General features: G+C 63.2%; 58 protein-coding genes and 1 tRNA gene (2 of these 59 cut by a window edge). 30 read left to right on the top strand and 29 right to left on the bottom strand.

Annotation, left to right across the window (positions count from 1 at the left end; all coding sequences use genetic code 11):
- Positions 1-799 carry the 3' portion of a heat-inducible transcriptional repressor HrcA gene (gene hrcA / locus RX328_RS00800; RefSeq protein WP_213252562.1) on the top strand. The gene continues 290 nt to the left of window position 1, outside the view, so the window shows 799 of its 1,089 coding nt (coding positions 291-1,089); its start codon lies off the left edge, out of view; the stop codon is at positions 797-799.
- 215 nt (positions 800-1,014) lie between these two features.
- A complete protein-coding gene (grpE, locus tag RX328_RS00795; RefSeq protein ID WP_213252561.1) occupies positions 1,015-1,635 on the top strand; it encodes a nucleotide exchange factor GrpE in 621 nt (206 codons plus the stop codon).
- Positions 1,636-1,841: 206 nt separating this feature from the next.
- On the opposite strand, the gene RX328_RS00790 is transcribed toward grpE, so the two are convergent.
- The 4 genes from RX328_RS00790 to RX328_RS00775 form a co-directional block, all read right to left on the bottom strand.
- Positions 1,842-2,231 (bottom strand): VOC family protein, encoded by a 390-nt coding sequence (locus RX328_RS00790; protein ID WP_213252616.1) that lies wholly within the window; start codon positions 2,229-2,231, stop codon positions 1,842-1,844.
- Between the two features lie 124 nt (positions 2,232-2,355).
- A complete protein-coding gene (locus RX328_RS00785; RefSeq protein WP_213252560.1) occupies positions 2,356-3,207 on the bottom strand; it encodes a helix-turn-helix domain-containing protein in 852 nt (283 codons plus the stop codon).
- Between the two features lie 36 nt (positions 3,208-3,243).
- Positions 3,244-3,957, bottom strand: a complete 714-nt coding sequence (gene pncA / locus RX328_RS00780; protein WP_213252559.1) for a bifunctional nicotinamidase/pyrazinamidase — start codon at positions 3,955-3,957, stop codon at positions 3,244-3,246.
- 117 nt (positions 3,958-4,074) lie between these two features.
- Positions 4,075-5,013: a hypothetical protein gene (locus RX328_RS00775; protein WP_213252558.1), complete on the bottom strand. Its 939-nt coding sequence runs from the start codon at positions 5,011-5,013 to the stop codon at positions 4,075-4,077.
- 553 nt (positions 5,014-5,566) lie between these two features.
- Between RX328_RS00775 and dnaK the strand changes: the two genes are divergently transcribed.
- The 8 genes from dnaK to RX328_RS00735 all read left to right on the top strand — a co-directional run bounded on the left by dnaK (position 5,567) and on the right by RX328_RS00735 (position 12,811).
- Positions 5,567-7,468 carry a molecular chaperone DnaK gene (dnaK, locus tag RX328_RS00770; protein ID WP_213252557.1) on the top strand — a complete coding sequence of 634 codons (1,902 nt, stop codon included), beginning with the start codon at positions 5,567-5,569 and terminating at the stop codon, positions 7,466-7,468.
- 146 nt (positions 7,469-7,614) lie between these two features.
- Positions 7,615-8,748 carry a molecular chaperone DnaJ gene (gene dnaJ, locus RX328_RS00765; protein WP_213252556.1) on the top strand — a complete coding sequence of 378 codons (1,134 nt, stop codon included), beginning with the start codon at positions 7,615-7,617 and terminating at the stop codon, positions 8,746-8,748.
- Positions 8,749-8,955: 207 nt separating this feature from the next.
- Complete coding sequence (locus RX328_RS00760) at positions 8,956-9,558, top strand: class I SAM-dependent methyltransferase (protein WP_213252555.1); 603 nt, start codon at positions 8,956-8,958, stop codon at positions 9,556-9,558.
- 49 nt (positions 9,559-9,607) lie between these two features.
- Positions 9,608-10,186 carry an NADPH-dependent FMN reductase gene (locus RX328_RS00755; protein WP_213252554.1) on the top strand — a complete coding sequence of 193 codons (579 nt, stop codon included), beginning with the start codon at positions 9,608-9,610 and terminating at the stop codon, positions 10,184-10,186.
- 6 nt (positions 10,187-10,192) lie between these two features.
- Positions 10,193-10,903: an orotidine-5'-phosphate decarboxylase gene (gene pyrF, locus RX328_RS00750; RefSeq protein ID WP_213252553.1), complete on the top strand. Its 711-nt coding sequence runs from the start codon at positions 10,193-10,195 to the stop codon at positions 10,901-10,903.
- Between the two features lie 20 nt (positions 10,904-10,923).
- A complete protein-coding gene (locus RX328_RS00745; protein WP_213252552.1) occupies positions 10,924-11,226 on the top strand; it encodes a DUF1330 domain-containing protein in 303 nt (100 codons plus the stop codon).
- A 122-nt stretch (positions 11,227-11,348) separates the two neighbouring features.
- Positions 11,349-12,164, top strand: coding sequence for a 4-hydroxy-tetrahydrodipicolinate reductase (gene dapB, locus RX328_RS00740; RefSeq protein WP_213252551.1), 816 nt, complete (start codon positions 11,349-11,351; stop codon positions 12,162-12,164).
- 23 nt (positions 12,165-12,187) lie between these two features.
- Entirely contained in the window at positions 12,188-12,811 is a 624-nt protein-coding gene (locus tag RX328_RS00735; RefSeq protein WP_065746367.1) for a 2,3-bisphosphoglycerate-dependent phosphoglycerate mutase, read from the top strand.
- Between the two features lie 137 nt (positions 12,812-12,948).
- Here the strand turns inward: RX328_RS00735 and RX328_RS00730 are convergent, their stop codons facing one another.
- Positions 12,949-13,845, bottom strand: coding sequence for a methylated-DNA--[protein]-cysteine S-methyltransferase (locus RX328_RS00730; RefSeq protein WP_213252615.1), 897 nt, complete (start codon positions 13,843-13,845; stop codon positions 12,949-12,951).
- Positions 13,846-13,901: 56 nt separating this feature from the next.
- Positions 13,902-14,423 carry a DUF2244 domain-containing protein gene (locus tag RX328_RS00725; protein ID WP_213252550.1) on the bottom strand — a complete coding sequence of 174 codons (522 nt, stop codon included), beginning with the start codon at positions 14,421-14,423 and terminating at the stop codon, positions 13,902-13,904.
- A 23-nt stretch (positions 14,424-14,446) separates the two neighbouring features.
- Here RX328_RS00725 and nth point away from each other — a divergent pair, with 23 nt between their 5' ends.
- Complete coding sequence (nth, locus tag RX328_RS00720; RefSeq protein WP_213252549.1) at positions 14,447-15,199, top strand: endonuclease III; 753 nt, start codon at positions 14,447-14,449, stop codon at positions 15,197-15,199.
- A 244-nt stretch (positions 15,200-15,443) separates the two neighbouring features.
- Here the strand turns inward: nth and RX328_RS00715 are convergent, their stop codons facing one another.
- Entirely contained in the window at positions 15,444-16,196 is a 753-nt protein-coding gene (locus RX328_RS00715; RefSeq protein ID WP_213252548.1) for a sulfate transporter family protein, read from the bottom strand.
- Positions 16,197-16,319: 123 nt separating this feature from the next.
- On the opposite strand from RX328_RS00715, the gene RX328_RS00710 reads away from it, so the two are divergent.
- A complete protein-coding gene (locus tag RX328_RS00710; RefSeq protein WP_213252547.1) occupies positions 16,320-17,264 on the top strand; it encodes a hydroxymethylglutaryl-CoA lyase in 945 nt (314 codons plus the stop codon).
- A gap of 281 nt (positions 17,265-17,545) precedes the next feature.
- Here RX328_RS00710 and RX328_RS00705 read toward each other — a convergent pair whose 3' ends face one another.
- Entirely contained in the window at positions 17,546-19,948 is a 2,403-nt protein-coding gene (locus tag RX328_RS00705; protein WP_213252546.1) for a heavy metal translocating P-type ATPase, read from the bottom strand.
- A 59-nt stretch (positions 19,949-20,007) separates the two neighbouring features.
- On the opposite strand from RX328_RS00705, the gene RX328_RS00700 reads away from it, so the two are divergent.
- Entirely contained in the window at positions 20,008-20,283 is a 276-nt protein-coding gene (locus RX328_RS00700; protein WP_213252545.1) for a metal-sensitive transcriptional regulator, read from the top strand.
- Between the two features lie 98 nt (positions 20,284-20,381).
- Here RX328_RS00700 and nikR read toward each other — a convergent pair whose 3' ends face one another.
- The gene (gene nikR, locus RX328_RS00695; RefSeq protein WP_213252544.1) at positions 20,382-20,828 is read right to left on the bottom strand and encodes a nickel-responsive transcriptional regulator NikR; all 447 of its coding nucleotides are present in this window, start codon (positions 20,826-20,828) and stop codon (positions 20,382-20,384) included.
- Positions 20,829-21,239: 411 nt separating this feature from the next.
- Here nikR and RX328_RS00690 point away from each other — a divergent pair, with 411 nt between their 5' ends.
- A complete protein-coding gene (locus RX328_RS00690; protein ID WP_249726560.1) occupies positions 21,240-23,168 on the top strand; it encodes a TonB-dependent receptor domain-containing protein in 1,929 nt (642 codons plus the stop codon).
- A gap of 108 nt (positions 23,169-23,276) precedes the next feature.
- Here the strand turns inward: RX328_RS00690 and RX328_RS00685 are convergent, their stop codons facing one another.
- The gene (locus RX328_RS00685) at positions 23,277-24,254 is read right to left on the bottom strand and encodes a YiiX/YebB-like N1pC/P60 family cysteine hydrolase (RefSeq protein ID WP_213252543.1); all 978 of its coding nucleotides are present in this window, start codon (positions 24,252-24,254) and stop codon (positions 23,277-23,279) included.
- A gap of 189 nt (positions 24,255-24,443) precedes the next feature.
- On the opposite strand from RX328_RS00685, the gene RX328_RS00680 reads away from it, so the two are divergent.
- Entirely contained in the window at positions 24,444-25,841 is a 1,398-nt protein-coding gene (locus RX328_RS00680; protein WP_213252542.1) for a flavin monoamine oxidase family protein, read from the top strand.
- Positions 25,841-26,509 (top strand): adenine nucleotide alpha hydrolase, encoded by a 669-nt coding sequence (locus RX328_RS00675; RefSeq protein WP_213252541.1) that lies wholly within the window; start codon positions 25,841-25,843, stop codon positions 26,507-26,509. Before RX328_RS00680 ends, RX328_RS00675 begins: the two co-directional genes overlap by 1 nt.
- 107 nt (positions 26,510-26,616) lie before the next feature.
- Here the strand turns inward: RX328_RS00675 and RX328_RS00670 are convergent, their stop codons facing one another.
- The 7 genes from RX328_RS00670 to rpmI form a co-directional block, all read right to left on the bottom strand.
- Complete coding sequence (locus RX328_RS00670; RefSeq protein WP_213252540.1) at positions 26,617-27,387, bottom strand: sulfite exporter TauE/SafE family protein; 771 nt, start codon at positions 27,385-27,387, stop codon at positions 26,617-26,619.
- The gene (pheT, locus tag RX328_RS00665) at positions 27,384-29,792 is read right to left on the bottom strand and encodes a phenylalanine--tRNA ligase subunit beta (protein ID WP_213252539.1); all 2,409 of its coding nucleotides are present in this window, start codon (positions 29,790-29,792) and stop codon (positions 27,384-27,386) included. Before pheT ends, RX328_RS00670 begins: the two co-directional genes overlap by 4 nt.
- Complete coding sequence (locus RX328_RS00660) at positions 29,789-30,259, bottom strand: endonuclease domain-containing protein (protein ID WP_213252538.1); 471 nt, start codon at positions 30,257-30,259, stop codon at positions 29,789-29,791. The genes pheT and RX328_RS00660 overlap by 4 nt, the downstream gene beginning before the upstream one ends.
- A 6-nt stretch (positions 30,260-30,265) precedes the next feature.
- The gene (locus RX328_RS00655) at positions 30,266-30,718 is read right to left on the bottom strand and encodes an ASCH domain-containing protein (RefSeq protein ID WP_409410825.1); all 453 of its coding nucleotides are present in this window, start codon (positions 30,716-30,718) and stop codon (positions 30,266-30,268) included.
- Complete coding sequence (gene pheS, locus RX328_RS00650) at positions 30,715-31,797, bottom strand: phenylalanine--tRNA ligase subunit alpha (protein WP_213252537.1); 1,083 nt, start codon at positions 31,795-31,797, stop codon at positions 30,715-30,717. The genes RX328_RS00655 and pheS overlap by 4 nt, the downstream gene beginning before the upstream one ends.
- 173 nt (positions 31,798-31,970) lie before the next feature.
- Positions 31,971-32,330 carry a 50S ribosomal protein L20 gene (gene rplT / locus RX328_RS00645; RefSeq protein ID WP_213252536.1) on the bottom strand — a complete coding sequence of 120 codons (360 nt, stop codon included), beginning with the start codon at positions 32,328-32,330 and terminating at the stop codon, positions 31,971-31,973.
- Positions 32,331-32,407: 77 nt separating this feature from the next.
- The gene (rpmI, locus tag RX328_RS00640) at positions 32,408-32,608 is read right to left on the bottom strand and encodes a 50S ribosomal protein L35 (protein ID WP_008539890.1); all 201 of its coding nucleotides are present in this window, start codon (positions 32,606-32,608) and stop codon (positions 32,408-32,410) included.
- Positions 32,609-32,869: 261 nt separating this feature from the next.
- Between rpmI and RX328_RS00635 the strand changes: the two genes are divergently transcribed.
- A complete protein-coding gene (locus RX328_RS00635; protein WP_213252535.1) occupies positions 32,870-33,274 on the top strand; it encodes a hypothetical protein in 405 nt (134 codons plus the stop codon).
- 197 nt (positions 33,275-33,471) lie between these two features.
- Here RX328_RS00635 and infC read toward each other — a convergent pair whose 3' ends face one another.
- Complete coding sequence (infC, locus tag RX328_RS00630) at positions 33,472-34,011, bottom strand: translation initiation factor IF-3 (RefSeq protein WP_213252612.1); 540 nt, start codon at positions 34,009-34,011, stop codon at positions 33,472-33,474.
- A 222-nt stretch (positions 34,012-34,233) separates the two neighbouring features.
- On the opposite strand from infC, the gene RX328_RS00625 reads away from it, so the two are divergent.
- Entirely contained in the window at positions 34,234-35,040 is an 807-nt protein-coding gene (locus RX328_RS00625; protein WP_213252534.1) for an alpha/beta hydrolase, read from the top strand.
- 170 nt (positions 35,041-35,210) lie between these two features.
- Positions 35,211-35,681, top strand: a complete 471-nt coding sequence (locus RX328_RS00620) for a nuclear transport factor 2 family protein (RefSeq protein ID WP_213252533.1) — start codon at positions 35,211-35,213, stop codon at positions 35,679-35,681.
- A gap of 144 nt (positions 35,682-35,825) precedes the next feature.
- Here the strand turns inward: RX328_RS00620 and RX328_RS00615 are convergent, their stop codons facing one another.
- From RX328_RS00615 to RX328_RS00605, 3 genes are all read right to left on the bottom strand, one after another.
- Positions 35,826-36,632 (bottom strand): acyl-CoA thioesterase domain-containing protein, encoded by an 807-nt coding sequence (locus RX328_RS00615; protein ID WP_213252532.1) that lies wholly within the window; start codon positions 36,630-36,632, stop codon positions 35,826-35,828.
- Between the two features lie 131 nt (positions 36,633-36,763).
- Positions 36,764-37,972: a tRNA epoxyqueuosine(34) reductase QueG gene (gene queG / locus RX328_RS00610; protein WP_213252531.1), complete on the bottom strand. Its 1,209-nt coding sequence runs from the start codon at positions 37,970-37,972 to the stop codon at positions 36,764-36,766.
- Positions 37,921-38,613 carry a glutathione S-transferase family protein gene (locus tag RX328_RS00605; protein WP_213252530.1) on the bottom strand — a complete coding sequence of 231 codons (693 nt, stop codon included), beginning with the start codon at positions 38,611-38,613 and terminating at the stop codon, positions 37,921-37,923. The genes queG and RX328_RS00605 overlap by 52 nt, the downstream gene beginning before the upstream one ends.
- A 289-nt stretch (positions 38,614-38,902) precedes the next feature.
- On the opposite strand from RX328_RS00605, the gene RX328_RS00600 reads away from it, so the two are divergent.
- Positions 38,903-39,709 (top strand): undecaprenyl-diphosphate phosphatase, encoded by an 807-nt coding sequence (locus RX328_RS00600; RefSeq protein ID WP_213252529.1) that lies wholly within the window; start codon positions 38,903-38,905, stop codon positions 39,707-39,709.
- 142 nt (positions 39,710-39,851) lie between these two features.
- Here the strand turns inward: RX328_RS00600 and RX328_RS00595 are convergent, their stop codons facing one another.
- Entirely contained in the window at positions 39,852-40,832 is a 981-nt protein-coding gene (locus RX328_RS00595; protein WP_213252528.1) for a complex I NDUFA9 subunit family protein, read from the bottom strand.
- Positions 40,833-40,981: 149 nt separating this feature from the next.
- Between RX328_RS00595 and RX328_RS00590 the strand changes: the two genes are divergently transcribed.
- Positions 40,982-41,068: transfer RNA gene (locus RX328_RS00590), tRNA-Leu, on the top strand.
- A gap of 66 nt (positions 41,069-41,134) precedes the next feature.
- Here the strand turns inward: RX328_RS00590 and RX328_RS00585 are convergent.
- Entirely contained in the window at positions 41,135-41,380 is a 246-nt protein-coding gene (locus RX328_RS00585) for a hypothetical protein (protein WP_213252527.1), read from the bottom strand.
- Positions 41,381-41,571: 191 nt separating this feature from the next.
- Between RX328_RS00585 and RX328_RS00580 the strand changes: the two genes are divergently transcribed.
- The 9 genes from RX328_RS00580 (at position 41,572) to RX328_RS00540 (ending at position 50,374) form a co-directional block, all read left to right on the top strand.
- Positions 41,572-41,730 carry a hypothetical protein gene (locus RX328_RS00580; protein ID WP_213252526.1) on the top strand — a complete coding sequence of 53 codons (159 nt, stop codon included), beginning with the start codon at positions 41,572-41,574 and terminating at the stop codon, positions 41,728-41,730.
- A gap of 193 nt (positions 41,731-41,923) precedes the next feature.
- A complete protein-coding gene (locus RX328_RS00575) occupies positions 41,924-42,538 on the top strand; it encodes a ribonuclease D (RefSeq protein WP_213252525.1) in 615 nt (204 codons plus the stop codon).
- A 130-nt stretch (positions 42,539-42,668) separates the two neighbouring features.
- Positions 42,669-43,400 (top strand): LPS export ABC transporter periplasmic protein LptC, encoded by a 732-nt coding sequence (lptC, locus tag RX328_RS00570; RefSeq protein WP_409410823.1) that lies wholly within the window; start codon positions 42,669-42,671, stop codon positions 43,398-43,400.
- On the top strand, positions 43,397-44,080 hold the full coding sequence (locus RX328_RS00565; protein WP_213252524.1) for an LptA/OstA family protein: 684 nt from the start codon (positions 43,397-43,399) through the stop codon (positions 44,078-44,080). The genes lptC and RX328_RS00565 overlap by 4 nt, the downstream gene beginning before the upstream one ends.
- 194 nt (positions 44,081-44,274) lie before the next feature.
- The gene (lptB, locus tag RX328_RS00560) at positions 44,275-45,285 is read left to right on the top strand and encodes an LPS export ABC transporter ATP-binding protein (protein ID WP_213252523.1); all 1,011 of its coding nucleotides are present in this window, start codon (positions 44,275-44,277) and stop codon (positions 45,283-45,285) included.
- A 205-nt stretch (positions 45,286-45,490) separates the two neighbouring features.
- Positions 45,491-47,143, top strand: coding sequence for an RNA polymerase factor sigma-54 (gene rpoN / locus RX328_RS00555; RefSeq protein WP_213252522.1), 1,653 nt, complete (start codon positions 45,491-45,493; stop codon positions 47,141-47,143).
- 129 nt (positions 47,144-47,272) lie between these two features.
- The gene (gene hpf, locus RX328_RS00550; protein WP_213252521.1) at positions 47,273-47,875 is read left to right on the top strand and encodes a ribosome hibernation-promoting factor, HPF/YfiA family; all 603 of its coding nucleotides are present in this window, start codon (positions 47,273-47,275) and stop codon (positions 47,873-47,875) included.
- A 231-nt stretch (positions 47,876-48,106) separates the two neighbouring features.
- Complete coding sequence (gene ptsN, locus RX328_RS00545; protein ID WP_028347914.1) at positions 48,107-48,568, top strand: PTS IIA-like nitrogen regulatory protein PtsN; 462 nt, start codon at positions 48,107-48,109, stop codon at positions 48,566-48,568.
- A gap of 117 nt (positions 48,569-48,685) precedes the next feature.
- The gene (locus tag RX328_RS00540) at positions 48,686-50,374 is read left to right on the top strand and encodes a methyl-accepting chemotaxis protein (protein WP_213252520.1); all 1,689 of its coding nucleotides are present in this window, start codon (positions 48,686-48,688) and stop codon (positions 50,372-50,374) included.
- 129 nt (positions 50,375-50,503) lie between these two features.
- On the opposite strand, the gene RX328_RS00535 is transcribed toward RX328_RS00540, so the two are convergent.
- From RX328_RS00535 to ugpB, 6 genes are all read right to left on the bottom strand, one after another.
- Entirely contained in the window at positions 50,504-50,770 is a 267-nt protein-coding gene (locus tag RX328_RS00535) for a DUF1150 family protein (protein ID WP_057850486.1), read from the bottom strand.
- Between the two features lie 52 nt (positions 50,771-50,822).
- Positions 50,823-51,248: an Hsp20 family protein gene (locus RX328_RS00530; RefSeq protein WP_028347911.1), complete on the bottom strand. Its 426-nt coding sequence runs from the start codon at positions 51,246-51,248 to the stop codon at positions 50,823-50,825.
- Positions 51,249-51,507: 259 nt separating this feature from the next.
- Positions 51,508-52,590 carry a sn-glycerol-3-phosphate import ATP-binding protein UgpC gene (locus tag RX328_RS00525; protein ID WP_213252519.1) on the bottom strand — a complete coding sequence of 361 codons (1,083 nt, stop codon included), beginning with the start codon at positions 52,588-52,590 and terminating at the stop codon, positions 51,508-51,510.
- A 1-nt stretch (position 52,591) separates the two neighbouring features.
- Entirely contained in the window at positions 52,592-53,440 is an 849-nt protein-coding gene (ugpE, locus tag RX328_RS00520; protein WP_213252518.1) for a sn-glycerol-3-phosphate ABC transporter permease UgpE, read from the bottom strand.
- Positions 53,440-54,321 carry a sn-glycerol-3-phosphate ABC transporter permease UgpA gene (ugpA, locus tag RX328_RS00515; RefSeq protein ID WP_213252517.1) on the bottom strand — a complete coding sequence of 294 codons (882 nt, stop codon included), beginning with the start codon at positions 54,319-54,321 and terminating at the stop codon, positions 53,440-53,442. Before ugpA ends, ugpE begins: the two co-directional genes overlap by 1 nt.
- 110 nt (positions 54,322-54,431) lie before the next feature.
- On the bottom strand, positions 54,432-55,301 hold the 3' portion of the coding sequence (ugpB, locus tag RX328_RS00510; RefSeq protein ID WP_213252516.1) for a sn-glycerol-3-phosphate ABC transporter substrate-binding protein UgpB. Its footprint extends 444 nt past the window's final position; only the last 870 of its 1,314 coding nucleotides appear in the window; its start codon lies off the right edge, out of view; the stop codon is at positions 54,432-54,434.

Raw genomic sequence — 55,301 nt, 5'->3', positions numbered from 1 at the left:
GGTCGGCGACCTCACCGAACCTGAACGGGAATCGATCCAGAGCCAGCTTGCCTCCGTCGGGCGGGCGCAGTCGGTCGAGGCGGCGCTCGGCGAGGCGCTGACGCGGCTGTCCGGCCTGACCCGTGCGGCCGCGGTGGTGCTGACCGCCAAATCTAATTCACGGCTGAAACACATCGAATTCGTCCGGCTGGAGCCGGAGCGCGCGCTGGTCGTGCTGGTTGGCGAAGACGGTCAGGTCGAAAACCGCGTGCTGACGCTGCCGCCCGGCGTGCCTTCCTCGGCCCTGACGGAGGCGAGCAATTTTCTCAATGCGCGAATTCGCGGCCGAACGCTCGCTGAAGCGCGGCTCGAACTCGAAACCGCGATGGCGCAGAGCCGCATCGAGCTCGATCAATTGACGCAGAAGGTGATCGAGGCGGGGATTGCGAGCTGGTCGGGCGGCGAAAACGAAGACCGGCAGTTGATCGTGCGCGGGCATGCCAACCTGCTGGAAGATTTGCACGCGCTGGAAGATCTCGAACGCGTCAAGTCGCTGTTCGACGATCTCGAGACCAAGCGCGGCGTGATCGACCTGTTGGGCCGGGCCGAGCGCGCCGAAGGCGTGCGGATCTTCATCGGATCGGAGAACAAGCTGTTCTCGCTGTCCGGTTCCTCGACCATCATCGCACCCTATAGCGACGCTTCGCGCCGCATTGTCGGCGTTCTCGGCGTGATCGGGCCGACCCGGCTGAACTATGCGCGGGTAATTCCGACCGTGGATTATGCCGCCCGCATTGTCAGCCGGATGCTGGGCGGCTGATCCGCCACGAATCGACCCCAATCCTGGCTTTGTCGTTTTGACGCGTTTTCTACCGCAGATAAGTCTACGCAATCTGCGCAAGCTTGATTGCTATGCGAACCGGTGCCCACTTCGCTCGAAAACGCTATGGAGCGCTTGATTTTCGGCCCCTAAAGCACGATATCCCGCTCAGCAAATCCCCATCGAACCAGAATCGTTTTTGAGAAGGCAGTCTTATGACCGATCCCAACCGGCCGAGTGACGACGGGGCACAACCCGCCAACCAGACCGGCGAGCCCGTGGTCTCAAAACCCTACATCATGCCCGACGATCCCGAGGAAGGATCGGTCGAGGCGTTGACGAAGGAAGCGGCGGAAGCGCGCGACAAGATGCTGCGCACGCTGGCGGAGATGGAAAACCTGCGCAAGCGCACCGCCAAGGAAGTCGCCGACGCGCGCGCCTACGGCATTACCGGCTTCGCCCGCGACATTCTGGAGATCGCCGACAATCTGCAGCGCGCGCTTGATGCCATGCCGGCCGAGACCAAGGCCAGCGCCGATCCGGCGCTGAAGGCTTTCATCGAAGGCGTCGAGCTGACCGAGCGCTCGCTGCTCAACACGCTGGAGAAGAACGGCGTCAAGAAGTTCGATCCGTCGGGCGAGAAGTTCGATCCGAATTTCCAGCAGGCGATGTACGAAGTGCCCGATCCGTCCGTTCCCGCAGGTACGGTGGTTCAGGTCGTACAGGCCGGCTTCATGATCGGCGAGCGCGTGCTGCGCCCGGCACTCGTCGGCGTCTCGAAGGGCGGCGCCAAGGCCGCGCCGGCGGCCAACAATGAGCCGAACAGCGCGGCGTAAATAGACCCTCATGGTGAGGAGGCGCGCAAGTGCCGTCTCCGGACGATGCTTCGCATCGCCGGGAGAACCATGAAGGCCCCGCTGCGGAATCTCGGCCTTCATCCTTCGATGACGCGCGCAGGCGCGCTCCTCCAGCGACGAGCGCAATTGCGCTCGCGCAGGGATGAGGGGTCTACGGAGTATCACCGAAGGCGGTTGACGCGGGCCTATGCTCGCAGCGGCCTCTCGTCCGCCTTCGGCCGGTAGGTCCCAAAACTCCAGAGATTGCCTTCCGGATCCCGGCAGGCGAAGTCGCGGCTACCATAATCGGTGTCGCGCAGGTCCATTTCGATGATGGCGCCGGAGGCTTTGACCTTCGCATGCAGGGCGTCGGGATCGTCGACTGCGACATACAGCGCGTCCGTGCGACGGCCGCCGATATCGCCGACGAGCTTGCCGTATTCGTCCTCCCTGCTTTGGCCGAGCATCAGGATCGAGGGCCCAAAGGCAAGCTCGGCGTGATGAATCGTGCCGCCGTTCCGGTAGACGGCGCGTTCGGTGAAACCAACAACTTCCTTGAGCCAGCGGATCATCGCTTCGGCATCCCGGCAGCGCATCGTCGGATAAAGGCGCGGCGCTTCGCTTTTGCTTGGACTGGTCACGGGCAACTCCCTGCATTGCGTTACCTCGCCAATATCGCGAGGTGAGGTGCGTCGGCTTGAAGATTTGTTACCTGACTGGCTACGCGTCCAGCGCGTCCAGCGGGCGCAGCAGGCGGCTATCAGCCAGCGCCAGCCGGTGGGCCCAGGCTGTTGGCGGTTCGCCAGCAAGGGCTGAAAATTCGCGGACGAGATGCGCCTGGTCGGCATAGCCGCTTTCGGCCGCAATCCCTGCCCAGCCGCTTGCCGCTCCCGTCTGCGCGAGCCGGCAGGTTTGATGGAAGCGCATGATGCGGGCGACCGGCTTCGGCGCGAGACCAATTTCCGCTCGGAAGCGATCGACCAAATGCTTGCGGCTCCAGCCGATCTCTCTTGCAAGCGCAGTGATGCGCACGCCGCCCGCGCTGCGTGCCAGCCGTCTATAGGCAAATGTGATCTCGGGCGAAGGCCGATGGCTGGCACGGCCTGCAACAAAATCCTCGACCAGATCGAAACGATCCTGCCAGCGGGATATAGCACCGAGCCGATCGCGCAGGTGCCGTCCCTCGGGCCGCAGCACGTCGCCGATGTCGACCATGCGCGCGGCGAGATCGACGACAGCGCCGCCAAAGAAGCGATAGGCGCCGAGTGGCGTGAAGTCCACCTGCACGCATTCAGCGCCGCCATCGGATTCGATATGAACCGGGCCGGCATAAAGCCCGGCGGCGAAGCTCGGCTGCCGGTCGGCGGTGCCAGGCTCGCGCCCAAGCGCAATCAGGAACGGTGTGCCGAAGCTGATGATCAGCGGCACCACCAGGCCGGCGACTTCACGCTGGAAAAACCGGCCGCGCGCCGTTTCGCGATAACCCGTTATCCTGGAAATGAGACCAGCCGTGCGCTCTGACGGCGCACGACGGGCCAGTTCGAACGCAAACGGAGCCGGTGGATAGGACATCCTCGCTCTCCAATTGGCCTCCGAAGAGGACGGGCGTTAAGCCGCGATATCGCTCGACTGAATGCGCTTGACGCCGGCCTTGGTCATGTCGGCCCAAGCCTTGGCGAGAGAGCCCTGGGTGTCGATGCCGCGGCAGGCGTCCTCGATCACATAGGTCTCAAAGCCCGCCTTGCGCGCATCCAGCGCGCTCCATGCCACGCAGAAATCGGTCGCGAGGCCGGCGAGGAAAACCCGCTTCACCTTGCGCGCCTTCAGGTACGCAGCGAGCCCCGTTGTGGTCTTGCCGTCGGCCTCGGTGAAGGCCGAATAGCTGTCGACGTCCTTGTGAAAACCCTTGCGGATGATGAGGCCGGCATGCGGGATCGCGAGGTCTTTTGACAGCGAGGCGCCCTCGGTGCCCTGCACGCAATGATCGGGCCACAGCACCTGCCTACCATAGGGAAGGTTCACCGTTTCGAACGGCTTCTTGCCGGAATGGGTAGAGGCGAACGAGACGTGGCCCGCGGTGTGCCAGTCCTGCGTCATCACCACATTGGCAAAGCCCTTGGCGATGCGGTTGATGATGGGCACCACCAGCTCGCCGTCTTTCACGGCGAGGCTGCCGCCCGGCAGGAAACAGTTTTGCACGTCGATGACGAGCAGCGCGGAAGCGTCGTCTGGCTTTATCGGCGCCGCCCACAGCGCCGGTGGAACGAGGGCGACGACGGATGCCGCGCCAAAGCCTGTCAGAACCAGCCTGCGAGAAAGCATAGCGCGTCTCCCTTGTCGTGAAGCGACAGGGGAAGGCTAGTTCCATTGGTGTACGAGCGAAAGCCCGAATTTCGGCGCGCCCTGATATCAGCGCGCGCGCTTTTCCGAATTTCGCGATCAGGTCCGTGGATGAATACCGTCGCGCACGGCGCGGAAGCGCGGAAATGCCTTGGTCCATTCGTCGCGCGGCGTAGAGCCGATGATGCGCATCGAGGTCTGGGAGCCGAACCGCAGCCATTGGACGATCGTAACGGGCGTGTTGTCCTTGCCGCTCACGGCGTCGATCCGTGTCTCGTAGCCGGGCTGGCCATCGATGCGGACCGGCTCCGACATCGTGATCCTGCCGTCGCGTACGCCGGGAATGGTGGTCGCGATCTGCTGGGCAAAGCGGCCGCGATCGTCAGGCGATGCCGCCGTCGAGCCGATCAGGCCGATGATCATGAAGGGCGCGACCTCGAAGCCTTTCTTTTCGTCGCTGTCGGAGAGAATGAGGGCAGCGCCCGGCGCCAGCGTACGGACGTTCTTGAAGTTCGATAGCTCGCTGATCTTGAACGGCATCATCCCGAGCTGTTCCTCGACAGGAACTTCGTTGCGGATTACCGCCGACGCGAACATCTGGCGCACGGCATCGTCGGTATAGATCTTCGAGGCGTTCTCCGGCACCTGCACGGCGACGTAGCCGGAGAAGGTGGGGCCGGGCAGGATCATGGAATAGCGGCGCACGTTGGTGGCGCCGTCCTTGGCGTTCTCGACGGTGTAGTAGGCGAGCCCCGCCTTGGTCTCGATGCTCTCCGGCTTGATGCCGCCAGTGCCGCCGGGATTGGCCTTGAAGGCATTGGCGACCTCGCCATAGGCCTCGGCGGGCAGGTCGGCGACCAGGACCTTGACGCCCTGGTCTTCGGTCTCGAATCCCGTGAACGCCCTGGCCTTGTTGAGGCCGACCAACGGCGTCATGCCGACCCTGGCGCCCGGCGGGAAAACCGGGTCCGCAGCGAACGCGGAGGAGGTGGCGGCAACGAGGAGGGCAACCGCAGCAAAATATCGAAGCAGCTTCATGGAGGTCTACCGGTTTGCATGGGGCCGTTCAGTGATCGGACGGTGGAGCTGATGGAATCTGGGCCTCGGGGCGCGACTGGGTCGTTCCGTTCGGCCTGCTTTTAGCGGTTTTGATGTCCCTGCAACAGGGCAGGGCGGGCGTCCGTTCCCCCGTCACGCTCCTATATGTCGGCCTTTCGCGGCATTCTGCCCGGTCTCCGAGCTCTTTTTTGGGCGCTTCCAGCGGCCAAATACCGCGTCCCCTCTCACGGCGGCCGGTCCACGCCGTGAGGATGCTGCGGTATCGCTGTGCAACGCTTCGGGGCGTCACCGATGAACGGGTTGCCAATTTCTTAACGCCGGTCGCGGCGCGGGGCCCGGCCCTAGGCGGCACAATCTTTCAAACGCCAGCCTTTTCAGGCCCTAAGCTTGCGCTCGGTCCTTGCAGGCACAACCCCCCCTCCTATATGAGGCTCACCGTCGCAATATCGCGAGTATTTGAACGTTGGGGGTTCGGTTAGGTGCGCCGTCCAGGGCCCAGCCAACCTGCCGCAAAAAGAAGGATATGAGGACCATGGGAAAGGTCATTGGGATCGATCTCGGCACCACGAATTCGTGTGTCGCCGTAATGGATGGCAAGACTGCAAGAGTCATCGAGAACGCGGAGGGCATGCGCACCACGCCTTCGATCGTTGCCGTCACCGATGACGGCGAGCGCCTCGTCGGCCAGCCCGCAAAGCGCCAGGCGGTGACCAATCCCGAGCGGACGTTCTTTGCGGTGAAGCGCCTGATCGGCCGCCGCTACGACGATCCGATGGTCGAGAAGGACAAGAAGCTCGTCCCCTACAAGATCGTCAAGGCATCGAACGGCGACGCCTGGGTCGAAGCCGACGGCAAGACCTACTCGCCCTCGCAGGTCTCGGCCTTCATCCTGCAGAAGATGAAGGAGACCGCGGAAGCCCATCTCGGCCAAAAAGTCGAGCAGGCCGTCATCACCGTTCCCGCCTACTTCAACGACGCGCAGCGCCAAGCCACCAAGGATGCCGGCAAGATCGCCGGTCTCGAAGTGCTGCGCATCATCAATGAGCCGACAGCGGCAGCGCTGGCCTACGGTCTCGACAAGACGAAGGCGGGCACCATCGCCGTGTACGACCTCGGCGGCGGCACCTTCGATATCTCGATTCTCGAGATCGGCGACGGCGTGTTCGAAGTGAAGTCCACCAACGGCGACACCTTCCTCGGCGGTGAAGATTTCGACATGCGCCTGGTCGGTTATCTCGCCGACGAATTCCAGAAGGAGCAGGGCATCAACCTGCGTAGCGACAAGCTTGCCTTGCAGCGCCTGAAAGAGGCCGCCGAAAAGGCCAAGATCGAGCTGTCTTCGACGACGCAGACCGAAATCAACCTGCCGTTCATCACGGCGGACCAGACCGGGCCGAAGCATCTGACGATGAAATTGACCCGCGCCAAGTTCGAGGCGCTGGTCGACGATCTCGTTCAGAAGACCATTGAGCCCTGCCGCAAGGCGCTAAAGGACGCAGGCCTGACCGCGGCCGAAATCGGTGAAGTGGTGCTGGTCGGCGGCATGACCCGCATGCCGAAGGTCCAGGAGGTCGTGAAGCAGTTGTTCGGCAAGGAGCCGCACAAGGGCGTCAATCCGGACGAAGTCGTCGCCATCGGTGCGGCCATTCAAGCGGGCGTGCTGCAGGGCGACGTCAAGGACGTGCTGCTGCTCGACGTGACGCCGCTGTCGCTCGGCATCGAGACGCTGGGTGGCGTGTTCACCCGCATCATCGACCGCAACACCACGATCCCGACCAAGAAGAGCCAGGTGTTCTCGACCGCCGAGGACAACCAGAATGCGGTCACCATCCGCGTCTTCCAGGGCGAGCGTGAAATGGCGGCCGACAACAAGGTGCTCGGTCAGTTCGACCTGATGGGCATTCCGCCGGCGCCGCGCGGCATGCCGCAGATCGAGGTCACCTTCGACATCGACGCCAACGGCATCGTCAACGTCTCGGCCAGGGACAAGGCGACCGGCAAGGAGCAGCAGATCCGGATTCAGGCATCCGGCGGCCTCTCCGAAGCCGACATCCAGAAGATGGTCAAGGACGCCGAGGCAAACGCGGCCGAGGACAAGAAGCGACGCGAGGCGGTCGACGCCAAGAACCATGCCGACGCGCTGGTGCATTCCACCGAGAAGGCGCTGGCCGAACACGGTTCGAAGGTGGAAGACTCAGAGCGCCGCGCCATCGAGGACGCCGTCAGCGATTTGAAGGAAGCGCTGAAGGGCGACGACGCCGAGGCCATCAAGGCCAAGACCAACACGCTGGCGCAGGCTTCGATGAAGCTCGGCGAGGCCATGTACAAGCAGCAGGCCGAGGCGGATGCCAAGCGGGATGCCGCCAAGGATGACGTGGTCGACGCGGAGTTCACCGAGGTCGACGACGACAAGAACAACAAGAAGTCGGCTTAAAACGGGCTTTCGATCATGACCCTCCTCCAAAGAGCGCGAGCGCTGCGTTCGATGGGTGAGGGTCATTTTTCTTTAAGCCGATGGCTGCATCTTTTTTCGATCGAGGGTGCCTTCGGCATGAAGACGAATTCGGGCGGGTTTGACTGATGTCCACCAAGCGCTGCTATTACGAGACCCTGGAAGTCGATCGGAACGCGGACGAGTCCAAGCTGAAGGCGGCATTCCGCAAGCTGGCGATGAAATGGCATCCGGACAGGAATCCAGGCGATGCCACCAGCGAGATGAAGTTCAAGGAAATCAACGAGGCCTACGAAGTCCTCAAAGACGGCGACAAGCGCGCCGCCTATGACCGCTACGGCCACGCCGCGTTCGAGCAGGGCATGGGCGGCGGCGGTCCTGGCTTCGGCGCCGGCTTCGCCTCGTCGTTTTCAGATATTTTCGAGGACCTGTTCGGCATGGCCGGGCAGCGCGGACGCGGCGGCGGACGCGAGCGCGGTGCCGACCTGCGCTACAACATGGAAATCACGCTGGAGGAAGCCTACCTCGGCAAGACCGCGCAGATCGAAATTCCGGTCTCGGTCACCTGCGAGCCTTGTTCGGGCACCGGCGCGAAGGCCGGCACCAAACCGAAGACCTGCGCGATGTGCGGCGGCGCCGGCCGCGTGCGTCAGGCTCAGGGCTTCTTCACGCTGGAGCGGACCTGCCCTGGCTGTCAGGGCCGCGGCCAGATGATCGAGGACGCCTGCCCGAATTGCTCAGGCACGGGACGGGTGACGCGCGACCGGACGTTGTCGGTCAACATTCCGCCGGGCGTCGAGGACGGCACGCGTATCCGGCTGGCCGGCGAAGGCGAGGCTGGCGTCCGCGGCGGCCCGCCCGGCGACCTCTATATTTTCTTGTCGCTGGCCACCCACGAATTCTTCCAACGCGACGGCGCCGATTTGCACTGTCGGGTTCCGATCTCGATGGTCGCAGCCGCACTCGGCGGCGAATTCGAGGTGCCCACCATCGACAAGGGCAAGACCAAGGTGAAGGTGCCGGCGGGAACGCAGTCCGGCCGCCGTTTCCGCATTGCATCAAAGGGCATGCCGGTGCTCCGCTCGCGCCAGACCGGCGACATGTATGTCCAGGTCATGGTCGAAACGCCGCAAAATCTGACCAAGAAGCAGCAGGAACTGCTCGCCGAGTTCGAAAAGTTGTCCTCCGGGGCAACCCAGCCGGAGGCGGTGGGCTTCTTCACCAAGGTCAAGGACTTCTTCGGCAACCGCGTTGGCTCCTGAACCGCATGCACGTCGCCCGGGCGAGTGCAGGTCTCGTCCGGCAGTCATGATTCATTCAGCTTGCACAGGGTGTTATCGCCGGGTCGCGGGCACTTTGGCGCGTCTGGCGCATCACCGTTTGGCTTGACCATACCCCCGTCGACCTATACGTGTTTGTGACTGTTTTCTGACATCCCGCGCGTCAGCGGGGTCCCGCCTGGTAGCGACATGCCTTTGCAATCGTCCGTGCGTGCGTTGAAGAAGCCTCTCCGTCTCGACGATGAGGTTCGCTTCCTCCGTTCATGGATCGAAAAGCCGCTGCACATGGGCGCGGTGATGCCGTCGAGCAAGATGCTCGCCCGGACCATGGCGCAATATGTCGACGTCTTGTCCGAAGGACCGGTCATCGAACTTGGACCCGGGACCGGCGCGATCACCAATGCGCTGATCGAACATGGTGTCGATCAGAGGCGGCTCGTGCTGGTCGAATACAATCCCGGCTTCTGCGCGCTGCTGCGTGACCGTTATCCCCAGGCCAAGGTGGTGCAGGGCGATGCGTATGCGCTGCGCACCTCGCTTGAGGGCGTGCTGGACGCGCCGGCCTCCGCCGTCATTTCGGGCCTGCCGCTTGTGACCAAACCGATGCTGACGCGCCTGAAACTGATCCGCGACGCGTTCATGGCGCTCGCGCCCGGCGCACCCTTCGTGCAGTTCACCTATTCGGTCGCGCCGCCGATCCCGAAATCGCTGCCGGGCGTGTCCACAGAAGCTTCCGAGCGGATCTGGATGAACCTTCCGCCCGCCCGGGTCTGGGTGTATCGCAAGGGCTAAGCCGCCTGCTCTCGCGCGGCCGGTTAGACCCGAGTGCGATTTCTAAGATATGTCCGCGCTGAAAATCCTCGTGATCCCGGGATCGCTACGGTCAGGCTCGCTCAATGCGAGGCTGGCGGCCGTCGCCGCGCATGAACTGGCGCTGGCCGGCGCCGACGTAACGCGGATCTCGCTCGCCGACTTTCCGCTGCCGATCTATGACGGCGACCTGCAGGCGAAATCGGGCGTGCCGAAACACGCGGTCAACCTGAAGCGAATGATGGCAGGCCATCATGGCGTGCTGATCGTCACGCCGGAATACAATTCCTCGGTGCCGGCATTGGTGAAAAACACCATCGACTGGGTAAGCCGGGTGCAGGACGCACACGAGACCCGCGGCCAGGTGTTTCGCGATCGGGTGTTTGCGATTGCGTCGGCCTCCGGCAACCGGCTCGGCGGCGCCCGCGCGCTGGCCGCGCTGCGGCTGATCCTGTCGGCGTGTCATGCAACCGTAATACCGAACCAGCTTGCGCTGGCGTTCGCCGACGATGCCTATGACGAGATGGACCGCCTGAAGAATGCTGCTGATGCCGAGGGGCTGAAAGCGCTGGTGCGGCAGTTGATCGACATTTCCCAACGCATGATGTGAGGTGACATGCAGCCAGCCAGTATCGCGCCGAAGGATCGGCTGATCGTCGCGCTCGACCTGCCCGGGGTGACTGAAGCGGAAGCGTTGATCGCGCGGCTCGGCGACAGCGTGAGTTTCTACAAGATCGGCTATCAGCTTGCCTATGCCGGCGGATTGCCGCTGGCGCAGCAACTGGCAAAGTCAGGCAAGAAGGTTTTTATCGATCTCAAGCTGCACGACATCGGCAATACGGTGGCGCGCGGCGTGGAGAGCGTGGCAAAATTGGGCGCGACGTTCCTCACCGTGCACGCCTATCCGCAGACCATGAGGGCCGCGGTCGAGGCGCGCGCGGGATCAGGCTTGAAAATTCTCGCCGTCACCGTGCTGACCTCTTATGACGACGGCGACCTGCATGCCGCCGGCTATCGTCTTAACGTTTCCGACCTGGTGGAAGCGCGTGCCCAGCAGGCGCAGGTGCTCGGCGTCGACGGCCTCGTGAGTTCGCCGGAGGAGGCAGCCGCGTTGCGCAAGATCGTCGGTCACCAGATGCATCTGGTGACGCCGGGTATCCGCCCGGCGGGCGCTGCGACCGGCGACCAGAAGCGCATCATGGCGCCGGCCAGGGCGATTGCCGCGGGTGCAGACTATCTGGTGGTCGGACGGCCGATCACGGAAGCCGCCGATCCCAGGCTTGCTGCGGATGCCATTCAGGCGGAAATCAAACAGGCGATCACGTAACAACAAATAAGGAGATTGAGATGGCCAAAGGATACTGGATCGGACGCGTCGACGTTCACAATGATGAGGGCTACAAACCCTACATGGCGGCCAACCCGGCCATCTTCCAGAAATTCGGCGGGCGCTTCATCGTGCGCGGCGGCAAGTTCACCGCGGTCGAAGGCCAATGCCGCTCGCGCAATGTCGTGATCGAATTCGACAGCTATGAGAAGGCGCTGGCCTGCTACAATTCGCCGGAATACCAGGCCAACATCAAGGTGCGGCAGCCGCACTCGATTGCGGACCTCATCGTCATCGAGGGCTATGACGGCCCGCAGCCCTGAGCGCGGCGGGGAAGCATCTTTCTCGGTCATGGCTGGATTGACCCGGCCACGACGGCCGATGGGGCTCTGATTGGTTGCCGGAACGGCCTCGTCCCGCTATAGGGCGTGCAGAGGTAAAAGCCATGGCCGATATGCGATTGATCGTTGCGGGGGCCGGCGGCCGGATGGGCCGTGCGCTGGTGCGCGTCATTTCGGAAACGCCGGGTGCGGTCCTGGTCGGGGCGCTGGAAGCGCCGGGCTCGGAACTTCTGGGCAAGGATGCCGGCGTGCTCGCCGGCCTGCCAGCTAATGGCGTCGAGTTGTCGGCGGACCTCTGGAAATTGTCCGCCAGTGCCGACGGCATTCTGGATTTCACCGTGCCCGCCGCCACCATCGCCAATGTCGCGATCGCCGCCGAACGCGGCCTGGTGCACATCGTCGGAACCACCGGCCTGTCGGCATCAGACATGGCGGTCATCAAGAGCGTCACCTCGCGTGCGGTGGTGGTGCAGTCCGGTAATATGAGCCTCGGCATCAATCTGCTCGCCGCGCTGGTCAAGCGTGTCGCGCAGTCGTTGGACGAAAGTTTTGATATCGAAATCGTCGAGATGCACCACAAGGCGAAGATCGACGCGCCATCGGGCACGGCCTTCCTGCTCGGTGAAGCCGCCGCCGCCGGCCGCGGCGTCGATCTGCACGCCCGCTCCGCGCGCGGCCGCGACGGGCATACCGGCGCGCGGCGGCCGGGCGACATCGGCTTCGCGTCGCTGCGCGGCGGCACCGTCACCGGCGATCATTCTGTGATCTTCGCAGGGCCCATGGAGCGGATCGAACTGACCCACCGCGCCGAGGACCGGACCATGTTTGCGCAGGGCGCCGTCAAGGCGGCGCTGTGGGCGCGGGGCAAGGGGCCCGGCTTCTACACGATGGCCGACGTGCTCGGGTTGGCCGACTTCTAACCATCGAAAAACGGAAATCTGGAATGAGCGATCGTCTTCTCGTGCTCGTGCGGCACGGCCAGAGCGACTGGAATTTGAAGAACCTGTTCACCGGCTGGAAGGATCCTGATCTCTCCGAACTCGGTGTCTCCGAGGCAAAAGAGGCTGGCCGCAAGCTGAAGGCGCAGGGACTGACGTTCGATGTCGCCTTTACCTCGGTGCTGAAGCGGGCGCAGCGCACGCTCGACCTGGCGCTGGCCGAGATCGGCCAGACCGGATTGCCGACCAAATGCGATCTGGCGCTCAACGAACGCGATTACGGCGACCTCTCGGGACTCAACAAGGATGACGCCCGCAAGAAATGGGGTGAGGAGCAGGTCTTGATCTGGCGCCGCTCCTATGACGTGCCGCCGCCCGGCGGCGAAAGCCTCAAGGACACGCTGGCGCGCGCGCTGCCGTATTACGTGCAGGAGATTCTGCCTGGCGTGCTGCGAGGCGAGCGCACGCTGGTCGCCGCCCACGGCAACTCGCTGCGCGCGCTGATCATGGTGCTGGAGAAGTTGACGCCCGAGCAGATCTTGAAGCGCGAACTCGCAACCGGCGCGCCGGTGATCTACCGGCTCAATGCCGATTCGACGGTCGCGTCGAAGCTCGATCTGGCGGCGTGAGCACACTTCGACCCGTCATCCTGAGGTGCGAGCACTTGCGAGCCTCGAAGGATGAGCGGCCGGGCCCGTCGCCCTTCGAGACGCCGCCTTGCGGCCTCCTCAGGGTGACGGGAATTGGCTTGGGTGCGCCTTGATCGCTAGTGCATCCCAACCTGCCCCGCTTCCCAGCCGAGCATCGCCTGCTTGCGCGTGATGCCCCAGTGATACCCGGTGAGCGCGCCGCCTTTGCCGAGGGCGCGATGGCAGGGCACCACGAACGATACCGGGTTGCGGCCGACCGCGGCGCCGACCGCGCGCGAGGCTTTCGGGCTTTTGATCTTGGTGGCGATGTCGGAATAACAGACCGCGCGGCCCATCGGGATCTTCAATAGCGTCTCCCACACCCGCACCTCGAAGTCGGTGCCGATCAGCACCACGCGCAGCGGCTGATCCGCTCGCCACAGCCGCGTATCGAAAATACGTTGCGCGAGGCCGACGGTGCCGTCATGGTCCTCGACATAGGTCGCATTTGGCCAGCGCCGCTTCATGTCGGCGAACGCCGTCGGCTCGTCGCCGGGATCGGCGAAGGCAAGCCCCGCAAGGCCTCGCTCGCTCGCGATCACGATGGCCGTGCCGAATGGTGAAGCATGGAACCCGTAACTCAGCGTCATGCCGGCGCCGCCATTCTTCCACTCGCCCGGCGACATCGCTTCATGGGTGACGAAGAGATCATGCAGCCGCCCCGGGCCAGACAGCCCCGAGTCGAGCGCGGCATCAAGCACGCTCGCGGAATCGCGCAACAAGCCCTTCGCATGGTCCAGAGTAAGCGCCTGCATAAACGCCTTCGGCGTCAGTCCGGCCCAGCGGCGGAATAGATGGTGCAGTTCGTCCGGCGTCACGGCGGCGGCATCCGCCATCGCCTCAATGGTCGGCTGCGTGCGCCAATGCTCCGAAATGAACGCGATGGCGCGGCGCACCGAATCGTAATCGCGCAGCGCGGCGCTCTGGTGGCCCGGCTTGGCCAGGCGCTGGTCATGTATGGCTGATATCATCATGGGGTCTGATTTAGGGCGCATGCGGCCTCCAAACCACCCGATTTCCGACAAGCACCTCAAGCCACCGGATTATAGGTCGGCCCGCGCTTGGCGACCTGTAGCGCGGCCAATAAGGCTTTGGCAAAGCTAGCTTTTTCGTCGGGTCCCAGAACTTGGCCGATCGACATCCGGCGGCCGCGGGAGACCAGGTAAAGCCGCTCGATGCCGAATTCCGGGTCGCCGGTCTGCTCTAACTGCACCCAAAGCGGATTGCACGACCATTCCATCAGATGGCCGCGATGGCTGACCCGCCGGACGCGCAACTCCGTTGGCGTCACCATGATGTCCTCGGTGGCATCAGCGCTGCGAAAATTGATCCGGAACGCCCAGTAGATCACCAGCAAATCAAGGCCGAAAAAACCGACCACTGGCCAGGCGCCCATCAGCAAGAATGCGATGCCGGCGACAAAGCTCACGACGCTGATGAAAATCATCAGTACCAAAAACCCGGTGCGGTTCAGCGAGCGATGCGGCGTCACCCGCGCCGAAAACAGTGTCGGCTGGTCAAGCGCCGGATCAAAGTCGTTGCCTGCGGTCATCGCGTATCAGTATATCCCCGATCATGGCCAAAATCATCCGCGCTTCCGGCGCCAAGACCAGTGTTCCGTCCGTGCCAAAGAAGCCGGCAAAGAAGGTCGCCAAGGCGGTGTCCAAGGCGAAGAAATCGCGGAAGCCGAAACCCTGGACGCCGGCCGAGATCCACGAAGCCTTCAGCCGATTTCGCAAGGCCAATCCGGAGCCGAAGGGCGAGCTCGAACATCTCAACCCCTACACGCTGCTGGTGGCGGTGGTGCTATCGGCGCAGGCGACCGACGCCGGCGTCAACAAGGCGACGCGCGCGCTGTTTGCAGTGGCCGATACGCCGGAGAAGATGCTGGCGCTCGGCGAAAACAAGGTGCGCGACTACATCAGGACCATCGGGCTCTATCGCAACAAGGCGAAAAACGTCATCGCACTATCGCAAAAGCTGATCGATGAATTCGGCGGCCAGGTGCCGCGCACCCGCGCTGAGATCGAATCGCTGCCCGGCGCCGGGCGTAAGACCGCCAACGTCGTGCTCAACATGGCCTATGGCGAACACACCATGGCGGTCGATACGCATGTGTTCCGCGTCGGCAATCGTACCGGGCTCGCGTCCGGCAACACGCCGCTCGAAGTCGAGCTCGGGCTGGAAAAGGTGATTCCGCCGGAATTCATGCGGCACGCCCATCACTGGCTGATCCTGCACGGGCGCTATACCTGCCTCGCCCGCAAGCCGCGCTGCGAGGTCTGCTTGATCAACGATCTGTGTCGGTGGCCGGAAAAGACGGTGTGAGGTGGGGCGTCATTGCGAGGAGCAAGGCGACGAAGCAATCCATCTATCCCCGGGCGGAGAGGTGGATTGCTTCGCGGAGCCTGTCATGGGGCGCGCATTCGCGCGACCCGTTGGCTCGCAATGACGAGTTTGAGGCACTTGCTCCACCCTCATCATGAGGAGCCGCGTTAGGCCGCGTCTCGAAGGATGGCCCGCGGGCCTCATGGTTCGAGACGCGCGAAAACGCGCTCCTCACCATGAGGGGCTAGATCACCGGCATGCCTGGCTTGCGCGCCGGTTCGATCAACTCTGGCCGCGGGCCGGACAGGCGTTTGTGCATGTGGACCATGAAGGCCATGCCGAACAGCGGCGTCGCCAGATTGATGATCGGGATCGACACGAAGGCGGCGATGAACAGGCCCGCGGTAAACACGGTCGCCGCATGATCCTTGCGCATCGCCTTGGCTTCCGCCGGCGGGCGAAAGCGCATGGCGGCGAGTTCGAAATATTCGCGGCCCAGCAGCCACGCCGTAGCGATGAAGAAGATCAGGAAGCCCGCGCCTGCGAACAGCACGAAGGGCAGGGCGATCAGATAGACCAGAATGGTGAGCAGCGCGGTCTTGATGCCCTCGGGAATCGCGATGCCGAGCGGCAGCGCGTCGCCGGAACGCTCGGCTGGATAATGCTCGCGCTCGACATGCTCGGCGACGTCATCGACAAACACGCTCGCAACCAGCGAGGTGACCGCCGGCATCAAGAAGATCCCGCCGAGCACGACGCCAAGTCCGGCCGCGATCGAGATGATCCAGGAAAGGATATTGAGCGACGTGTGGAAGCCCGGGCCGAGCATCGCCTCGGCCCAGACTTCGCCGTACTCAGCGAACCAGCTCAATGCGCGCTGCAAGCCGACGGCCAGCACCGTGATCAGCACCAGCGCCAGCCCGATCGAGCGCCACAGGATGGTGCGCATCGGCGGCGAGAGGATCTGCGAAAGCGCCTTGACGGCGGCATCCAACATGGCGGTTCTGCCTCTTGTGAAAAAGCCCTCGCGAGAGGTAGATAGCCGCAACGGCTTCGGCAAGAGCCTGCCGGCTCCCGGGAGGCGAGACTACCGTCAAAAACAACGCCGCATGAGGCTGCCATGACCCGTGTTGAGGAGATTTATCCCGACAACAAGATCGTGCTGCGCGAGGTGGGCCTGCGCGATGGGCTGCAGCTCGTGAAGACGTTTCCGTCCACCTCCGCCAAGCAGCGCTGGATGCGTGAGGAGTATGCCGCGGGTGTGCGCCATTTCGAGGTTGGCTCGTTTCTGCCGCAAAAGACGTTTCCGCAATTTGCCGATGTGCGCGACATCATCGGGACCGTGGCGTCGCTGCCTGGCGCCTACGGCATCGCGCTGACGCTGAACGAGCGTGGCGTCAACGAGGCGCTGGCGTCTGGCGTGGCCGAAGTGGCAACCGTGGTCTCGGCAACCGAGGAACACAGCCAGGCCAACGCCAACCGGTCGCGCGCGTCAGCTGTCGCCAACGTCAGGCGGCTCTGCGAATTGCGCGACGCCAGCGCGCACAGACCGGTGGTGAACGCCGCGATTTCGATGGCGCTGGGCTGTTCGATCGTCGGGCCGGTAGACCCTGCGGAAGTGCTACGGCTGACGGAGAAATTGTTCGAGGTCGGCGTCGACATGGTCGCGATCGCCGACACCGTCGGCTATGCCGGGCCGAAACAGGTCGGCGAACTGGTCGCCGGCGCAGTGAAGATCGCCGGTGCAAAGCCGATCTGCATTCACCTGCACGACACGCGCGGCATGGGAATCGCCAACGCCTCCGCCGCGCTCGATGCCGGCGCGCGCGTGCTCGATGGGTCGCTCGGTGGCCTCGGCGGCTGCCCGTTCGCGCCGGGCGCGACCGGCAACGTGGTGTTCGAGGATCTGGTGTTTCTGTGCGAGAGCAAGGGATTTAACACCGGCATCGATATCGAGAAGCTGATCGCCGTGCGCGGAATCCTGAAATCGGAAATGCCTGACGAGACGCTGTATGGCGGGCTGGCGCGGGCCGGATTGCCGCGCGGGAGGGCAAGGGCGGCGTGATGGGCGTCGACTGAGTGGGTTTGCAACGACGCTTCTACACGGGAGGTATGTTCCCTCCCCCCTTGCGGGGGAGGGTTAGGGAGAGGGGTGGCCGCATCGGCGGCGCTCAACGTTCAACCAGAATCGTGCTGGGAAGATCGACAATCTCTTCGGTCGGTGCGCGTGGAGAGAACCCCTCTCCCCAACCCGCCGCAAGGGGGGAGAGAGCTCACCGCCCGTGCGGCGAAAGTGTCGCACTTTACGCAATGCCGCTAAGAACGTAATGCCGCTGAGACCGCGCACTACAGCCGCGTCATCCGCAATCGCAGCGCGTTGCCGACAACGCTGACCGACGATAGCGCCATCGCAGCCGCCGCGATGATCGGTGACAGCAACAGGCCGAACGCGGGATAGAGAATGCCGGCGGCGATCGGGATGCCGGCGGCGTTATAGATGAAGGCGAAGAACAGGTTCTGCCTGATATTGCGCATGGTCGCCTGCGACAGCCGGCGGGCGCGGACAATGCCGCCGAGGTCTCCCTTCAGCAACGTGACGCCGGCGCTTTCCATTGCAACATCCGTTCCCGTGCCCATCGCAATGCCGACTTCGGCTGCGGCGAGCGCCGGCGCGTCGTTGACGCCGTCGCCGGCCATCGCAACGATCTTGCCCGCCTTCTGCAGTTTTGCGACCACCGCGCTCTTTTGATCGGGCAGCACTTCCGCTTCGACCTCGGCGATACCGAGGCCGCGTGCGACGGCGTTCGCAGTGGTTTTGTTGTCGCCCGTCAGCATGATGACCTTGATGCCCTCGGCCGCCAGTGCCTTCAGCGCGTCAGGTGTCGATGCCTTCACCGGGTCGGCGATCGCGAACAATCCCGCGAGGTTGCCGTCAACCGCCATGTTGATCACGGTCGCGCCGTCGCCGCGCAGACGTTCGCCCTGATCGTTCAACGCGCTGGCATCGATGCCGAGGGACTGCAGGAAGTTCGCGTTGCCGAGCACGATGATCTTGCCGTCGACCTTGCCAGTGGCTCCCTTACCGGTCGGCGAGTCGAACGCTTCGATCTTGCCGAGATCCAGATTGCGTTCCCTCGCCGCCCGCACGATGGCGTCGGCGAGCGGATGTTCGCTGGCCCGCTCGACGCTCGCCGCCAGCCGCAGGATATCGGTCTCGCTAAATCCCGCTGCCGTTACGACGGTGACCACCTTCGGCTTGCCCTCGGTCAGCGTGCCCGTCTTGTCGACCACCAGCGTGTCGACCTTTTCCATGCGCTCGAGCGCTTCGGCGTTCTTGATCAGAACGCCGGCCTGGGCGCCGTGGCCGACGCCGACCATGATTGACATCGGCGTGGCGAGGCCGAGCGCGCAGGGGCAGGCGATGATGAGAACGCTGACGGCGGCGACAAGGCCAAATGTCATGCGCGGCTCCGGTCCGAACCAGGCCCAAGCGCCGAAGGCGATCAGCGCCACGACGATGACGACAGGCACGAACCAGCCGGAAACCTGATCGGCCAGCCGCTGGATCGGCGCGCGGGATCGCTGCGCGTCCGCCACCATCTTGACGATCTGCGACAGCAGCGTGTCCCGCCCGACCTTGTCCGCGCGCATGATGAAGCCGCCGGACTGGTTGAGCGTGCCTGCGATAACCTTGCTGCCAAGTTCCTTGGTCACCGGCATGGATTCGCCCGTTACCAGCGACTCATCGAGCGAGGAGCGGCCCTCGAGGATGACGCCGTCGACCGGCACCTTTTCGCCGGGCCGGACCCGCAATTTGTCCCCCACCGCCAACGCATCAATCTCGACCTCATGATCGGCGCCGTCGTCGCCGATCCGGCGCGCCGTCTTCGGCGCAAGCTGCAGCAGCGCCTTGATTGCGCCTGATGTCGCCTCGCGGGCACGGAGTTCGAGCACCTGGCCGAGCAGCACGAGCACGGTGATAACCGCCGCCGCTTCGAAATAGACTGCGACCGCACCGCCATGGCCGCGGAAGGTAGCCGGGAACATGCCGGGCGCAACGGTGCCGATCACGCTGTAGACATAAGCTACACCCGTGCCCATCGCGATCAGCGTGAACATGTTGAGATTGCGCGTCACCAGCGACTGCCAGCCGCGCACGAAGAACGGCCAGCCGGCCCAGAGCACGACCGGCGTGGCGAAGGCGAACTGAATCCAGTTCGACAGCGTCTGGTCGACCCAGCCATGGCCGCCGACGAGATGGCCGCCCATTTCCAGGACGACGGCCGGCAGCGCAAGCACGAGGCCGATCCAGAAGCGGCGCGTCATGTCCGCGAGCTCCGGATTGGGCGGCGCATCGAGGCTTGCCACCTCCGGCTCCAGCGCCATGCCGCAGATCGGGCAGCTTCCGGGACCGACCTGGCGGATCTCCGGGTGCATCGGGCAGGTGTAGATCGTGCCCTCCGGCACGGCTGCCTTCGGTGCCTTGTTCTTCTCGAGATAAGCGGCGGGATCGGCGGAGAATTTGGTCCGGCAGCCGGCTGAGCAGAAATGAAAGGTCTCGCCGTGATAGTCGAAGCGGTGCTTGCTGGTCGCGGGGTCGACGCTCATGCCGCAGACGGGATCGCGCACGGTCGCCGAACCGGCGGCTTGATGGCCGTGGTGGCTGTGGCTGGCGTGGCCATGCCCGCCACAGCATGCGCCGTTCGAAGCGCCGTTTCGATCAGCGTTTCCATTCTTGTTCTTCATCATCTTCGGCCCTTGAAACCTATGCCCTTGAAACCTATACCCTGTAGGGGTATATAGGCCGCATGCGAAAAGACATCAAGGCATCCTGTCAGAAACGTCTCAGCCGGATCGAGGGCCAGGTGCGCGGCCTGTCACGAATGGTTGATGAAGACCGTTACTGCATCGACATCGTCACCCAGATCTCCGCCGTCCGGGCCGCGCTGCGGCGCGTCGAGGAGGAGGTGTTGCGGGATCACGTGTCGCACTGCGTTGAACACGCCATCACCAGCGGCAACAAGGCCGACCAGCGCGAAAAGATCGCCGAACTGATGGACGTGATCAGCCGTTCCGACAGGTAGCGCGTATTCGTAGCCCGGATGGAGCGAAGCGAAATCCGGGACTATTCTCCGAGGATCCGCTGATCCCGGACTGCGCTTCGCTCCATCCGGGCTACGCCCTAGTCGTGGCGATGGCCGTGCTTGCGCGCCTTTAGCTTCTTATCCGCCGCCGTCGGGATCATCACCACGCGGCCATAGCGCACGCCGCGCTCGGCGATGATGTGATCGGCCAAGTGCCGGACCTCGCCGCTCGCGCCTTTCAGCGCCGTCACCTCCATACAAGAATCTTCATCGAGATGCACATGCAGCGTCGCCAGCGACAGATCGTGGTGGCCGTGGAAATTCTGCACCAGCCGCTTTGAGAGGTCGCGCGCGGCATGATCGTAGACGTAGACCAGTGCGGCGACGCATTGGCCGGAGGGTGTTGCGTCCTCGGCGCTTTGCTGCAGGCCAGCCCGGGCGAGATCGCGGATGATCTCGGAGCGGTTCTGATAGCCGCGGGCTTCCGCCGCCGCATCGATCTCGGCGAGCAGCTCGTCTTCGATCGTGATCGTAATCCGTTGCATGGAAAATTCCGTTCTGACCTGCAGTATGATATTCCTGTTGTATCGTCATACTGCGCTTGCTAGCGTGACGCGCCGGGTTAAGTCGAACTGATGCGGTCGCGCGCCGATTGTAGCAGTTATCATGCAGGGGCATGAGCGTTGCGTCGATCTGCTTGGGGGCCATTTTGCGCCGCCGCATCAGTGCTCGCGGCGGTGTCGCCGGCGGACGCGCAGAGCGTCGCTGCCCCAGGGGCAGACTGGCTTCCCGCTGTGACCATCAATCCTCCCGAAGCGCGGCCGCGCATCCGGGCCAAGCCGCCGCGCTCTCACCAAGCCGTCCGAAATTCCTCCGCCGTTCAACCGGACGCACCTGTTCTGCCGCCCGTCAGCGGCGGCGTGACGTCCGGCTCCGCGACGGCGGGGCCGGCATACTTGGAACCGACCGCAGCCAGCGCCACGACAATCAGCGGCACGGAGGTGAACGCCCGGCCTTTTTCGCGCGTCGGCGAAGCATTGGAGGTGGTGCCGGGGCTGATCGTGACCCAGCATTCCGGCGAGGGCAAAGCCAACCAGTATTTTCTGCGCGGCTTCAATCTCGATCACGGCACCGATCTCGCTATCAGTGTCGACGGCATGCCGGTCAACATGCCGAGCCATGGCCACGGCCAGGGCTATGCCGACATCAACTTCCTGATTCCGGAGCTGGTGCGGTCGGTCAGTGTCCGCAAGGGACCTTACTTCGCCGACCAAGGCGACTTCGCGTCCGCGGGCGCTGTCGCCATCGACTATGTCAACAGGCTGCCGAAGAACATCGCCGAATTGACGTTCGGCAGTTTTGGTTATCGCCGCGCACTGGCGGCGGGATCGACAGCGGTCGGCGCGGGCGCCTTGCTCGCCGCCTTCGAGGGTGTCGCGAATAATGGTCCATGGGACGTGCCCGACAATGTGCGCAAGCTCAACGGCGTGCTGCGCTACAGCCAGGGCACCGCGACCGACGGCTTTACGTTGTCGGCCATGGCCTATTCCAACAGCTGGAATTCGACCGACCAGGTGGCGCAGCGCGCGATCTATCAGGGCGTGATCGGGCGGTTCGGGACGCTCGATCCGACCGATGGCGGCATCTCAAGCCGGTTCTCGCTGTCGAGCAATTGGGCGCAATCGAGCGAATACGGGCAGAGCAAGATCAACGCCTATGCGATCAACTCGTCGCTGCGGCTCTACAACAACTTCACCTATTTTCTCGACGATCCCGTCAATGGCGATCAGTTCAGCCAGATGGACCGGCGCACGGTCTATGGTCTTAACGCCAGCCACGCCTTCGATGTACGCGTGGGCGGCATCGAAACGCAGACCCGCGCCGGATTGCAGACGCGCGGCGACGATATTCGTGTCGGCCTGTTCAAGACGTTGCAGCGCGAGATGCTTTCGACCGTTCGCGAAGACAGCGTGAGGGAAGGTAACGTTGGCCTATGGGCCGACACGACGGCGCGCTGGACCGACTGGCTGCGCACCACGGTCGGCATCCGCGAGGATTATTTTGCGGGGAGGGTGCTGAGCGATACGGCGCAAAATTCCGGCAACGCACAGGCGTCAATGACGAGTCCTAAAGCAGGCATTGTGTTGGGGCCGTGGCACCGGACCGAGTTCTACGGCAATGCCGGCTACGGCCTGCACTCCAACGATATCAGAGGTGCGACCATCACCGTCGATCCGATCGACAAGGTGACGCCGCAGGATCGCGTGCCGTTGCTGGTGCGGTCGAAGGGTGGTGAAATCGGCATCCGCACCAAAGCGATTGAAGGCCTTACCAGCTCGCTTGCGGTGTTCATGCTGGATTTCGATTCCGAGTTGCTGTTCGTCGGCGACGCCGGCACCACCGAAGCCAGCCGGCCGAGCCGACGCGTCGGCGTGGAATGGACCAACCAGTACCAAATGCTGCCGTGGATGCGGCTCGACTTCGATGTCGCTTACACCTGCGCCCGCTTCACCGATGTCGATTCCGCCGGCAACTTCATCCCGGGCGCGCCGGCATGGGTCGCAGGCGGCGGCGTAACGTTCGGCGGCGAGGCCGGCTGGTTCGGCGCGCTGCGGGGACGCTATTTCGGCCCGCGTCCCCTGATCGAGGACGACAGCGTCCGCTCGCAATCATCGCTGATCTTCAATGCACGCGCGGGCTACAAATTCGACAATGGCCTGCGGCTGCAGCTCGACTTGCTTAATCTCTTCAATGCGAAGACTAACCAGATCGAGTACTACTACCTGTCGCGATTGCCAGGCGAGCCGATCGGCGGCGTGGCTGACCGGCATGTCCATCCTGCCGAGCCGCTCGCGGTGAGACTGACGCTGGCGGGGAGATTTTAGGAATCTTGTAGCCCGGATGGAGCGAAGCGTAATCCGGGGCGGCTCGATCCGCTCGGCAACTTGCCCCGGATTACGCTGCGCTACATCCGGGCTACTCGTCTCAGGCGATCATCTCCGGCGCGCGCGTGGCTTCATGCGGCGCTCGGGCGGGCGGACCGGGACATATTCGACGGCGAGATAATGTTCCGACACGGTGACACGTTTGACCATCATCGGAACGACGGTCACTTCTTCAGCCGCAGCCGGAAGCGGCGTCTCTTCGTCAATCTCTTCAGGAACAAGCGGCGGCGACTTGACCTCTGGAAACACACCGAATTGGCCCGCTACCTCCGGGAGCGGCTTCTGCTTGTCGGCCCAGTGCAGGGCGGTGTAGTCGAAGCCGTGCACGATGGTGGGTTTGACGACTTCGAAATAGGGCGAGATGTCGAAATCGCGCGGCATGTACAGCGAGGAATCACGGATATGTAGGATTTCGCGCCGGGCCTTTCGCGAGGCGGCGCGGGTAATCTTCGGCAGGATCGGGTAGCGCACGGCGTCGAATGCCTGCGCGATCAGCGCCGAGCAGATGATCTTGGTGGGATCGCCGGAGCCGAACGCGATCATGCGCCGCCGCCAGCGCTGCGGTATAGGCAAGGGAATCAGATAGCGCATCAAATCGACAATGTTCTTGGTGTCGTAGCCGAAGCCGATCCGGTTGATGGCGTAGCGGCACACCGTGGTCCGGTCCTCGTAGGACAGACCGATCGGCCGACAGATGCGGGTGTGATAGGGAAAATATTTCGACAGCGGCGCCGAGGTGACGCCCTCGCCGATATTGGCCTCGATCAGCACATGCGGCTCGCCGTCGGGCTCGGTGGCGCCGTCAACCGGGCCGACATAGAGCGCGCCATGTGACCAGGTGGACTGCGTGAGGTATTTGATGATGCCGGAGATCCGGTTGTTGCCCTCGACCAGCAGCACATCGCCGGGCTCGATGACGCCGCGCAGATGTTCAGGGTCGCTGGGCGTGAACGGCTCATAGCCCGGGACTTCCTTCTGCAGGTAGCCCGCGATCAACTGGCCAATAGTATCGAGCATTACGCCCATGAAACTCCCCCAGAGCGGCTTTTCTTCCGCTTTTTTTGTTTCCTTATCATGGTCGCAAGCCGTTTCAATTTAGTTCATGCGGGAGGCGGATCAATCATGATTGATTTACCATGAGTGTTGCTGCGTCACGTGAGATGCTGCACAGTTCGCTAGCTGTTCTCGCGTCCTTCAGGTCCCGGAAACCATGACATGACAATGACCCGCCGCACCTTCCTGTCGGCGGCCGCAGGCTTGACGGCGGTTCCCGGTTTGTCTGGTGGGTATGCGAGGGCCGCGCCCTTGCCGCGGGACGCCGACATCGTGGTGATCGGCGCGGGCGCGGCCGGCATTGCTGCGGCGCGGCGGATCATGGCGACGAACCGCAGGGTGATCGTGGTGGAGGCGGCGAACCAGATCGGCGGCCGCTGCCAGACCGACGGCTCGACGTTCGACGTACCTTTCGATCGCGGCGCACGCTGGATGCACAACCCCGAGACCAATCCGATGATCAAGCTGGCGCGCGCCGCCGGCCTCGAGATCACGACCGCGCCATCGGGCCAGAAGATCCGTATCGGCCGCCGCAATGCCCGCGCCGGCGAGACCGAACAGTTTCTGGCAGCGCTGGTGCGCGCCAACCGCGCCATCGACGACGCCGCGCGACGGTTCGATGTTTCCTGCGCTTCCGTGCTGCCGAAGGATCTCGGCGACTGGGCGGGCACGGCGGAATTCGTGCTCGGGGCCAGCTTCTCCGGCAAGGATCTGAAGGACGTTTCGGTCGGCGACAAGTCGCGCGCGCAGGATCGCAACATCGCGATCGGCTGCCGCCAGGGACTGGGCACACTGATCGCAAAACTCGGCGAGCAGGTGCCGGTGGCGCTGTCGACGCCGGCCAACCGGATTTCCTGGAGCAACCGCGACGTCATGGTGGAAACGCCAGCCGGAAAGATCGTCGCCCGCGCTGCCGTCGTCACAGTGTCGAGCAACGTGCTGACGGCCGGCAATATCAAATTCGCGCCCGACATCCCGAAGCGCATGCTGGAGGCGGCTTCGAAACTCAGTCTCGGCAGCTACGACCGGATCGCGCTGCAGATAGCGGGCAATCCGCTCGGCCTCGCCCGTGACGACGTCGTCATCGAGCAGAGCAATTCGACCAAGACGGCGTTGTTGTTCGCCAATGTCGGCGGCTCCTCGCTCTGCACCCTCGATGTCGGCGGCTCCTTCGGCCGCGATCTTTCGGCGCAGGGCGAGAAGGCCATGGTGGCGTTTGCGGTGGAATGGCTGACGAAGCTGTATGGCAGCGAGGCGGCCGCCAAGGTGACGAAGTCGAGCGCGACGCGCTGGAACGCTGCGCCGTTCACGCTCGGCGCGATGTCGGCGGCTGGTCCCGGCGGGCAGTCGTCGCGAAAGGTTCTGACCGAACCGATCGGCTGCATGTATCTCGCCGGCGAAGCCACCCACGAAACGCTGTGGGGAACGATCGACGGCGCCTGGGAGAGTGGCGAGCGCGCGGCAGAGGCGGTATTGCGGCGGATCGGCGCATTGAAGGATCCCGAGCCGGAGGCGCGGCCGACGAAGCAGCGGCGGCGTGCACCGTCTCCGATCAACTGATGGCCCGTCCCAAGGCACTGATCTCCTGGTCGAGCGGCAAGGACTCCGCGTTTGCGCTGCATGAAGTGATGCGCGCGGGCGCATTCGAGGTGATCGGCGCGCTGACCACGGTAACCGAGACGTTCGGCCGCGTCTCGATTCACGGCGTGCGGCAGGAGATATTGCAGGCGCAATGCGAGGCCGCCGGCCTGCCGCAGCGGATCGTGGCAATTCCCTATCCCTGTCCGAACGAGATTTACGAGGCGCGGATGGGCGAAGCAGTCGCGCAAGCGGTTGCCGATGGGGTCACGCATATGATCTTCGGCGATCTGTTCCTGGCCGACATCCGCGCCTATCGCGAACAGAAGCTCGCGGGCACCGGAATTACGCCGGTATTTCCGCTCTGGGAGCGGCCAACGCCGGAACTCGCGCGAGCAATGATCGCAAGCGGGCTCGAAGCCCATATCGCGACAGTCGATCTGAAGAAGCTGCCGGCGGAATTCGCCGGTCGCAAATTCGACGCAACGCTGCTCGCTGATCTGCCCGAGGGTATCGACCCCTGCGGTGAGAACGGCGAGTTTCACACCTGCGTCGTGGCGGGGCCGATGTTTTCAGGGCGACTTGCGGTCATGACCGGCGAGTGCGTCGCGCGCGACGGCTATGCGTATTGCGATCTGGTGATGGGCTAGCGCAGGAATCGTAGGGTGGGCAAAGCGAAGCGTGCCCACCGTCCACGAGCGGTGCATGCTGCGGTGGGCACGGCGCGAAGCGCCTTTGCCCAGCCTACGAACCTACATCACCGCAAAATACCATCCAGAACCGGCAGGCCGAAGATCACCGCCGCTGCGATCAGTGCGTAGCACATCGAGCGGAATACGGTTTCGCTGGCTTTACCGAACAGCGAGGCGCCGAACCAAACGCCAGCGCCATAGAGCGGGCCGACCACCAGCGCAAACTTGATGGCGTCGAATGTAATCAGTCCGGTCGCGGCATAGCTGACGGCCGAGAAGAGATCCGAAGCGCCAAAGAACAGCACGATGTTGGCGCGCGCGATGACGGAAGGGAGCGGGCGGCCAAGCCAGTAGCCGACGATCGGCGGCCCGCCGGTCTGGGCCAGCCCGCTGCAAAAGCCTGATAAGCCGCCGATGCCGATCGAAACTGCCGCGTGATCTTTGCCGCGGTAGCGCCAACCCGAGAGCAGCAGCAACAACAACGCAAAGACGAAAACGGAAATGATCCAGCGCGTCGTCACCGGCTCCAACCGGCTCAAAAAATAAGTGCCGATCGGCACGCCGATCAGCGCGCCGGTTACCATGATCGCGGTCGCCTTGCGGTCGGCTTTCTGCCACGCGTTCGGCAGCAGCGGCGCGGCGGCGACGAAATCGATGATCAGCAGCAGCGCGGCCACCAATCGCGGGTCGGCGATCGAACTGGCCAGCGGCATGAAGATCAGCGCCGAGCCGAACCCGGAAAATCCCCGCGCCGTTCCCGAGACGAAGGCGACTGCGCAAATCGCGAGGGCGGCGTTGAGGCTGACGTCGGAAGGGATGAGACCGAGAGGGCTCATCCCCGCAACGTGCCGCCGGTCTTCTTTATCACCTCGGCCACGATCTTCGCCGCCACCGCGTCGATCTCCTGATCCGTCAGAGTCTTCTCACGCGGCTGGATCGTCACGGCGATCGCGATCGACTTTTTGGCCGGATCGATGCCCTTGCCTTCATAGACGTCGAATACGGTGACGTCCGTGATCAGCTTCTTGTCCGCGCCTTGCGCCGCGCGCACGATGTCGCCGGCCTTGACCGCGCGATCGACGATGAACGCAAAATCGCGCGATACCGGCTGGAACGCGGAGAGTTCGAGCAACGGCTTGGCGCGGGTCGGCTTCTTCTTGGCATCGGGAATGCGGTCAAGGATGACTTCGAACGCGACCATCGGGCCGTCGGCGCCGAGCGCCTCCAGCGTCCGCGGGTGCAGTTCGCCGAAATAACCCAGCACGTTCTGCGGTCCGATCTGGATGGTGCCGGAGCGCCCCGGATGCAGCCAACTTGCACCGCCTGGCACTATCTGCAGCGCCTGCATCAGCGCGCCGGCCGCCGCGAGCACCGCGAACGCATCGGCCTTGGCGTCGAGCGCGTCGGTTTGGGCAGAGCCGGACCAATGCCGCCCCATGCCTTTCGAGGACGCAAAGCCGTGGCGCACACCTGAGGCTGCGACGAACTGGTCCTCCGGCTTGTCGCCCTTGAACACCTGTCCCACCTCGAACAGCGCGACGTCGGAGCAACCGCGATTGGCGTTGGCTTGCGCCGCGGCGACGAGACCCGGCAAAAGGCTCGGTCGCATGTCAGAGAGGTCGGAAGCGATCGGGTTGGCAAGCACGAGCTCGGCCTGGCCGCCGCCGAACATCTCAGCATGCGGCTTCGAGATGAACGACCACGTCACGGCTTCCACCATGCCGCGCGCGGCGAGTGCGCGCTTGGCGCGGCGGGTGCGGAGCTGGATCGTGGTCAGTACCGGCTTGCGCGCGTCTTCGCCGCGCTCGAACGGCGTCATCGGCACCTTGTCGACGCCGACGATGCGAACGATTTCCTCGACGATGTCGGCCTTGCCGTGAACATCCGTGCGCCAGGAGGGAACAGCGACCTTCACCACTGGGCCGCTGCCGGCGACCATGAAGCCGAGATGGCCGAGGATGCGCCGCATCTCGACCAGCGGCACCTCGATTCCCGCCAGACGTTTGACCTCGCTCAGCGGGAAATCAATAATGCGGTCGTCGCCGAAGGCATTGCCGACGACCACGGTCTCCGACGGCGTGCCGCCGCAGAGCTCCATTACCATTTTGGTCGCAAGCTCGAGCCCCGGCACCATGAAGGCCGGATCGACGCCGCGCTCGAAGCGGTAGCGTGCATCCGAATTGATGCCGCACTTGCGCCCGGTTTGCGCGATGTTGATCTCGTTCCACAGCGCCGATTCGATCAGCACGTCAACGGTATTCTCATCGCAGCCGGAAGTCTCGCCGCCCATGATGCCGGCGAGCGATTCGACGCCATGCTCATCCGATATCACGCAGATCGAGGGATCGAGCGTGTAGGTGCGGCCGTCGAGCGCCAGCAGGCTCTCGCCTTCTTTGGCGCGGCGCACAGTAAGATTGCCCGTCACTTTCGTGGCGTCGAACACATGCAGCGGCCGGGCGCGGTCGTAGGTCATGAAGTTGGTGATGTCGACCAGCGCATTGATCGGCCGCAAGCCGATCGAGGTCAGGCGCTTCTGCAGCCATTCCGGCGAAGGACCGTTCTTGACGCCGCGCACCAGCCGCAGCGCAAAGCCAGGACACAGCGTTGCATCTTCCACCGTCACTTTCACCGGGCAAGGGAATTCGCCTTTGACCGGCCTAATTCCGGGATCGATGAACTTGCCCATATCGGCCGCGGAAAGGTCGCGCGCGATGCCATGCACGCCGGTGCAGTCCTGGCGGTTCGGCGTCAAATTGATTTCGAGCACGGGATCGCCAAGCCCGGCCCATTCGGCATAGCCCTTGCCGATCGGCGCATCGGTCGGCAGTTCCATGATGCCGTCATGGTCCTCAGAAAGCTGCAGCTCGGCTGCCGAGCACAGCATGCCGCGGCTCTCGACGCCTCTGATGGTGCCGACGCCAAGGGTGATGTTCTTGCCGGGGATGAACGTGCCGGGCGGCGAGAACACGCTTACGAGTCCGGCGCGCGCATTCGGTGCTCCACAGACCACCTGCACCGGCGCAGCACCACTGCCGGTATCGACCAAGCAGACGCGCAGGCGGTCGGCATTCGGATGCTGCTCGGCCGAGATCACCCGCGCGATGGAGAATGGCGCGAGCGCCTTCGCCTTGTCCTCGATGCTCTCGACCTCGAGCCCGATCATGGTGAGCTTGTCGGCGAGCTTTTCCAGCGGCTCGTCGGTGTCGAGATGTTCCTTCAGCCAGGAGAGCGTGAATTTCATGGCTGTGAGCCTCGAATATTGCTGGTTATTTCAGTGATACTTGCGCCGTCCTCACCGTTCCCTCCCCCCTTGTGGGGGAGGGTCAGGGAGGGGGATGAGCCGCTTGCTCCGACCGATGTCGCCTGGCGAATGATCTCTACGACACCTTCCAGATTCGACATCACCTGCTCATTCGTGAAGCGCAGAACGCGAAAGCCTTCGGCAGCAAGGAATGCGTCACGCCGCTGGTCAGCTTGCTGACGCTCGTCGAAATCGTGCGATTCCCCGTCAAGCTCGATGACGAGCTTCGCCGCGAAGCAGACGAAGTCGACGACGTAATTTCCGATTGGCGTCTGGCGACGAAAGCCGATCCCGTCCATCCGACCGGCCTTGAGGTGGCGCCACAGCAGCGTTTCGGCGCGTGTCATCGTCTGGCGAAGCTGCTTCGCCCGGTTGCGCTGGCGTTCGCTGACGACCGCGTGCGGCATTCGCGGCTACCCCCCTCCCTGACCCTCCCCCACAAGGGGGGAGGGAACGGAGAGAGCCGTCGTGTGATCGCCAAACACCTCAACCAGACGAAAGCGCTCGCACATCAGCATCATGTCTTCACTGAACCGGCCCAGGCGGCCGAAATAAGTGCGGTGGGCCCGTCGCCAATAATCGAGGCTGCGGTCGCCTTCGCCTTCTTCATAGGCAAAGGCGGCGTCCACTTCGGGGAAGCGGCGGTAGGTGACTTCGATGGTCTCAATCACACAACGCGGCTCGCCGCGCCCGTCGAGCACGATCCATTGCTCGCCGGGCGTCGACGTGTTCGGCTCGTCCTCGGTCGAGCAGGTCGCGGTCTTCACGCCCTTGATCACGAGGTCGAGCAATTCGTCGGCAAGCTTCGGCCCGTCGCCGAACGCGAACGAACGCAAACCCTGATATTGCGCAGGAACCGAAATCACGTGCTCAATCCCCCCGCGAGCGTCGGGACGTCGAGCGGCTTGAAGCCGTAATGCGAAAGCCAGCGCACGTCGCTCTCGAACAATTGCCGGAGATCGGACATGCCGTATTTCAGCATCGCGATTCGGTCGATGCCCATGCCCCAGGCAAAGCCCTGGTAGACATCAGGGTCAATGCCGCAGGCGCGCAGCACGTTCGGATGCACCATGCCGCAGCCAAGAATCTCGAGCCAGTCCTCGCCCTCGCCGAAACGGATCTCGCCCTTATCGCGCCGGCACTGGATGTCGACCTCGAGCGATGGTTCGGTGAACGGGAAGAACGACGGGCGGAACCGCATGTTAATATGGTCGACCTCGAAGAACGCCTTGCAGAACTCGTGCAAAATCCATTTGAGGTGGCCGAGATGCGAGCCCTTGTCGATGATGAGGCCTTCGACCTGGTGGAATTGCGGCGTATGGGTCGCATCCGAATCGATACGATAGGTGCGGCCCGGGCAAACCACGCGGATCGGCGGCTTCTGCGACAACATCGTGCGCACCTGCACCGGCGAGGTGTGGGTCCGCAGCAGCATGCGCGAACCGTCTTCCTTCGGATTGAAGAAGAACGTGTCGTGCATCTCCCGTGCCGGATGGCCCTCGGGGAAGTTCAGTTTTGTGAAATTGTAATCGTCGGTCTCGATATCAGGACCTTCGGCGATCGCAAATCCCATGTCGGCGAAGATGGTCGTCAGCTCATCCATCACTTGGCTCAGCGGATGGATGCGGCCCTGTTCGGCCACGGCCTCGCGGAGCGGCAGCGTGACATCGATGGTCTCTGACGCCAAACGGGCATCGAGCGCGGCCGATTTCAGGACGTCGCGGCGCGCTGAAAGCGCCTGTGTAACCTTGTCCTTGGCAAGATTGATCGCAGCGCCCTGCGTCTTGCGCTCGTCCGGCGACATCTTGCCCAGCGTAGCGAGCAGCGCGGAGATCGAGCCTTTCTTGCCGAGCGCCGCGACACGCACGGCTTCGAGCGCGGCCTCGTCGCCGGCGGCAGCGATCTGGCTGAGAATTTGGGATTCGAGTTGAGCGAGATCGGTCATGGCAATCCTTTTGACTAGGATGCTAAAGCCGATGCTCCTAGCCCGTCATGCCCGGGCTTGTCCCGGGCATCCACGTCTTACAGCGTTTGCGAGAAGGAGGCGTGGATGGCCGGAACAAGTCCGGCCATGACGACCTCAAAAACATCGCAGAAGAACCGAGTGGGGGCGACGGCTTACGCCGCCAGCGCGGCCTTGGCCTTCTCGGCGATCGCCTGGAACGCCGCCGGCTCGGCGATGGCGAGATCCGACAGCACCTTGCGGTCCACCGTGATGCCCGACTTCGAAAGGCCGTTGATGAAGACGCTGTAGGTCATGCCGTAGGGACGAACCGCGGCGTTGATGCGCTGGATCCAGAGCGCGCGGAAGGTGCGTTTCTTGCGCTTGCGGTCGCGGAAGGCATATTGCCCGGCCTTTTCGACCGCGGCCTTGGCGGCGCGGATGGTGTTCTTGCGGCGGCCGTAGAAACCCTTGGCGGCCTTGTAGACTTTCTTGTGCTTGGCGTGAGAGGTCACACCGCGTTTGACGCGAGACATGACTGGTATCCTTGATCAGAAATAAGATGACGGGATCGCCGCGCGGGCGCGGCTCGGCTGTGACGGCGTGAACGCGATCAGGCGTTCGGCAAGAAGTACTTCTTGACGTTATCGCCGTCGGTCTTGAACAGCACCCGGGTGCCGCGGAGCTGACGAATCTGCTTCTTCGTCCGCTTGATCATGCCGTGGCGCTTGCCGCGCTGGGCGTGCATCACTTTGCCGGTGGCAGTCACCTTGAAGCGCTTTTTAGCGCCTGACTTGGTCTTCAGCTTGGGCATTTGGCTCTCCTGTGGCCGCAGAAAAACGCGCCCGAGGGACGCTTTTGCGGCTTAAAATGCTCGTTAGAGCGTTGAAAGTGCTCAGGTTTTTCCCAGAAAGCGAGACAACCCGCACGGTCATCGACACGGCAGCCCTTGATCAGCCGGGCGATGAAGGTCGGGCTTATGGCAGAGCACGCGCGAATTGGCAATGATGAACCGCGGCGCCCGACGTCGCTACCTATCGCTGACGTCATTAATATCCCGTCCGGAGCAGGAACAATGACCGATTTTTCTCCCGGCCTTCGCACCGCGCGCTGGCTTCCCGTTTTCGCCGCGCTGGCCGTCATTGCGGCCGCGGTCACCGCCGAAGCCGCGCCGAGGGGAGCCAAGGCAATCCGAGCCTATGACGGGACTTGGAACGTGGTCTTCGCCACCACGCGGGGCAGTTGCAGTTCAGGCTACAGCGTTCCCTTCACCGTTATCGGCGGCCGGGTTTCATCGGCCGGCGGCGGCAGGGTTTCCGGATCAGTCAGTCGCGCGGGTGTTGTTGCAGTCAGGGTTTCGGTCGGCGCATCCCGCGCCAGCGGCGGCGGCCGGCTTGTGGGCAGCTACGGCGCGGGCTCGTGGCGCGGCATTATCACCGGCGACTACTGCAGCGGCACCTGGCAGGCCACGCGGAGCTAGCTCGGTAGTTCGTAGTCCGGATGAAGCGCAGCGCAATCCGGGGGCTCTGCATACGTCGATCGACCTGTCCCGGATTGCGCGGAGCCTGTCATCGGGCGCGCATTCGCGCGACCCGTTGGCTCCATCCGGGCTACAAAAGAACGAAAACGGCCCGCCAGATCATTGACGGGCCGCTTCGCATCTAAACCGAGTTCACATCAGCGCGGCGCCAGCACCATCACGACCTGACGTCCCTCGAACCTGGCGTCCTGCTCGACCTTGGCGAATTCGGCGACGTCCGCCTTCACCTTGTCCAAAAGTTTGGTGCCGATTTCCTGGTGCGCCATTTCGCGGCCACGGTAGCGCAAGGTGATCTTGACCTTGTCGCCTTCCTCGAAGAACCGCTGCATGGCGCGCATCTTCACGTCGTAATCGTGATCGTCGATCATCGGCCGCAGCTTGATCTCCTTGATCTCGACGACCTTCTGCTTCTTGCGCGCCTCGGCGGCTTTCTTCTGCGCCGAATACTTGAACTTCCCGTAGTCCATGATTTTACAAACGGGAGGATTGTTGTTCGGCGAAATCTCGACAAGATCCATGCCCGCCTCGAGGGCCATCTTGATGGCGACCACGGTCTCGACCGTTCCGTGGTTGGTGCCGTTCTGATCGATCAGCTGGATCTGCGCGTTGCGGATATCATCATTGGTGCGCGGCCCGTCTTTGGTTGCAGCGGGCGGGGCTCTGTTGGGACGGCGAATGGGTAACTCTCCAAAGTTGTGAAAGAAGGGCTGTAGTTTGAAGCAATACGCTCAAGACAGCAAGCGAACTCGCGGTCTGCGCCCGAAAACCGTCAAATGCGAGGCATTTCGGTCACGTCCGGCAAATATAGCGCGGCGACCTGATCCGCAAGCGCGGGGCGGTCGCGCTTGACCGATGAAGTGCGCTCGCGGACAAGGCGGCAGGGCGAGAGTGACAGATCCATGACTAATTCAGCGACCAATTCAGCACCAATCGACCAGGAACCGGCCTTTATCGAGGTGGGAGAGGGCGATGGCCGCCGCCGGATCGCCGTGCGCGCCCGCGCCGGCAGCGGACCCGGGCTATTCTGGCTCGGTGGCTTCAATTCCGACATGCGGGGCACCAAGGCGCTCGCGCTGGACGCCTGGGCTGGGGAACACGGCCGCGCCTGTATTAGATTCGATTATTCCGGCCACGGCGAATCGGGCGGCGCTTTCATCGATGGCACCATCGGACGCTGGTTGGAAGAGAGCGTTGCGGTATTCGAGCAATTCTGCCGGGGCCCGCAGGTCGTGATCGGCTCATCGATGGGTGGTTGGCTCGCGCTCTTGCTGGCGCGCGCCATTGCCAACCGTGAGGCAGCGGGTGCGACGCTTGCAGGCCTGGTGCTGATCGCACCGGCGCCTGATTTCACCGAGCAATTGATGTGGAACAGCTTCTCCGACGAGGTCCGCGAGGAGATCAGGACCAAGGGCGTGTGGATGCGGCCGTCGGAATATGGCGACGGCGCACCCTATCCGATCACGCGCGCACTGATCGAGGAGGGCCGCAACCATCTCCTGCTTGGCAGCGCCATCGAGGTCGGATGCCCCGTGCGCATCCTGCAGGGTGCGCAGGATCCCGACGTGCCCTGGCAGCACGCTTTCGCGCTGGCGCACCGGTTGCCGGCTGAGGACGTGGTGCTGACCATGATCCAGGACGGCGACCACCGTCTGTCGCGCCCGCAGGACATCGCGCGGATTCTCGCGGCGGTGGCGGAGATGGGGTGAGTTCTCACCGCAACCACGGTGTCATCGTCCGGCACCGGGTCGCGCGAATGCGCGCCCGATGACAGGCTCCAGCGGACGATCCAGTACGCCGCGGCCCATCGATTTATCTTGCGCGCTCTGGAATACTGGATGCCCCGCCTTCGCGGGCATGACGAGCGGGAGACAATACCATGAACCCATCCACCATGCTCCGCGCCTTCTGCGACGCGGTCGAGCAGCGCAACGGCAAGGCGTTCGCGGAACTGTTTACCGAGGACGGCCTCTATCACGACGTGTTCTATGGCGCGTTCGAGGGCCGCGCGAAAATCGCTGACATGATCGATGACTGGTTCTATCGCACTGCGACCGATTTTCGCTGGGACATGCACGATCCGGTCAGTGAGGGCGAGATGCTCTATGCGCGTTACACGTTCAGCTATCGCTCGACGCTCCCGGAAGCAAAAGGGGCGCGCGCGATGTTCGAGGGCGTCGCGATCATGCGGCTGCGCGACGGCAGAATCGCTGAGTACCACGAGGTCGCCAACACCGCCCCGGCGTTCGTCGATCTTAAATTTGCACCGGAGCGAATTGCCAAGATTGTTGCAAAACAGGGTGCGGCGCTGAAGGCGCGGCCGGAGATGAAGCGGCATTTGATGGAGTGATCTGTTGTCCTCCGCCTGTCATCGTCCGCCTTGTGCGCAATTGCGCACAGGGGCGGACGATCCAGTACGCCGCGGCTTCGCGATTCTATTACGCGCTCTCTGGAATACTGGATGCCCCGCCTTCGCGGGGCATGACGGTTTAGGCTACGGCGGCGGCACGGTTGTCATCGGCTTGCGCTGCGCCAGCGCCGCGACCGTCGACGTCCCGATCGGTCCCTGTTCGTCATAGAGCCAGCATTCGCCGATCGCGATGCCGTCGGTGGCGTGATGGTTCACCACGTCGAAGCCGATCCATGGCGTGACGGGGAGACGGTGCAGATACAGCGTGACGTCGCTGTTGATGTAACCCAGCCCCTGATCGCCGGCATTGGCGAACGGGCTGGCGAAATCGGCACCTGTGGCGACATGCACGAACGGCGACATCGGCACGCCCTCGACGAGTTCGCGCACCTCGCTCATCCACAGCCGCCGCGGCCCGAGCGAACCCATCTGGCCGACGATCGGTCGTGTGGTCCATTTGCCGTTCATGCCGAGCCGGGAATCGGTGGGCTTTAGAATGTCGGCGGGGTTTGGCGCATCCCAGTTCGGCGGCGACCAGACATTGCCCGGCGCGTTTTCCGTCTTGCGGAGTAATTGGCACGAGGCGCGCGCCATGCTGGTGCCGCCGGAAAAGAACTCGGCCTCCACCACCTTGATGCGGATGCCGTCGCGGACCAGTTTGGTTGTGACCTCGATCGGCGTCGTGACGTTCGGTAGGCGAAACATGTCGACGGTAAACCGCGCCGGCACGAACTCGCTGGCGCCGTGGCGCTGCTCGATTACATGCGCCAGCAGGCCGATCACGACGCGGCCGTGCAGAGAATTGGGGTCCCACGGGCCGTTTGACACGGGCGTGGGCATGAAGGTGTCGTTATCGCGATTATGCGTGAAGAAGGGCTGGTTTTTTGTCATGGCGGGCGACCATGGCGGATTTCTTCGCGTGAAATCAAGGGTGACCCTCATGGTGAGGAGGCGCTCTTGCGCCGTCTCGAACCATGTGGCCCGGCTATTGGCCTCGTCCTTCGAGACGCGCTTCGCGCTCCTCAGGATGAGGGTCTGGCAGCGGTGCTGCTGAGTCTCCACTCCTCGAGCACTTCTTCATCTGTCTCGGCGTCGATCACCTTGGCAGCCAGCGCATCAAACCTCTTCCGATCCACCAACTGCGATAACGCCCATACCGCCGCACCGCGAACGAGCGGGCTCGCATCATCGAGCAAGCGTTCGGCCTCTGCTGCCAGTGACGAATCCTCCGCATTGCCGATCGCGATCAGCACATTGCGGACAAAGCGGTCGCGGCCGATGCGCTTGACCGGCGATTTCGAAAACAGGGCGCGAAATGTGGCGTCGTCGAGCCGCGCCAATTCTCCCAGCGAAGGCGCACGCAATTCCGCGCGCGCGGCGAGTTTGGTCTCTCGGCCTTTTTGCGCGAATTTGTTCCACGGGCACACGGCGAGGCAATCGTCGCATCCATAGATGCGGTTGCCGATGCTTTTGCGGAATTCACGCGGGATCTGACCTTTGTTCTCGATCGTCAGGTAGGAAATGCAGCGTCTTGCATCGAGCTTGTAAGGTGCGGGGAACGCAGCAGTCGGGCAGATCTCCTGGCAGGCGTTGCAGGAGCCGCAATGGTCGGTGTCGGCGGTGTCGCGCGGCAGCTCGGCGGCGGTGAAGATCGCGCCGAGGAACAGCCAGGAGCCGAATTCGCGCGAGACGAGATTGGTGTGTTTGCCTTGCCAGCCTAGTCCTGCCGCCTGCGCCAGCGGCTTTTCCATCACCGCTGCAGTATCGATGAACACTTTTACTTCCTCGCCTGATGCCGCGACCAGCCACCGCGCCAGCGTCTTCAGGCGCTTCTTGATCACGTCGTGATAGTCGTCGCCCTGGGCGTAGGCGGAGATTGCGCCGCGTGTACGCTTTTCGAGAAGCGCGAGCGGATTGTCGTCGGGTCCGTAATTGAAGCCGAGCATGATGATCGATCGCACGCCCGGCCACAGCACGCGCGGATCCATCCGCCGCTCGGGCTGAGCGGCGAGCCAGTCCATGTCGCCATGCGCACCGGCATCGAGGAACTCGCGAAAATATTTTCCGGCATTGCCGAGCTCGCCGGGATCGGTGACGCCGATGCAATCGAAACCGAGCGTCGCGGCTTCGCGCACGAGCGCGGACTTCAGATCGCTGGCGGAGAGCTTGACGCCCTGGCTCAGAAGTCGAGGTCCACGTAGGTCCGCGACGCCGGCACGCCCGCCAGCCATTCGCTCAAGAGCGGGCGGAACGACGGGCGGGATTTCACCCGCGCGTACCACATCTTTGCTGCTTCGTCCTCGCTCCATGGCACATCGCCCAGATAATCGATCGCCGAAAGGTGCGCCGCGGCGGCGAGATCCGCGTAGGTCAGCCGGTCGCCGGCGAGGAAATTCCGCGTTTGCGCCAGCCAGCCGATATAGGCCAGATGATAGCGCACATTGGCCTTGGCTGCGCGGATTACGTCGGCCGCCGGCGCGCCGCCGCCATTCTCCTCGCTCATGAAACGCTTATAGATGCGCTCGGTCACCAGCGGGTTCGATGCCTCCTCGAAGAATTTTTCGTTGAACCAGGCCATCAGCCGGCGCACCTCCACACGCTCGGCCATCGAGGCCGGTAACAGCCGCCGCTCGCCCGCTTCCAGGCCGTGTGTCTCGTCGAGATATTCGGCGATGACGCCCGCGCCGGGGATCGGCGGAAAGCCGTCAGCCATCAACACCGGCGTGGTGCCGGCGGGATTGAGCACGAGAAACCCTTCACGCCGCTCCCAGGCTCGCTCTTCCACCAGGCGCAGGTCGAGGCCGTGTTCGCCCAGCACCAGGCGAATGAAGCGCGAATGCGGACAGAACGGATGATGATAGAGCGTGTACATGAAATCCTTGAACAATTCGCGGCGACGCTCAAGGAACCCGAGCGGCCAAGCCGCGTCATGCGAATCGCGACACTGCAGCCTATTCGGTTCTGCCTTAAATCAGAACCGCATAGGCTCTAGCCTTCGTTTTGACGTGTTTTGTTCGCGCGAACCGGGATTCAGTTCGCTCGAAAACGCTATAGTCAAGCCGGCGCAAGAGGCAACCTGTCTTTGGCGTTTTTTTGCGATTGCGGCATCGGGATGAATAAGCGAGAAGGGCGCGATTTTCCAGCCAAAACGGACCCACATCATGATGTCGGATGTAGTGAAGGCGGTGATTCTCGGCATCATCGAGGGCGTCACGGAATTCCTGCCGGTTTCGTCGACCGGCCATATGCTGGTCGCGCAACGATTCTTCGGGCTTGGCGAGGGCGCGTTCTGGCAAAGCTTTGTCGTGCTGATTCAGCTCGGCGCCATCCTCGCCATCGTCATGCTCTATTTCATCAAATTGTGGCGCGTCGCGCTCGGCATGTTCACCAACCCCGATGACCAGCGTTTCGTGATCGGCGTATTGCTGGCGTTTCTGCCTGCGGTGGTCATCGGCCTGGTTGCCGGCAAGTACATCAAGGAGTTTCTCTTCAATCCCTGGGTGGTGTGCTTCACCTTGATCGTCGGCGGCGCAATTCTGTTGTGGGTCGATCAGCTCTATCTCAAACCGACACAGCATGACGCCACGCGCTATCCGCTAATGATGTATCTGTGGATCGGCATCGCGCAATGCGTGGCGATGATCCCGGGCGTGTCGCGCTCCGGCGCCAGCATCGTGGCGGCGATGCTGCTCGGCGGTGACAAGCGATCGGCCGCGGAGTTTTCGTTCTTTCTGGCGATCCCGACCATGGTCGGCGCGTTCGGCTATGATTTCTACAAGAACCGCGCCGAGATGACGACCGATCATATCGGCATCATCGCGATCGGCTTCGTGGTCTCGTTCATCACCGCGGCGATCGTGGTGAAGACGTTCCTCACCTATGTCACGCGCCACGGATTCACGTTTTTTGCGTGGTGGCGCGTCGCCATCGGCACGCTCGGCCTGATCGCGCTGGCGCTGGGGAAGTAGTCCCCGCAAATTTGTAGGATGGGCAAAGCCACCGGGTCGCGCGAACGCGCGCCCGATGACAGGCTCGCGTGCCCACCATCACTAGCGCGGTGTTGGATAGTGGGCACGGCGCAAGTGCGCCTTTGCCCACCCTACGAAACCTCTAAGCGTTCTTGCGCTGAAACTGCCCGGCGGCGCGGAAGCGCCAGAGATATTGCGGGGCGATCGCTTCCATCGCTTCTGGCGTAATGCCGAGGCCTTGCAGCGTCAGACCGGCTGCCTTCGCTTCGTCCGACACGACATTGTCGACTTGCAGCATCGCCACCTGGTCCGGCGTCAGCTTGAACGGACCCGGCGCGAATTGCAGGAAGTGCGCCTTTAGCTTCGCCAATCCCCACGGCAGCGACACCAGCATGCGCTTGCGCTTGGTGATCTTGAGAATGATTTCCATGATCTCGCGCATGGTCAGCACATCAGGCCCGCCGAGCTCATACGTCGCGCCCGGCTTGGTCTTGTCATCGACGGCGTCGGCGACCGCGTTGGCGACGTCGGCGACATAGGCCGGCTGCACCCGCGTCACGCCGCCGCCGATCAGCGGCAGGAAGGGCGATATCCGGGCGAGCGCGGCAAAGCGGTTGGTGAATTGATCCTCGGGCCCGAACAGCAGCGACGGCCGCATGATCGTGGCCGATGGTGCTGCCGTCAGCACGGCCTTCTCGCCAGCCGCCTTGGAGCGGAAGTAGGCCGACGGCGAATTCTCGTCGGCGCCGATCGCCGATACATGCACCATCTGCGCGCCGATGGCGGCGGCGGCCTTGGCGATGGTTTCGGCGCCTTTGGTCTGCACCGCGTCGAACGTCTGCGCGCCGCTCTCGGCCAGGGTTCCGACCAGGTTGACCACGGTTTCGGAACCGCGCATCACCGCCTCTACCGAGGCCGGGTAGCGCAGATTGGCCTGCACGGCGTGGATCTGGCCAACGCGGCCGAGCGGTTGCAGGTGCCCCGCCAGTTCGGGCCGCCGCACCGCCACCCGAATCCGATAGCCGCGCTTGGCTAGCGCCCGGACCACGTTTCGCCCCAGAAAGCCCGATCCGCCAAACACGGTGATGAGCGTTTCCAGGTTCGATGCCGCGTGCAATGCCATCGGGGTCAATTCCTGCCGGTCAAATTCGAAGATATCGGTGGGATTTAGCGGATTCGCGATACGCCAACACGGCTCTGCTGTACAGCGGATTTCGGATGGCATTGAAGCGATTTGACAAGCGCGTGACCGATCCTTACTAACCCGCCCGGGCCCAGGTGGCGGAATTGGTAGACGCGCTGGCTTCAGGTGCCAGTGGCTTCACGGCCGTGAAGGTTCGAGTCCTTTCCTGGGCACCATTGCCCTTGCCCAATGACCGATGCGTTGAGATGCCGCCGGCGCGATGCGTCGCGCGGAATGTCGGGCTATGCCGCCGGATCCGGATCGGAGCCAGACACATGGCCGTCCGGACCACGCCTGAACACGCCGTAATTGCTGGATTTCATCCGGCCGCCGCCATCGGTCGCAACGGCCGTCAACCCCAGCTTCAGCAGCTCGCGCACGGCCGCGGCCCGGGTCGGCATCCGGTGCTTGAAGCGGAAATCGTCGATTGCCGTCAGCTCCTCGGGCGACAGCATCACCTGTAATCGTTCATCGCGCATCTCGGACATCGGAATGATCCAGATTGTCGGAACAACCCAAACTGAGGTGGTTGAGCAATTTACTCAACATTCGTTCTTGGTGCTGGTTCCCTCAAACGCGACTCTGACGCCAAGTTAGCTAAATACATCAGTAAAAACAGTGTGTTAACGGTTGATTTAGGATCTGCGCGAGCGCATAATCTCGGGCATGGAGTACGGCCATGACCGAGAACATCAAGCTGCCACGCAAGCTGTCCGAAGAACGGGAACAGCCGCCGCCTCGCCGGCCGAGCCATGCGCACGTTATCGAAAATCTCGACCGCTGGGCCAACAGTCCGGGGCTTCAGCCCCCGAAATCACCCGATGCGAAGACGGCCTGACCAGCCTTGCCTTCCGGCAGCAAGCTGCAGGGCGGTAATGCTCCGCCTCGCGCGAAGCGGGCGATGACTGATGGCGGACAAGCACGCCGAACCCGCAATTCTCGCCCTATAAGCCTTGTCCAGCCGCTCGCCTCCGGCGGCTCCGGGCGCTAGTGTTTCGGTCGAATCGACCTGAGACACGAGGCTTTCCTTCATGACCATCCGCCTGCATCGCGGCGACCTGCCCGATCTGTCCCGCTACAAGGATTCGGTGGCGATCGATACTGAGACCATGGGGCTCAATCCGCATCGCGACCGGCTCTGCGTAGTGCAGATGTCGAATGGCGACGGCACGGCCGATGTCATCCAGATCCCGAAGGGCCACACCGACGCGCCGAACCTGAAGGCGCTGCTCGCCAATCCGGCCATCACGAAGATCTTCCACTTCGCCCGCTTCGATGTCGCCGTGCTCTACAACACGTTCGGCGTGATGCCGCAGCCGGTCTATTGCACCAAGATCGCCTCGCGGCTGAGTCGCACCTATACCGACCGCCACGGCCTGAAGGACCTGGTGCGCGAGGTGCTCAACATCGATCTGTCGAAGCAGCAGCAGTCGAGCGACTGGGGATCAGAGAGTCTGAGCGAGGCACAGCTCGCCTATGCCGCCTCCGACGTGCTGCATCTGCATGGTCTTCGCGAGCGGCTCGATGCCATGCTGGCGCGCGAGGGGCGGACGGCGATGGCGCAGGCCTGTTTCGAATTCCTGCCGACCCGGGCCAAGCTCGATCTTGGCGGCTGGGAGGCCGAGGATATCTTCGCGCATTCGTGACCGGGACTAATTGAAGCGCCGGGTTGCCGGCTTCCGCCCCGTTTCGGTCACACTCATCGCGAGTGTCCGGGCTGCATAATCCCGCGATTGCGGGTAGGATGACGCTCTCTTTGGCGTCTTTGGAGCCGCGGTGAACTCGATACAGAACCCAGCCTTTGCCACCGGCATGGAGGCCCGCTTCGCTGCGGCCGCCCGTCACAGCCGGATGGTGCGGGTACTGCGGGTCGCGGTCCCGGCGGCGGTGCTGCTGGCCATGGCCGGTATCGTCGCGATCTCGATCTTCAACCCGTTCCGCATCACAGGGCTCTCGAAGCTGCCGGTCGACATCGGCAATCTCGTAGTGTCAGGCACCAAGATCACCATGGAAACGCCGCACCTTGCCGGCTTCTCCACCGACCAGCGCCCATACGATTTGTGGGCCAAGGCGGCGATCCAGGATCTGACCAATCCCGATCACGTCGAACTGCAGACGCTGCGGGCCAAGGTCGTGATGGAGGACAAGAGCACCGTGACGATGGATGCCCGCACGGGGTTTTTCGACAGCAAGCAGCAGATGCTCGACCTGCGCAAGGATATCTTCCTGCAATCCTCCACCGGCTACGAGGCGAAACTGTCGCAGGCCTATGTCGACATCAACAAGGGAACAGTGACGTCGGACGAGCATGTCGACGTCAAATTGCTGAACGGTACACTCACCGCCGACCGGCTCAGGATCATCAACAGCGGCGAGGTCGTGCGCTTCGAAGGCAATGTCGTGATGAACCTGGTCATGGAAAGCCCTCCGGCGCCTGCTCCTGAGCCTGAGCCGCAGCCAGCGCCGAAGACGCGGTCCATCAGCGGCAAGTCCGCCAACACGAAATGATCGCTATGATGCAGTTGTTCTCGCGCAGGTTTGCGGCCGCAGCGCTTGTCCTCGCGTTGAGCGCCTCCGATGGCGCCTTCGCGCAAGGCGCCATGTCGGGCGTGCCGAATGCGATGCAGGGCTTTTCGCAAAACCGCGATCAGCCGATTCAAATCGAGGCGGCGTCGCTCGAAATGCGCGACAAGAAGAAGGAAGCGACCTTCGCCGGAAACGTGAAGGTCGTGCAGGGCGACACCACCATGACCTCGAAGTCGCTGGTGGTGTTTTACGACTCCGGTCCGGCATCGGACGCGCCGCCCGCCGCACCCAAGGGATCGAAATCCGGATCGATGCAGTCCGCGACCCCCGGGCCCGGCGGCAGCTCGTCGATCCGACGGCTGGAAGCCAAGGGCTCCGTCGTGGTCACGCAAAAGGACCAGGTCGTGACCGGCGAGACCGCGATCTTCGACACGCGCGCCAACCTCATTACGATGGTGGGTGGGGTCGTGCTCACCCAGTGCAAGAACGTGCTCAAGGGCGATCGCCTCAAGGTCGACATGACGACCGGCGTGTCGCGTGTCGAATCCGACAGCGGCAAGGTGCAGGGCATGTTCATCCAGGGAGAGAATTGCGGGTCGGGATCGGGCGGGGCGAAGTCCGCTCCGGTCCAGATACCCTCGCTGATCCCCGGTAAAAAATAAGCCAGATCAGTGCCTTAAAGATTATTTGGAGCGGTCACGGTTGAAGCCGGTAGCGCGAGCCTGTATCTACTGGGCAGGCGCACGGCGGGGTGTTTCGCTGGGCAGGGGACATCCATTCATTCATGGTTCGCCAGCGAAGCGATTCGCCGGCGGGCGCATCGCGGAATCACCGTGAAAGGCTTAAGCGAAGCGGGATGGTGGATTTATTCGGCATGTTCCGTCGACGCCCCGCGAAACGCGGCCCTGTGGGCTTTGCGCGTTCGCGCGAGGACATCACCGCGCTCGGCGATTCCTTCGGCGACATGCTGGCGAGCCCGGTGCGCGATGCGCCGCCAATGGCGCGTTCGGCTTCGCTGCCCGGGTTGGAATTGCCGCAGCCCGAGCCCCACGTCGAACCGCCGCGCCAGGACAGAGCGCGTTCACGGGCCCAGGCGCCTCGCGCCAAGTCCAATGGCGGCGAAGCGCCGCGCCTGATCAAGCGGCCCGGCTTTCTCGCTGTGCACAGCGTGGAAAAAAGCTTTGGCACGCGGCAAGTGGTGCGCGGCGTCAGCATCTATGTTCGCCGCGGCGAGGCGGTCGGCCTGCTCGGCCCGAACGGCGCCGGCAAGACCACCGTGTTCTACATGATCACCGGGCTGATCAAGGCAGATCGCGGCGCCATCGAACTCGACGGTCATGACGTGACGAAGCTGCCGATGTATCAGCGCGCGCGGCTCGGCATTGGCTATCTGCCGCAGGAAGCCTCGATCTTTCGCGGCCTCACCGTCGAGCAGAATATTCGCGCCGTGCTCGAAGTCGTCGAGCCCAACCGCAGGAAACGCGAAGCCGAGCTCAATTCGCTGCTCGATGAATTCAACATCACGCGCTTGCGCAAATCGCCTTCGATCGCGCTCTCCGGCGGCGAGCGCCGCCGCGTCGAAATTGCGCGCGCGCTGGCGACGCGTCCGAACTACATGCTGCTCGACGAGCCCTTTGCCGGCATCGATCCGATCGCGGTTGGCGACATTCAGGACCTGGTCCGCCATCTCACCAATCGCGGTATCGGTGTCCTGATCACCGACCACAATGTGCGGGAAACGCTCGGCCTCACCGACCGCGCCTACATCGTCTATGCCGGGCAGATCCTGACCGAGGGCAGTCCGGAAGAGATCGTCAACGATCCGGATGTACGCCGTCTTTACCTTGGCGAGGAATTCCGATTATAGCGCACAACCCGCCAAAGTATCGGCGGGTTGGTTGTAAGGTACTGCACTCATTCGGGATTTCTAGCGCGCCTGGGAGCGGCTCGGCTTCCCATTGTCGCTGATCGCGCCATAGCCCAATTTTCGCGTTCGTCAAGGCGTGTACAAGGGCTTTGGACTAATATAAGCAAGAATCGGACCAACTTTTAGTGGATCGGTTCTTGACCTCATGGCGCTGACGCAGAGATTAGAGTTCCGGCAGTCGCAGTCGCTGGTGATGACGCCGCAATTGATGCAGGCGATCAAGCTGCTGCAACTGTCGAATCTCGACCTGTCGGCCTTCGTCGAGGAGGAATTAGAGCGCAATCCGCTGCTGGAGCGGGCCAGTGACGGCCCCGAACCCCCGGTTGCAGGCGAACCGGTATCCGAGCGCGCCGACTTCTCCGATTCCGGCAGCTATGGCGAGGATGGCGGCGGCGATGCCTCCGATATGAGCACTGGCCCCGGGAGCGAGACCTTCGAGCCCGGCCAGGAGGACTGGCTGAACCGCGACCTCAGCAGCCGGACCGAGATCGAGCAGACGCTCGACACTCCGCTCGACAACGTCTTTTCCGAAGAGCCCGCCGAAGCCGCCGCGCGCGCCGCACAGGACGCGGCGCCGACCGCCTACACCGAGTGGGGCGGTGGCGCCTCCAACGACGACGAATACAATCTGGAAGCCTTCGTTGCCGCCGAGGTGACGCTTGGGGGCCACCTCGCCGAACAGCTCGCGGTCGCCTTCAGCGCGCCGGCGCAGCGCATGATCGGGCAGTACCTGATCGATCTGGTCGACGATGCCGGCTATCTGCCGCCGGATCTGGGGCAGGCTGCCGAGCGCCTGGGCGCCTCGCAGGCGGACGTCGATGCCGTGCTCGCGGTGCTGCAGACGTTCGATCCGCCCGGCATCTGTGCGCGGAACCTGAGCGAATGCCTCGCGATCCAGCTCCGCGAACTCAACCGCTACGACCCCGCCATGCAGGCGCTGGTGGAAAATCTCGATCTGCTGGCGCGGCGCGACATTGCGTCTTTACGCAAACTGTGTGGCGTGGACGACGAAGACATCACCGACATGATCGGCGAGATCCGGCGTCTCGACCCGAAGCCCGGCCTCAAGTTCGGCTCGGCTCGTACGCAGACCATGGTACCTGACGTCTATGTACGGCCCGGCCCGGACGGCGGATGGCACGTCGAACTCAACAGCGACACCTTGCCGCGCGTGCTGGTCAATCAGGTCTATTACACCGAGCTGTCGAAGACGATCCGCAAGGACGGCGACAAATCCTATTTCAGCGACTGTCTGCAGAACGCGACCTGGCTGGTGCGCGCACTCGATCAGCGCGCCCGCACCATTCTGAAGGTCGCCACCGAAATCGTCCGCCAGCAGGACGGATTTTTCACTCATGGCGTCGCGCATCTGCGGCCGCTGAATTTGAAAGCGGTGGCGGACGCGATCCAGATGCATGAATCCACGGTGTCGCGGGTCACCGCCAACAAATACATGGCGACCAATCGCGGCAGTTTCGAGCTGAAATATTTCTTTACCGCCTCGATTGCTTCAGCCGACGGCGGCGAGGCGCATTCGGCGGAAGCGGTCCGCCACCACATCAAGCAATTGATCGATGCGGAAGCGCCGAGTGCGATCCTCTCCGACGATACCATCGTGGAACGATTGCGTGAATCGGGCATTGATATTGCCCGCCGCACGGTCGCGAAGTACCGCGAAGCCATGCGCATTCCTTCTTCGGTCCAGCGCCGCCGCGACAAACAGAGCATGCTCGGTAACGCCCTTTCCGCTCCCGCCACTTCCTCCTCCGACCGGTCCCGCGATGCGGCGCCGGCCTGATTGCGTTCGCGTCAGATCGCGATAGTGTCAGGTCCCCGACAGAGCGCGGCCCGGAAAGCGACACCCGCTTTCCGAATGGGCCATGCTCCGGCAACACCAGAGTAGTCGAGGCATCAAGCGAGGCATCAAATGACCCTTCGAATCTCCGGGAAAAGCATCAGTGTCGGCGAGGCGCTTCGTTCGCGCGTCAGCGAGCGCACCGATGAGGTCTTAAGAAAATATTTCGACGGCAATTATTCCGGCCACATCACGCTGAGCAAGGACGGCTTCGGTTTCCGCACCGATTGTGCGCTGCATCTGGACTCCGGAATTACGCTGGAGGCCGATTCCAACGCTCCGGACGCCTATGCCAGCGCCGACCAGGCGCTCTTGATGATCGAGAAGCGCCTGCGCCGCTACAAGAGCCGGCTGAAGGATCGCTCGGCCCGCAAGGCCTATGCGGCCTCCGCGGCGCTGGCGGAGATCGACGGCCCCGCGCTCGACGCGCCGAGCTATGTGATTGAGGCGCCGACGGAAGGCGACGAGGAGGTCACATCCTATAGCCCCGTCATCATCGCGGAGGCGACCACGTCGCTGAAGCGGCTTTCGGTCAGCGAGGCGGTCATGGAACTAGATCTGACGGGGGCCGCCTGCATCGTGTTTCAGCACGGGTCCAGCGGCCGGGTGAACATCATTTACCGCCGGCCGGACGGCAATGTCGGCTGGATCGATCCTCCCTCGGTTACGCCCTGAGATCTATGCCCGATGGCATTGACGCCCCCATTGGCCCTCCCTATGGTCCGCCGCTCTTCAGCACAGGTTGCAGGAACTGGCCCTTCGGGAGTTGGCACCGCGCGTGCGTTGGAGTAGAAGCCGTGCAAATCGGGACCCGGGCTTAACCCCGCCTCCCGTCTCATCTTCTTGACGCCCCGGTTCTAAAGCCTATCTCGCAACCTGACGGTTTAATTCACCTCGGAACGCCCCATGACGATTACCGATCTGGTCGCACCCGAGGCGATTCTCCCCGCTTTGAAGGTCATCAGCAAGAAGCAGGCGCTGCAGGAGTTGGCCGCGCGCGCGTCCGCCCTTACCGGCCAGAACGAACGCTCGGTATTCGAGGTGCTGCTGCAGCGGGAGAAACTGGGCACCACTGCCGTGGGCTATGGCGTCGCTATTCCGCACGGCAAACTGCCGAAGCTGGAAAAGCTGTTCGGGCTGTTCGCCCGGCTGGAACGTCCGATCGATTTCGAGGCGATGGACGGCCAGCCGGTCGACCTGATCTTCCTGCTGCTGGCCCCGGAAGGCGCCGGCGCCGACCATTTGAAGGCACTGGCGCGGATCGCGCGCCTGTTGCGCGACCAGGATGTCGCCAAGAAGCTCCGCGCCTCCCGCGACGCCCAGGCGATCTATTCGGTGCTGGCGCTGCCGCCGGCCAGCGCAGCGTAGCTCCGGCAAGCGGAACACCGATTCTCTGCGCGGTAGCACCTCGGTTAAACGCAATTTTAAGCTAAATGGCAGTTATTTCGTCCGCTGGGATTTTTTACTCACCCGGAGAACATTGCCATGACGCTGCGGCTGACGATTTCGCGCGCGATATTGATTTTTGGATTGGTTACTGCATTGGGCCTTGGTGCCGTGATTGCCACCAGTGTTTACGGTCTGTCGCAGCTCAAGGTCGGCGGCCCACTCTATAACCAGATCAAGCTCGGCAACGACCTCATTGCCGACATCCTGCCGCCGCCGGAATATGTCATCGAGGCCTATCTCGAAGCCACCCTCGTGCTGCACGATCCGGCTAAGCTTTCGGCGCATCGTGACCGGATTGCGCAGCTCAAGAAGGAATATGACGAGCGACGCGACTTCTGGGTCAAATCCGATCTCGACCCGGTGCTGAAGACGAAGCTGGTCGAGAAATCCGACAGCGAGGTGCGCCGCTTCTGGACCGCGATCCAGGACGGCCTGCTGCCCGCGCTCGCCAAGGGCGACGGCGCGGCGGCGGCGAAATCCTATGCCGAGATCACCGCACGCTATACCGCGCACCGCGCCATTATCGACGACATTGTCAAGCAGACCAACGACCGGAACGCGGCGACGGAAGTGGCGGCGACGGGGCGCGTGAGCACGTTCACATGGGTGCTGTGGGGCGTTTCGGCCGCGGTGTTTCTGGTCATCGGCGCCGGCATTTTCGGTGTGGCATTCGGTGTCATACGCCCCATCGCCGAAATGACCGACGTGATGAAGGGCCTTGCCGGCGGCGATCTCACTGTCTCGGTCCCGGCCCTCAGCCGCGACGACGAAGTCGGCGCCATGGCGCGCGCGGTTCAGGTGTTCAAGGACAACGCGCTGCGCGTGCAATCGATGGAGTCGGAGCAGGCCAGCCTGAAGCTGAAAGCGGAAGACGACCGCAAGACCGCGATGCAGCAGATGGCCGACGGCTTCGATGCGGCGATTGGAAAGATCATTCAGACCGTGTCGACCGCCTCATCCGAACTCGAATCATCGGCCGGGAAGCTGACCAAGACCGCCGAAGTGACCCAGATGCTCTCGGCAACCGTTGCCTCCGCATCGGAACAATCCTCGACCAACGCGCAGTCCGCTGCAGCGGCCGCGGAAGAAATGGCCTCGTCGGTCTCTGAGATCAGCCGGCAGGTTCAGGATTCGCACAAGATATCGCGCGAGGCGGTGAGCCAGGTCGAGCAGACCAATGCGCGAATCGCCGATCTCGCGCAGTCCGCTAGCCGGATCGGCGAAGTCGTCAAGATGATCAGCGCGGTCGCCGAGCAGACCAATTTGCTGGCGCTGAACGCCACGATCGAAGCGGCGCGCGCCGGCGAGGCGGGACGCGGATTTGCGGTCGTCGCCTCCGAGGTCAAAGCGCTCGCCGCGCAGACCGCGAAAGCGACCGAGGAGATCAGCGAGCAGATCGGCCAGATGCAATCGGCGACCAATCAGTCGGTGTCGGCGATCCAGGAAATCGGCGGCACGATCGGCCGCATCGCGGAAATCTCGCAGGCAATCGCGGCGGCCGTGGAAGAGCAGGGCGCCACAACCCAGGAGATTTCGCGCAATGTGCAGCAGGCGGCGCAGGGCGCCACGCAGGTCGCGGGCAGCATCACAGACGTCAACCGCGGCGCGACCGATACCGGCGCGGCATCGACGCACGTGCACGGTCTGGCGCGCTCGCTACTGGGACAGAGCAATCATCTCAAGGGCGAGGTGGAGAAATTCCTCTCGACCGTGCGCGCTGCTTAGGCGGATTGGATTTGCATTAACGAAGATACGCGGGCAATGCCCGCGTATCCGAAACCCTCTTCTCGCACACTCGGCATCAGATCAGCCGATGCCGGCGAAGCTTCGTCAGTGACAGCAGCAAGCGCTGCGTCAGTGCACGCTGACGGCCTGAAGCTCGTTGCTCCATGCGTTGGCGATCGCCGCTTCGCGGCTGTCGGTCAGCATGATCGGGGTGCCGTCGGCGGCATGCAGCGCGAACAGTTTCAGCCCCGGCGCGATTTTCGGCGCCTGCGGAAACAGTCCCGGCACATCCTCGGAACGGACTTGTTTCACGTAGGCGATATGGCCTTCACCAAGATGGGCCAGTGCCTCAACGGAAACTTTTTCGGGTTCGAAGGTCACACTCACGTCACTCATGGTCTCGACTCCTCTGGAGACTAAGCGGTCGAGTCCGCTCCTTGTTCCACTATTATTCGTGCTCATTGATAGCGATTGTCTTAACGACCCTTTCAGGTTCCGGCCTGGCAAGGTCGATCGACAACAGCCCGTTTTTCAAATCCGCGCCCAGCACCTGCATCCCCTCCGCCAGCACGAATGTGCGCTGGAAATGGCGGGCGGCGATGCCGCGATGGATATATTGCCGGGCCTTATCGTCCTGCTGGCGGCCCCGGATCACGAGCTGGTTTTCCTCAATGGTCACATCGAGTTGGTCACGGGTAAAACCCGCCACCGCCAGCGTGATGCGCAACCGTTCGGGTTGGCCGTTGGCGCGGTCACACCGCTCGATGTTGTAGGGAGGATAGCCGTCGGCGCCTTTGACGACGCGATCGAGCGCACGCTCGATTTCGTCGAACCCAAGCAGGAACGGACTTGATAACGAAGGAACACGAGACATCACAAAGTCCTCTCGAAGCGACTTTGAGGGGCCCTTGCGGCGCCCCATTCAACCGGCCGGCCGACTTGCCGTCCGGTCAGGAGGGAATATGGGGGTGATTTGGGGAGGGTTCAAGCACCTCTGAAACCTGTGTAAATCGCTGCGGCGGTGGTTTATCGCCTGTCATTCCGGGGCGCGAAGCTAACCCGGAATCTCGAGATTCCCGATGCGCAATTGCGCATCTGAGGTCTGGTCCTTCGGACCAGCCTGGAATGACGTCTCAAATGCGCTTCCTTCCATCGGCGGTAAACAGATGCAGCTTGTCGGGCGCGGCGACGGCCCTGATTCGCTCGCCGATGGCGGGGCCGACAGCGCCGGGAATGCGCACGATGATTTCCCCCGGCGGCAGTTCGCCCGGGGTGGCGGCGACCCCCTGCATCTCCTGCTGCCGCGTCCCGTAGACGAAGGTCTCGGCGCCAACGCGCTCGATCGCTTCCACGGTGAGGCCGAGCGCCACGCCACCGGACACCGTTTGGTTCGAGATGACAAAATCCTCAGGCCGGATGCCGATGATGCCGGCTTCGGCGGCGCGGGCATCGTCGGCCAGTTGCGATTTCAATTCGGAGCGCAGCGGCATCAGATTCATCGGCGGAGCGCCAATGAAGGAGGCAACGAAGGTGGTGGCGGGCTTCTGGTAGATGTCCAGCGGATTGCCGATCTGCTCGACCTGGCCGCCGTTCATCACGACGAGAATGTCGGCCAGCGTCATTGCCTCGAGTTGGTCATGGGTGACGTAGATCGACGTCGTGGACAGCCGACGCTGCAATTTGCGGATTTCGACGCGCATGGCGATGCGCAGCTTCGCATCGAGGTTCGACAGCGGTTCGTCGAACAGAAAGACTTTTGGCTGCCGCACGATGGCACGGCCCATCGCCACGCGCTGGCGCTGGCCGCCCGATAATTGCCGCGGCTTGCGGTCGAGCATTGCGCCGAGCTCGAGAATGCGCGCGGCTTCCTGGACGCGCGTCTTGATCTCGCCCTCGGCCATGCGGCGATTGCGCAGACCGTATGCCATGTTGTTGTAGACGGTCATGTGGGGGTAAAGCGCGTAGTTCTGGAATACCATCGCAATGTCGCGCTCGGCCGGCTCGATCTGGTTGACGATGCGCCCGCCGATGTCAATCTCGCCGCCGGTGATGGTTTCCAGCCCCGCGACCATGCGCAGCAGCGTGGACTTGCCGCAGCCGGACGGGCCGACCAGCACGCAGAACTGGCCGTCGCTGACCTCAAAGTCGATGCCCTTGATGGCCTCGAAGCCGCCAAGATACGTTTTGCGAACGTTGCGGAGGGTTACGTTGGCCATTTCATTTTTCCGTCTGGACCAGGCCGCGCACGAACAGCCGCTGCATGAATATGACGACCGCGACCGGCGGCAGCATGGCGAGGACCGCGGTCGCCATCGCGAGCTGCCATTCGGCGAGCTCGTCGGTCGTCACCAGCATCTTCTTGATGCCAATCACGATGGTCTGCATCGAATCCTGCGTCGTGATCAAAAGCGGCCAGAGATATTGATTCCAGCCATAGATGAACTGGATCACGAATAGCGCCGCCATGGTCGTCACCGACAGCGGCAAGAGCGTATCCCAAAAGAAGCGGAAAGGTCCGGCGCCGTCGATGCGCGAGGCTTCCAGCAGTTCATCCGGCACCGTCATGAAGAATTGCCGGAACAGCAGCGTGCCGGTCGCGGATGCAATCAGCGGTAGGATGAGCCCGGCATAGGTGTCGAGCATGCGCAGGTCGGCAACGACCTTGTAGGTCGGGTAGATGCGCACTTCGACCGGCAGCATCAGCGTGATGAAGATGATCCAGAACGCAGTCTTGCGGAAGGCAAAGCGGAAATAGACCACTGCGTAAGCGGACAGGATCGAGATGAAGATCTTGCCCACCGCAATGCCGATCGCCGAGACGAAGGAGTTGATCAGCATGTTGGCCACAGGCTCGCGGCTGGTGCGCGCGCCGCCGACGAAAATGGCGCGATAATAATTCTCCAGCGTGCGGCTGCCGGGTGTTGCCGGCATGTGGCCGCCGACCACGGTCGCCGCGTCATGGGTCGAGGCGATCAGCGCGAGATAAACCGGAAAAGCGACAATGAACACGCCAAGCGTCAGGATGGCGTAGGCGATGAAATCGGTGAGCGGGCGGTGCTCGACCATCAGTACTGCACCTTGCGTTCGACGTAGCGGAACTGGATCGCGGTCAGCGCGATCACGATGACCATCAGTACGACCGACTGCGCAGCCGAGCCGCCGAGGTCGCCGCCGAGACGGCCGTCGGCATAGACCTTGTAGACCATGGTGGTGGTGGCGCCGGCGGGTCCGCCGCCGGTAACGGCGTCGATAATGCCAAACGTGTCGAAGAAGACGTAGACGACATTGACCACCAGCAGGAAGAACGTCGTCGGCGATAGCAGCGGAAAGATGATGGTCCAGAAGCGGCGCAACGGCCCGGCGCCGTCGATGGCGCCGGCCTCGATCACGCTCCTCGGGATCGATTGCAGGCCGGCGAGGAAGAACAGGAAATTGTAGGAGATCTGTTTCCACACCGACGCCATCACCACCAGCATCATGGCGTGGTTCTCGTTAAGCAGCGGATTCCAGTCGAGGCCCATGCCGCGCAGCGGACGCGCCAGCATGCCGAGCGAGGGCTGGAACATGAAGAACCAGAGCACGCCGGCTACCGCGGGCGCCACCGCATAGGGCCAGATCATCAGCGTCTTGTAAGCGGGCGCGGCCTTCAGGTTCTTGTCGGCCTGAGTTGCGAACAACAGCGCGATCGAGAGCGACAGCGCCGCAACCAGCGTCGAGAAGACCACCGTCGTCAGCATCGAGCGGTAATATTCCGGCTGAGCGAACAGCGCCTGATAATTTTCCAGCCCGACATATTCGGAGACGAGACCGAACGCGTCCTCGCGCAGGAAGGACTGCCAGATCGCCTGGCTTGCCGGCCAATAGAAGAAGACAACCGTGATGACGAGCTGCGGCAGCAGCAGTAGATAAGGCAGCAGTCGGTTGTTGAAGACGGTGGACTTTTCCATTCAGCACTTTCGTCATTGCGAGGAGCGTAAGCGACGAAGCAATCCATTAGTCCGTTATGCGGTACTATGGATTGCTTCGCTTCGCTCGCAATGACGCCCCCTCGGCCGTCTTACTTTGCAGTCTTCTCGAAGGCGCGCAACATCGCATTGCCGCGGGCGACGGCGGCATCGAGGGCTTCCTTCGCGGACTTCTTGCCGGCCAGCGCCGCCTCGATCTCCTCAGACCAGAGGTCGCGCATCTGCACCATGTTGCCGAAGCGCAGACCGCGCGAATTCTCGGTCGGCTCCTTGTTGGTGAGTTCCTTCAAGGGAGTCTGCAAGGTCGGGTTCTTCTCGTAGAAGCCGTCCTTGATCGACTTCTCGTAGGCCGCCTTGGTGATCGGCAGATAGCCGGACTCCTGATGCAGCTTGGCCTGGCGGTTGGTATCCGACAGGAAAGTGAAGAACTTTGCGACGCCCTTGTATTCTTCCGGCTTCTTGCCGCCCATCACCCAGAGCGATGCGCCGCCGATGATCGAGTTCTGCGGGGCGCCGGGGACATCAGGGTAGTAGGGCATCGGCGCCGAGGTGAAGTCGAACTTGGCCGTGCCCTTGGCGGTGGCGTAGTAGCCCGACGAGGTCAGGAAGATCGCGCATTCGCCGGAGCCGAAGCGGGCTTCGTTGGTGCTGGTGCGGCCGCCATAGTCGTAGGTCTTGTCCTTCTGCAGATCGACCAGGTTCTGCAGGTGCCTCACGTGCAGCGGCGAGTTGAACTTCAGCTCGGTATCGAAACCATCGAGGCCGTTGGCCTTGGTGCCGATCGGCACGTTGTGCCAAGCCGAGAACTGCTCGATATGCGCCCAGCTTGCCCAGGCGTTGGAGAAGCCGCAGGTCGCATGCCCCGCCGCCTTCAGCTTCTTGGCGGCGTCAAACACTTCCGGCCACGTCTTCGGGATTTCGGTGACCCCGGCCTTTTTCAATTCGTCCTTGTTGATCCACAT

The organism is Bradyrhizobium sp. sBnM-33, from assembly GCF_032917945.1.
Lineage (GTDB): Bacteria > Pseudomonadota > Alphaproteobacteria > Rhizobiales > Xanthobacteraceae > Bradyrhizobium.
The sequence above is the reverse complement of the archived record's forward strand: the minus strand, read 5'-3'. Positions and strand labels throughout refer to the sequence as shown.

Excerpts from the sequence above, each read along its gene's own strand:
- RX328_RS00580 (WP_213252526.1), top strand. The coding sequence starts at position 41,572 with ATGACCGAGAACATCAAGCTGCCACGCAAGCTGTCCGAAGAACGGGAA.
- pncA (WP_213252559.1), bottom strand. The coding sequence starts at position 3,957 with ATGCTTTCTCGCAGGCTGGTTCTGACAGGCTTTGGCGCGGCATCCGTC.
- nth (WP_213252549.1), top strand. The coding sequence starts at position 14,447 with ATGGCCAAAATCATCCGCGCTTCCGGCGCCAAGACCAGTGTTCCGTCC.
- dnaK (WP_213252557.1), top strand. The coding sequence starts at position 5,567 with ATGGGAAAGGTCATTGGGATCGATCTCGGCACCACGAATTCGTGTGTC.
- rpmI (WP_008539890.1), bottom strand. The coding sequence starts at position 32,608 with ATGCCCAAGCTGAAGACCAAGTCAGGCGCTAAAAAGCGCTTCAAGGTG.
- RX328_RS00785 (WP_213252560.1), bottom strand. The coding sequence starts at position 3,207 with ATGTCCTATCCACCGGCTCCGTTTGCGTTCGAACTGGCCCGTCGTGCG.
- RX328_RS00525 (WP_213252519.1), bottom strand. The coding sequence starts at position 52,590 with ATGGCCAACGTAACCCTCCGCAACGTTCGCAAAACGTATCTTGGCGGC.
- RX328_RS00755 (WP_213252554.1), top strand. The coding sequence starts at position 9,608 with ATGTCCGCGCTGAAAATCCTCGTGATCCCGGGATCGCTACGGTCAGGC.
- nikR (WP_213252544.1), bottom strand. The coding sequence starts at position 20,828 with ATGCAACGGATTACGATCACGATCGAAGACGAGCTGCTCGCCGAGATC.
- lptB (WP_213252523.1), top strand. The coding sequence starts at position 44,275 with ATGGTGGATTTATTCGGCATGTTCCGTCGACGCCCCGCGAAACGCGGC.
- RX328_RS00575 (WP_213252525.1), top strand. The coding sequence starts at position 41,924 with ATGACCATCCGCCTGCATCGCGGCGACCTGCCCGATCTGTCCCGCTAC.
- RX328_RS00735 (WP_065746367.1), top strand. The coding sequence starts at position 12,188 with ATGAGCGATCGTCTTCTCGTGCTCGTGCGGCACGGCCAGAGCGACTGG.
- hpf (WP_213252521.1), top strand. The coding sequence starts at position 47,273 with ATGACCCTTCGAATCTCCGGGAAAAGCATCAGTGTCGGCGAGGCGCTT.
- RX328_RS00535 (WP_057850486.1), bottom strand. The coding sequence starts at position 50,770 with ATGAGTGACGTGAGTGTGACCTTCGAACCCGAAAAAGTTTCCGTTGAG.
- ptsN (WP_028347914.1), top strand. The coding sequence starts at position 48,107 with ATGACGATTACCGATCTGGTCGCACCCGAGGCGATTCTCCCCGCTTTG.
- dnaJ (WP_213252556.1), top strand. The coding sequence starts at position 7,615 with ATGTCCACCAAGCGCTGCTATTACGAGACCCTGGAAGTCGATCGGAAC.
- queG (WP_213252531.1), bottom strand. The coding sequence starts at position 37,972 with ATGGCTGGCGGGCGTGCCGGCGTCGCGGACCTACGTGGACCTCGACTT.
- RX328_RS00605 (WP_213252530.1), bottom strand. The coding sequence starts at position 38,613 with ATGTACACGCTCTATCATCATCCGTTCTGTCCGCATTCGCGCTTCATT.
- ugpE (WP_213252518.1), bottom strand. The coding sequence starts at position 53,440 with ATGGTCGAGCACCGCCCGCTCACCGATTTCATCGCCTACGCCATCCTG.
- RX328_RS00685 (WP_213252543.1), bottom strand. The coding sequence starts at position 24,254 with ATGGGCGTAATGCTCGATACTATTGGCCAGTTGATCGCGGGCTACCTG.
- RX328_RS00620 (WP_213252533.1), top strand. The coding sequence starts at position 35,211 with ATGAACCCATCCACCATGCTCCGCGCCTTCTGCGACGCGGTCGAGCAG.
- RX328_RS00715 (WP_213252548.1), bottom strand. The coding sequence starts at position 16,196 with ATGTTGGATGCCGCCGTCAAGGCGCTTTCGCAGATCCTCTCGCCGCCG.
- ugpA (WP_213252517.1), bottom strand. The coding sequence starts at position 54,321 with ATGGAAAAGTCCACCGTCTTCAACAACCGACTGCTGCCTTATCTACTG.
- RX328_RS00585 (WP_213252527.1), bottom strand. The coding sequence starts at position 41,380 with ATGTCCGAGATGCGCGATGAACGATTACAGGTGATGCTGTCGCCCGAG.
- RX328_RS00635 (WP_213252535.1), top strand. The coding sequence starts at position 32,870 with ATGACCGATTTTTCTCCCGGCCTTCGCACCGCGCGCTGGCTTCCCGTT.
- RX328_RS00680 (WP_213252542.1), top strand. The coding sequence starts at position 24,444 with ATGACAATGACCCGCCGCACCTTCCTGTCGGCGGCCGCAGGCTTGACG.
- dapB (WP_213252551.1), top strand. The coding sequence starts at position 11,349 with ATGGCCGATATGCGATTGATCGTTGCGGGGGCCGGCGGCCGGATGGGC.
- RX328_RS00775 (WP_213252558.1), bottom strand. The coding sequence starts at position 5,013 with ATGAAGCTGCTTCGATATTTTGCTGCGGTTGCCCTCCTCGTTGCCGCC.
- pheT (WP_213252539.1), bottom strand. The coding sequence starts at position 29,792 with ATGAAATTCACGCTCTCCTGGCTGAAGGAACATCTCGACACCGACGAG.
- RX328_RS00540 (WP_213252520.1), top strand. The coding sequence starts at position 48,686 with ATGACGCTGCGGCTGACGATTTCGCGCGCGATATTGATTTTTGGATTG.
- RX328_RS00705 (WP_213252546.1), bottom strand. The coding sequence starts at position 19,948 with ATGATGAAGAACAAGAATGGAAACGCTGATCGAAACGGCGCTTCGAAC.
- RX328_RS00595 (WP_213252528.1), bottom strand. The coding sequence starts at position 40,832 with ATGGCATTGCACGCGGCATCGAACCTGGAAACGCTCATCACCGTGTTT.
- pheS (WP_213252537.1), bottom strand. The coding sequence starts at position 31,797 with ATGACCGATCTCGCTCAACTCGAATCCCAAATTCTCAGCCAGATCGCT.
- RX328_RS00790 (WP_213252616.1), bottom strand. The coding sequence starts at position 2,231 with ATGCGCTGCCGGGATGCCGAAGCGATGATCCGCTGGCTCAAGGAAGTT.
- rpoN (WP_213252522.1), top strand. The coding sequence starts at position 45,491 with ATGGCGCTGACGCAGAGATTAGAGTTCCGGCAGTCGCAGTCGCTGGTG.
- RX328_RS00760 (WP_213252555.1), top strand. The coding sequence starts at position 8,956 with ATGCCTTTGCAATCGTCCGTGCGTGCGTTGAAGAAGCCTCTCCGTCTC.
- pyrF (WP_213252553.1), top strand. The coding sequence starts at position 10,193 with ATGCAGCCAGCCAGTATCGCGCCGAAGGATCGGCTGATCGTCGCGCTC.
- RX328_RS00710 (WP_213252547.1), top strand. The coding sequence starts at position 16,320 with ATGACCCGTGTTGAGGAGATTTATCCCGACAACAAGATCGTGCTGCGC.
- RX328_RS00565 (WP_213252524.1), top strand. The coding sequence starts at position 43,397 with ATGATCGCTATGATGCAGTTGTTCTCGCGCAGGTTTGCGGCCGCAGCG.
- RX328_RS00675 (WP_213252541.1), top strand. The coding sequence starts at position 25,841 with ATGGCCCGTCCCAAGGCACTGATCTCCTGGTCGAGCGGCAAGGACTCC.
- rplT (WP_213252536.1), bottom strand. The coding sequence starts at position 32,330 with ATGTCTCGCGTCAAACGCGGTGTGACCTCTCACGCCAAGCACAAGAAA.
- grpE (WP_213252561.1), top strand. The coding sequence starts at position 1,015 with ATGACCGATCCCAACCGGCCGAGTGACGACGGGGCACAACCCGCCAAC.
- RX328_RS00730 (WP_213252615.1), bottom strand. The coding sequence starts at position 13,845 with ATGATGATATCAGCCATACATGACCAGCGCCTGGCCAAGCCGGGCCAC.
- RX328_RS00725 (WP_213252550.1), bottom strand. The coding sequence starts at position 14,423 with ATGACCGCAGGCAACGACTTTGATCCGGCGCTTGACCAGCCGACACTG.
- RX328_RS00625 (WP_213252534.1), top strand. The coding sequence starts at position 34,234 with ATGACTAATTCAGCGACCAATTCAGCACCAATCGACCAGGAACCGGCC.
- RX328_RS00700 (WP_213252545.1), top strand. The coding sequence starts at position 20,008 with ATGCGAAAAGACATCAAGGCATCCTGTCAGAAACGTCTCAGCCGGATC.
- RX328_RS00660 (WP_213252538.1), bottom strand. The coding sequence starts at position 30,259 with ATGCCGCACGCGGTCGTCAGCGAACGCCAGCGCAACCGGGCGAAGCAG.
- RX328_RS00600 (WP_213252529.1), top strand. The coding sequence starts at position 38,903 with ATGATGTCGGATGTAGTGAAGGCGGTGATTCTCGGCATCATCGAGGGC.
- RX328_RS00670 (WP_213252540.1), bottom strand. The coding sequence starts at position 27,387 with ATGAGCCCTCTCGGTCTCATCCCTTCCGACGTCAGCCTCAACGCCGCC.
- RX328_RS00530 (WP_028347911.1), bottom strand. The coding sequence starts at position 51,248 with ATGTCTCGTGTTCCTTCGTTATCAAGTCCGTTCCTGCTTGGGTTCGAC.
- RX328_RS00615 (WP_213252532.1), bottom strand. The coding sequence starts at position 36,632 with ATGACAAAAAACCAGCCCTTCTTCACGCATAATCGCGATAACGACACC.
- RX328_RS00745 (WP_213252552.1), top strand. The coding sequence starts at position 10,924 with ATGGCCAAAGGATACTGGATCGGACGCGTCGACGTTCACAATGATGAG.